The organism is Faecalibacterium duncaniae (assembly GCF_010509575.1).
Classification (GTDB): domain Bacteria; phylum Bacillota; class Clostridia; order Oscillospirales; family Ruminococcaceae; genus Faecalibacterium; species Faecalibacterium duncaniae.
The window spans coordinates 2,416,613-2,474,283 of record NZ_CP048437.1 but is presented as its reverse complement, the minus strand read 5'-3'; the positions used below and the strand labels follow the sequence as shown (position 1 = coordinate 2,474,283).

The 57,671-nt window shown below is 57.5% G+C and carries 51 protein-coding genes, 1 tRNA gene and 1 pseudogene (2 of these 53 running past the window's edge); 32 read left to right on the top strand and 21 right to left on the bottom strand.

Going from position 1 to position 57,671, the window contains the following annotated elements; all coding sequences use genetic code 11:
- Positions 1–524: the 5' portion of an amino acid ABC transporter permease gene (locus GXM22_RS11880; RefSeq protein WP_005931789.1), read on the bottom strand. The gene continues 160 nt to the left of window position 1, outside the view; only the first 524 of its 684 coding nucleotides appear in the window; it begins with the start codon at positions 522–524; the stop codon falls past the left edge of the window.
- Positions 525–840: 316 nt separating this feature from the next.
- Between GXM22_RS11880 and GXM22_RS11875 the strand changes: the two genes are divergently transcribed.
- A complete protein-coding gene (locus GXM22_RS11875; protein WP_035393744.1) occupies positions 841–1,869 on the top strand; it encodes an NAD(P)H-dependent glycerol-3-phosphate dehydrogenase in 1,029 nt (342 codons plus the stop codon).
- Positions 1,870–2,036: 167 nt separating this feature from the next.
- On the opposite strand, the gene GXM22_RS11870 is transcribed toward GXM22_RS11875, so the two are convergent.
- The 7 genes from GXM22_RS11870 to coaBC all read right to left on the bottom strand — a co-directional run bounded on the left by GXM22_RS11870 (position 2,037) and on the right by coaBC (position 10,494).
- On the bottom strand, positions 2,037–3,068 hold the full coding sequence (locus tag GXM22_RS11870; RefSeq protein ID WP_005931783.1) for an SGNH/GDSL hydrolase family protein: 1,032 nt from the start codon (positions 3,066–3,068) through the stop codon (positions 2,037–2,039).
- A gap of 39 nt (positions 3,069–3,107) precedes the next feature.
- Positions 3,108–4,841 (bottom strand): class I adenylate-forming enzyme family protein, encoded by a 1,734-nt coding sequence (locus GXM22_RS11865; protein ID WP_005931780.1) that lies wholly within the window; start codon positions 4,839–4,841, stop codon positions 3,108–3,110.
- 183 nt (positions 4,842–5,024) lie between these two features.
- Entirely contained in the window at positions 5,025–6,050 is a 1,026-nt protein-coding gene (locus GXM22_RS11860) for an ATP-binding cassette domain-containing protein (RefSeq protein ID WP_005931774.1), read from the bottom strand.
- Positions 6,043–7,104 (bottom strand): ABC transporter ATP-binding protein, encoded by a 1,062-nt coding sequence (locus GXM22_RS11855; protein WP_005931771.1) that lies wholly within the window; start codon positions 7,102–7,104, stop codon positions 6,043–6,045. The genes GXM22_RS11860 and GXM22_RS11855 overlap by 8 nt, the downstream gene beginning before the upstream one ends.
- A 13-nt stretch (positions 7,105–7,117) precedes the next feature.
- The gene (locus GXM22_RS11850; RefSeq protein WP_366519164.1) at positions 7,118–8,137 is read right to left on the bottom strand and encodes an ABC transporter permease; all 1,020 of its coding nucleotides are present in this window, start codon (positions 8,135–8,137) and stop codon (positions 7,118–7,120) included.
- 11 nt (positions 8,138–8,148) lie between these two features.
- Complete coding sequence (locus GXM22_RS11845; protein ID WP_005931767.1) at positions 8,149–9,090, bottom strand: ABC transporter permease; 942 nt, start codon at positions 9,088–9,090, stop codon at positions 8,149–8,151.
- Positions 9,091–9,297: 207 nt separating this feature from the next.
- The gene (gene coaBC, locus GXM22_RS11840; protein ID WP_005931764.1) at positions 9,298–10,494 is read right to left on the bottom strand and encodes a bifunctional phosphopantothenoylcysteine decarboxylase/phosphopantothenate--cysteine ligase CoaBC; all 1,197 of its coding nucleotides are present in this window, start codon (positions 10,492–10,494) and stop codon (positions 9,298–9,300) included.
- Between the two features lie 251 nt (positions 10,495–10,745).
- Between coaBC and GXM22_RS11835 the strand changes: the two genes are divergently transcribed.
- The 3 genes from GXM22_RS11835 to GXM22_RS11825 all read left to right on the top strand — a co-directional run bounded on the left by GXM22_RS11835 (position 10,746) and on the right by GXM22_RS11825 (position 13,343).
- Positions 10,746–11,633, top strand: a complete 888-nt coding sequence (locus tag GXM22_RS11835) for a type III pantothenate kinase (RefSeq protein ID WP_005931758.1) — start codon at positions 10,746–10,748, stop codon at positions 11,631–11,633.
- 24 nt (positions 11,634–11,657) lie between these two features.
- Positions 11,658–12,641, top strand: coding sequence for a Gfo/Idh/MocA family protein (locus GXM22_RS11830; RefSeq protein ID WP_035393742.1), 984 nt, complete (start codon positions 11,658–11,660; stop codon positions 12,639–12,641).
- A gap of 102 nt (positions 12,642–12,743) precedes the next feature.
- Positions 12,744–13,343: an ECF transporter S component gene (locus GXM22_RS11825; RefSeq protein WP_005931752.1), complete on the top strand. Its 600-nt coding sequence runs from the start codon at positions 12,744–12,746 to the stop codon at positions 13,341–13,343.
- A gap of 131 nt (positions 13,344–13,474) precedes the next feature.
- Here the strand turns inward: GXM22_RS11825 and GXM22_RS11820 are convergent, their stop codons facing one another.
- On the bottom strand, positions 13,475–13,807 hold the full coding sequence (locus GXM22_RS11820) for a DUF6465 family protein (RefSeq protein WP_035393739.1): 333 nt from the start codon (positions 13,805–13,807) through the stop codon (positions 13,475–13,477).
- 185 nt (positions 13,808–13,992) lie between these two features.
- A complete protein-coding gene (locus tag GXM22_RS11815; protein WP_099357287.1) occupies positions 13,993–14,472 on the bottom strand; it encodes a hypothetical protein in 480 nt (159 codons plus the stop codon).
- Between the two features lie 142 nt (positions 14,473–14,614).
- Between GXM22_RS11815 and GXM22_RS11810 the strand changes: the two genes are divergently transcribed.
- Positions 14,615–14,698 (top strand) — tRNA-Leu (locus tag GXM22_RS11810).
- Positions 14,699–14,768: 70 nt separating this feature from the next.
- Here the strand turns inward: GXM22_RS11810 and GXM22_RS11805 are convergent.
- Positions 14,769–15,053: pseudogene (locus GXM22_RS11805) on the bottom strand (tyrosine-type recombinase/integrase); the annotation flags it as partial.
- 181 nt (positions 15,054–15,234) lie between these two features.
- Here GXM22_RS11805 and GXM22_RS11800 point away from each other — a divergent pair.
- Entirely contained in the window at positions 15,235–16,209 is a 975-nt protein-coding gene (locus GXM22_RS11800; RefSeq protein ID WP_035393904.1) for a Fic family protein, read from the top strand.
- Here GXM22_RS11800 and GXM22_RS11795 read toward each other — a convergent pair.
- Positions 16,182–16,457 carry a site-specific integrase gene (locus tag GXM22_RS11795; protein WP_050762777.1) on the bottom strand — a complete coding sequence of 92 codons (276 nt, stop codon included), beginning with the start codon at positions 16,455–16,457 and terminating at the stop codon, positions 16,182–16,184. The two genes, GXM22_RS11800 and GXM22_RS11795, sit on opposite strands and share 28 nt — an antisense overlap.
- Here GXM22_RS11795 and GXM22_RS15465 point away from each other — a divergent pair.
- Positions 16,407–16,562: an IS3 family transposase gene (locus GXM22_RS15465; protein ID WP_143405769.1), complete on the top strand. Its 156-nt coding sequence runs from the start codon at positions 16,407–16,409 to the stop codon at positions 16,560–16,562. The genes GXM22_RS11795 and GXM22_RS15465 overlap by 51 nt on opposite strands.
- 166 nt (positions 16,563–16,728) lie before the next feature.
- Here GXM22_RS15465 and GXM22_RS11785 read toward each other — a convergent pair whose 3' ends face one another.
- Positions 16,729–17,448 (bottom strand): ATP-binding protein, encoded by a 720-nt coding sequence (locus GXM22_RS11785; RefSeq protein WP_005931734.1) that lies wholly within the window; start codon positions 17,446–17,448, stop codon positions 16,729–16,731.
- Positions 17,449–17,547: 99 nt separating this feature from the next.
- Between GXM22_RS11785 and GXM22_RS11780 the strand changes: the two genes are divergently transcribed.
- The 8 genes from GXM22_RS11780 to GXM22_RS15460 all read left to right on the top strand — a co-directional run bounded on the left by GXM22_RS11780 (position 17,548) and on the right by GXM22_RS15460 (position 25,340).
- Positions 17,548–18,213 carry a Crp/Fnr family transcriptional regulator gene (locus tag GXM22_RS11780; protein ID WP_005931731.1) on the top strand — a complete coding sequence of 222 codons (666 nt, stop codon included), beginning with the start codon at positions 17,548–17,550 and terminating at the stop codon, positions 18,211–18,213.
- Between the two features lie 131 nt (positions 18,214–18,344).
- Complete coding sequence (locus GXM22_RS11775) at positions 18,345–19,832, top strand: sensor histidine kinase (protein WP_005931727.1); 1,488 nt, start codon at positions 18,345–18,347, stop codon at positions 19,830–19,832.
- Positions 19,829–20,620, top strand: a complete 792-nt coding sequence (locus GXM22_RS11770) for a response regulator transcription factor (protein ID WP_005931723.1) — start codon at positions 19,829–19,831, stop codon at positions 20,618–20,620. Before GXM22_RS11775 ends, GXM22_RS11770 begins: the two co-directional genes overlap by 4 nt.
- 216 nt (positions 20,621–20,836) lie before the next feature.
- Positions 20,837–21,871, top strand: a complete 1,035-nt coding sequence (locus GXM22_RS11765) for a TRAP transporter substrate-binding protein (protein ID WP_005931718.1) — start codon at positions 20,837–20,839, stop codon at positions 21,869–21,871.
- An 11-nt stretch (positions 21,872–21,882) separates the two neighbouring features.
- Positions 21,883–22,437 (top strand): TRAP transporter small permease, encoded by a 555-nt coding sequence (locus GXM22_RS11760; RefSeq protein ID WP_005931716.1) that lies wholly within the window; start codon positions 21,883–21,885, stop codon positions 22,435–22,437.
- Between the two features lie 3 nt (positions 22,438–22,440).
- Positions 22,441–23,742, top strand: coding sequence for a TRAP transporter large permease (locus tag GXM22_RS11755; RefSeq protein ID WP_005931714.1), 1,302 nt, complete (start codon positions 22,441–22,443; stop codon positions 23,740–23,742).
- Between the two features lie 124 nt (positions 23,743–23,866).
- Complete coding sequence (locus GXM22_RS11750) at positions 23,867–24,853, top strand: TRAP transporter substrate-binding protein (protein WP_005931712.1); 987 nt, start codon at positions 23,867–23,869, stop codon at positions 24,851–24,853.
- 307 nt (positions 24,854–25,160) lie between these two features.
- A complete protein-coding gene (locus GXM22_RS15460; RefSeq protein WP_082210769.1) occupies positions 25,161–25,340 on the top strand; it encodes a M14 family metallopeptidase in 180 nt (59 codons plus the stop codon).
- Between the two features lie 44 nt (positions 25,341–25,384).
- Here GXM22_RS15460 and GXM22_RS11740 read toward each other — a convergent pair whose 3' ends face one another.
- From GXM22_RS11740 to GXM22_RS11710, 7 genes are all read right to left on the bottom strand, one after another.
- On the bottom strand, positions 25,385–26,767 hold the full coding sequence (locus GXM22_RS11740) for a leucine-rich repeat domain-containing protein (RefSeq protein WP_147585082.1): 1,383 nt from the start codon (positions 26,765–26,767) through the stop codon (positions 25,385–25,387).
- A 1-nt stretch (position 26,768) separates the two neighbouring features.
- A complete protein-coding gene (locus GXM22_RS11735) occupies positions 26,769–28,244 on the bottom strand; it encodes an ATP-binding protein (RefSeq protein ID WP_005931702.1) in 1,476 nt (491 codons plus the stop codon).
- Positions 28,235–29,713, bottom strand: coding sequence for a vWA domain-containing protein (locus tag GXM22_RS11730; RefSeq protein WP_005931699.1), 1,479 nt, complete (start codon positions 29,711–29,713; stop codon positions 28,235–28,237). Before GXM22_RS11730 ends, GXM22_RS11735 begins: the two co-directional genes overlap by 10 nt.
- A gap of 206 nt (positions 29,714–29,919) precedes the next feature.
- The gene (locus tag GXM22_RS11725) at positions 29,920–31,353 is read right to left on the bottom strand and encodes a CitMHS family transporter (protein WP_005931695.1); all 1,434 of its coding nucleotides are present in this window, start codon (positions 31,351–31,353) and stop codon (positions 29,920–29,922) included.
- Positions 31,354–31,393: 40 nt separating this feature from the next.
- Positions 31,394–32,608, bottom strand: a complete 1,215-nt coding sequence (locus GXM22_RS11720) for a CaiB/BaiF CoA transferase family protein (protein WP_035393736.1) — start codon at positions 32,606–32,608, stop codon at positions 31,394–31,396.
- Between the two features lies 1 nt (position 32,609).
- A complete protein-coding gene (locus GXM22_RS11715; RefSeq protein WP_005931688.1) occupies positions 32,610–32,939 on the bottom strand; it encodes an AtuA-related protein in 330 nt (109 codons plus the stop codon).
- A gap of 1 nt (position 32,940) precedes the next feature.
- Positions 32,941–34,311, bottom strand: a complete 1,371-nt coding sequence (locus GXM22_RS11710) for an acyclic terpene utilization AtuA family protein (protein WP_005931685.1) — start codon at positions 34,309–34,311, stop codon at positions 32,941–32,943.
- Between the two features lie 287 nt (positions 34,312–34,598).
- Here GXM22_RS11710 and GXM22_RS11705 point away from each other — a divergent pair, with 287 nt between their 5' ends.
- Positions 34,599–35,639 (top strand): LacI family DNA-binding transcriptional regulator, encoded by a 1,041-nt coding sequence (locus GXM22_RS11705; protein ID WP_005931678.1) that lies wholly within the window; start codon positions 34,599–34,601, stop codon positions 35,637–35,639.
- Between the two features lie 53 nt (positions 35,640–35,692).
- On the opposite strand, the gene GXM22_RS11700 is transcribed toward GXM22_RS11705, so the two are convergent.
- Entirely contained in the window at positions 35,693–36,088 is a 396-nt protein-coding gene (locus GXM22_RS11700; protein WP_005931675.1) for a PaaI family thioesterase, read from the bottom strand.
- A gap of 111 nt (positions 36,089–36,199) precedes the next feature.
- On the opposite strand from GXM22_RS11700, the gene GXM22_RS11695 reads away from it, so the two are divergent.
- The 16 genes from GXM22_RS11695 to GXM22_RS11620 all read left to right on the top strand — a co-directional run.
- Positions 36,200–37,921, top strand: a complete 1,722-nt coding sequence (locus tag GXM22_RS11695) for a sensor histidine kinase (protein ID WP_242651553.1) — start codon at positions 36,200–36,202, stop codon at positions 37,919–37,921.
- Complete coding sequence (locus tag GXM22_RS11690) at positions 37,918–39,489, top strand: response regulator transcription factor (protein ID WP_005931669.1); 1,572 nt, start codon at positions 37,918–37,920, stop codon at positions 39,487–39,489. The genes GXM22_RS11695 and GXM22_RS11690 overlap by 4 nt, the downstream gene beginning before the upstream one ends.
- Positions 39,490–39,500: 11 nt before the next feature.
- Positions 39,501–40,865 carry a DUF3502 domain-containing protein gene (locus GXM22_RS11685; RefSeq protein WP_035393734.1) on the top strand — a complete coding sequence of 455 codons (1,365 nt, stop codon included), beginning with the start codon at positions 39,501–39,503 and terminating at the stop codon, positions 40,863–40,865.
- Positions 40,866–41,123: 258 nt separating this feature from the next.
- A complete protein-coding gene (locus GXM22_RS11680) occupies positions 41,124–42,734 on the top strand; it encodes an ABC transporter substrate-binding protein (protein WP_005931664.1) in 1,611 nt (536 codons plus the stop codon).
- A gap of 126 nt (positions 42,735–42,860) precedes the next feature.
- The gene (locus tag GXM22_RS11675) at positions 42,861–43,814 is read left to right on the top strand and encodes an ABC transporter permease (RefSeq protein WP_035393731.1); all 954 of its coding nucleotides are present in this window, start codon (positions 42,861–42,863) and stop codon (positions 43,812–43,814) included.
- 15 nt (positions 43,815–43,829) lie between these two features.
- On the top strand, positions 43,830–44,768 hold the full coding sequence (locus tag GXM22_RS11670; RefSeq protein ID WP_005931660.1) for an ABC transporter permease: 939 nt from the start codon (positions 43,830–43,832) through the stop codon (positions 44,766–44,768).
- Position 44,769: 1 nt separating this feature from the next.
- Positions 44,770–45,753, top strand: a complete 984-nt coding sequence (locus GXM22_RS11665) for an ABC transporter ATP-binding protein (protein WP_005931657.1) — start codon at positions 44,770–44,772, stop codon at positions 45,751–45,753.
- A 17-nt stretch (positions 45,754–45,770) separates the two neighbouring features.
- The gene (locus GXM22_RS11660; protein ID WP_015565765.1) at positions 45,771–46,727 is read left to right on the top strand and encodes an ABC transporter ATP-binding protein; all 957 of its coding nucleotides are present in this window, start codon (positions 45,771–45,773) and stop codon (positions 46,725–46,727) included.
- A gap of 24 nt (positions 46,728–46,751) precedes the next feature.
- Complete coding sequence (locus GXM22_RS11655; protein ID WP_099357288.1) at positions 46,752–48,452, top strand: CocE/NonD family hydrolase; 1,701 nt, start codon at positions 46,752–46,754, stop codon at positions 48,450–48,452.
- An 18-nt stretch (positions 48,453–48,470) separates the two neighbouring features.
- A complete protein-coding gene (locus tag GXM22_RS11650; protein WP_005931648.1) occupies positions 48,471–49,178 on the top strand; it encodes a GDSL-type esterase/lipase family protein in 708 nt (235 codons plus the stop codon).
- Positions 49,175–50,095 (top strand): AEC family transporter, encoded by a 921-nt coding sequence (locus GXM22_RS11645; RefSeq protein WP_005931645.1) that lies wholly within the window; start codon positions 49,175–49,177, stop codon positions 50,093–50,095. Before GXM22_RS11650 ends, GXM22_RS11645 begins: the two co-directional genes overlap by 4 nt.
- A 34-nt stretch (positions 50,096–50,129) precedes the next feature.
- The gene (locus GXM22_RS11640; RefSeq protein ID WP_035393729.1) at positions 50,130–51,077 is read left to right on the top strand and encodes an ROK family protein; all 948 of its coding nucleotides are present in this window, start codon (positions 50,130–50,132) and stop codon (positions 51,075–51,077) included.
- Positions 51,078–51,109: 32 nt separating this feature from the next.
- A complete protein-coding gene (locus GXM22_RS11635; RefSeq protein WP_005931641.1) occupies positions 51,110–52,549 on the top strand; it encodes a glycoside hydrolase family 1 protein in 1,440 nt (479 codons plus the stop codon).
- Between the two features lie 70 nt (positions 52,550–52,619).
- Positions 52,620–54,131 (top strand): carboxylesterase/lipase family protein, encoded by a 1,512-nt coding sequence (locus GXM22_RS11630; protein ID WP_005931639.1) that lies wholly within the window; start codon positions 52,620–52,622, stop codon positions 54,129–54,131.
- Positions 54,132–54,356: 225 nt separating this feature from the next.
- Complete coding sequence (locus GXM22_RS11625; RefSeq protein WP_099357289.1) at positions 54,357–56,852, top strand: winged helix-turn-helix domain-containing protein; 2,496 nt, start codon at positions 54,357–54,359, stop codon at positions 56,850–56,852.
- 106 nt (positions 56,853–56,958) lie between these two features.
- Positions 56,959–57,671: the 5' portion of a hypothetical protein gene (locus GXM22_RS11620; protein WP_035393727.1), read on the top strand. 106 nt of this gene lie beyond the right edge of the window; only the first 713 of its 819 coding nucleotides appear in the window; it begins with the start codon at positions 56,959–56,961; its stop codon lies off the right edge, out of view.

Here is a 57,671-nt window from a genome sequence, read left to right as displayed (position 1 = left end):
ACCGTGATGTTGGAGGCCAGAGAGGTGTCCTTGATCATGCTGATGAGGGAGTTGGACAGGGAGGGCACGGCGGTGCGCAGGGCCTGCGGCAGAACGATGCGGCGCATGATCTGCCACCAGGTCATGCCCACGCAGGAACCGGCCTCCAGCTGGCCCTGGGGCACGCTTTCCAGCGCGCCGCGCATGGTCTCGGCGCAGTAGGCACCCTCGTTGAAAGCAAAGGCGATGACGGCTGCCGGAAAAGCATCCAGCATGATGCCCAGGCTGGGCAGGCCGTAGAAGATGATGAACAGCTGCACCAGCAGCGGCGTGCCCCGGATGACCCAGATGTAGAACCGGGCGATCTGGCGCAGCACCGGAACATTGGCGTACTGCACCAGCGCAACAGCCACTGCAATGACCATGGCAAGGCTGAAGGAGATCAGGGTCAGGGGAATGGTCATGGTCAGGCCTGCCGTCAGGATGCGGGGCAGGGCCTCCCACAGCACGCTGACCGTGCGGTTGGTAAGAAGTGCTTCAAACATATTTTTCTTCCTTATTGATAAAAAACGGTGGAATATCTTTAGGATACACCTTAAACTATGGTTCAGGTCAAGAGCATATCCTACAATTCCTACCAAAATACTATAGCATGAAATGGAGACAAGTGCAATCCATTGGCGAAAATCTTTCACTCTGGCCAAAAACAAAAGAAAACACAGGTTAACTTTGTGCAGACTGGCAAGGAGTTGACGCGGTACGATGTTTCGTGTAAAATGGAATCAGACAGGCCCCGTGCAGGAAGCGCGGGGAACAGGCCGGGCACACAAGCAGCCCGGCGCATACGGAGGACAAAACACAATGAAGCATAAAATTGGTATTCTGGGTGCAGGCACCTGGGGCATGGCTCTGGCGCGGATGCTGACGGTGAGCGGCAATGACGTGACCGTGTGGTCGGCGCTGGAACAGGAGATCGACAACCTTTCCACCACCCGGGTCCACCCCAATCTGCCCGGCATGACCATTCCGGCAGAGATGAAGTTCACCAAGAGCGTGGAAGAGGTGTGCACGGACAAGGAGATCCTGCTGTTCGCGGTGCCGTCGGTGTTCGTGCGCTCCACCGCAGCCAAGGCCCGGCCCTTTGTGCCGGACGGTCAGATCATTGTGGACGTTGCCAAGGGCATTGAAAAGGATACCCTGTTCACCATGACGGAGATCCTGGCCGATGAGCTGGGCAAAGAGGGCGGCCCCAAGGGGGTGCGTCTGGTGGCCCTGAGCGGCCCCACCCACGCCGAGGAGGTGGCAATCGACCTGCCCACCACCATCGTTTCGGCCAGCAAGGATATGGCAGCGGCCAGATTCGTGCAGACGGTGTTCACCAACAACGTCATGCGTGTGTATACCAATGAGGACATCAAGGGCGTGGAACTCAGCGGTGCCATGAAGAACGTCATTGCGCTGGGCGTGGGCATCTCCACCGGCCTGGGCTATGGCGACAACGCCCGTGCCGCCCTCATCACCCGCGGCATTGCCGAGCTTGCCCGGCTGGGCGTGGCCATGGGCTGCAATGTCCACACCTTTGCCGGTCTGGCCGGCATCGGTGACCTGATCGTGACCGCCACCAGTATGCACAGCCGCAACAACCGGGCCGGCATCCTCATCGGCAAGGGTGAGACCCCGGAGCAGGCCGTGAAGGAGGTGGGCATGGTGGTTGAGGGCATGAACGCCCTGCCTGCCGCGCTGGAACTTGCCGCCAAGTATCAGGTGGAAATGCCCATCGTCCAGACCGTGAACGCTGTTGTGAACAAGGGAATGAGCGCCGCCGAGGCGGTGCGCTCCCTGATGGACCGTGACCCCAAGAACGAGCTGCCCCAGAGTTACGAAAAGTAATATTTTTTTCATCGAGAGGGACGACCCTCTCCGTCATTGCTTCGCAATGCCACCTCTCCCGAGGGGAGAGGTTTGGTGCTGTACTTTACGGCATCAAAAAAGCTCCCCCTTTCGGGGGAGCTGGCAAAGCCGCAGGCTTTGACTGAGAGGATTGTTCCTCTTTCATTTTACTGCTGGGCCTCGATTGCCTTGACGATCTTGTCGGCGATGTACTTGTGGCCGGAGACGGTGGGGTGGCCATCCAGCTCAGTCTGAGCAAAGGGGATGGAAACGTAGGTGGCACCGTAAACATCGGCCAGCTGCTTTTCGTAGTTGTTCAGCTTGCTGAAGTAGTCGCTCCAGCTGGGCAGCAGGGGCACGGGGTTGGTAGCACCGATGATCAGGATCTGGGCATCAGGGTTCAGCTCCTTGACAGTCGCCACGATCTGGCGCAGGTTGCTGCTGCTTTCGGGATAAGCGTTCTCGCAGATCTTGTTCATGCCGGAGAAGAACAGGTTCCAGACGGCATCCTTCTCGCTGCGGGTCAGGCTGAGCTTTTTCAGGCTCTCGTTCAGTGCGTCCTCGGTTTCCTTGCTGCTGCCGCGCAGGTTGCCGCTGAGCACGATGGAAGCCAGGTCTTCACTTTTCCAGTTAGTGGCCTCACCAAAAGAGACCACGGTGGGCACAAAAGCATCATTGGAGCCCAGCTGGATGGAGATAACATCGGCACTTTTGATGTAATCTACAAACTCGGGGTAATTGTACTGGCAGCCGGAGAGGGTGTTCATCTCGGCCATGGTGCCGGTCTTGACCAGCTCCACCATATCCTTGCTCATCACGCCGGGCAGGCCAAGGTTGATGGCATGATCCCGGTCGAGATTCAGGATTTTGCCCACCTGACCCACATAGCAGGCCTCGGGGTAACCCTTGAAGTTGAAGGAAACGTCCACGCCCATCAAGTTATGTGCATATTGAACGGTAGTCAGGCCGATACCGGCGCAGATGCTGTCGCCCAGGGCGACATAGGTGATGGAGTTGGGCTCCTTCTCTTCTTCGGTGCTGCTGGAAGTGAAGAAACAGTTCTCCTCCTCTGCAGCGGTCTGTTCAGTGGTCAGAGCGGGGTCTGCGCTCTCTTCCGGGGCGGCTGCAAAGGCCGGAACGCTCAGGACAGAGAACAGCATGGCGGCCGAGAGGGCCAGACCAATCAGTTTCTTTTTCATGGTATCGTCACGAATCCTTTCCAATGTGTATTATTCTGCTTAATAATCGCGGGAAGTGATCTCTTCTTCCAGCTTGCGATAATCAAATTTAGCGGCCAGTGTCAGGGGCATTTCGGGGATGATCTTGTACCCCACAGGCTGGACATATTCGGGCAGCTCCTCAATGCAGAGCTGGCGCAGTTCCTTGATGATCTGCTTGCGCTTGGCGGCGGGAACCGCAGGGTCAAGCACCAGATAGACAAAAGGCAGACGGCCCTGCACATGCTCCTTGTCGGCGCAGCCCACCACAGAGCACTGATGCACGGCGGGATGCTGGCTGACCACATTTTCGATCATGGAGGGGAACACCTTGAAGCCATCGTGACGGATGATGAGCCGCTTGATCCGGCTGTCCAGATAGACAAAGCCGTCCTCGTCCAGATAGCCGATGTCACCGGTATGCACCCAGACCCGGCCATCTGCATGGGTGCGCAGGATGGCGGCGGTCTCGGCAGGCTTGTTGTAGTAGCCCTTCATAACGCCGGGGCCGGAGATGCACAGCTCACCCCGCTGACCGATGGGCAGCTCCGTGTCGGTGCCCGGATCAAAGGCGGACACCAGCGTGCTGACCAGTGGCAGGCCCACGCTGCCGGGCTTGTTGTTCCGACCAGCAGCAGCGGTGGCAGCAGAGGATGCCTCGGTCATGCCGTAGCCCTTGGCGATGGGGAATTCCACGTTGTGGGCGGCCAGGAAGTCGTTGACCGTCTGTTCGGCACCCCGGGCAATGGCATCGCCGCCCGCGGCATAGTTGCGGATGAAGGAAAGATCCTTGTTCTGCAGCTTGGGGTCAACAGCCAGCTGCTGGTAGTGGGAGGGAACGCCGAACATGTGTTCGGGCTTGTACTTCCAGATCAGGCTGCCCAGCTTATTGGAGTCGAGGTTGGGGATGATGACCACCTTGATGCCCAGCGTCAGCGGCAGATGTACGCCGCAGGCAAAGCCGTAGGCAATGAAGGGGGGCATGATGTTCAGCAGGGACTGACCCTTGGAAAACAACGTGTCGCAGGCGGAGAACTGCATGGCAATGCCGTTGAAGTTGTTATCGGTCAGCATCACGCCCTTGGGAGAGCCAGTGGTGCCGCCGGTGTGCACCACCACGCAGGCGTGCTCCGGGTCATAGGGCTCCGCGGCAATGCTCTCGTCCTTCCCGGCAGCAAGGAACTGCTTCCAGTGGACGACGTTGGAATGGTACTTGTTCTTGTCGAGATTCTTGACCTTGTAGCCCAGCGCCAGAGGCAGCGGCAGGGAGTCGGCCGGGGAGAGCACCACCACATGCTCCACATGGGTGCGCTTGGCAGCCTGATGGCAGCGCTCATACACCACATTCAGGCAGATCAGCAGGTGGGAATCTACCTCTTCAATGTACTCGCGGATGCCCTCCACACTGTAACGGGGATCCACCAGGTTCAGAGTCGCGCCGATCATGTCGGCGGCATAGAACGCAAAGATGATCTCCGGGGTCATCACGCTGACCACAGTGGCGATATCGCCCTTTTTCAGGCCCGCGGCCCGCAGGGCGGCAGCTGTCTTTTTGACGTTGACGATAAAATCAGCGTAGGTGAACTTGCGGCCATAGTATTCCAGTGCAGTCTCGCCCAGCCGGTTCTTGTTCTGCCGGCAGACGAGCTCAAACGCCGTGCAGGCGGGCATGGTCTGGTCAATGTACTTCTGATCGTAGAATTTCAGCCAGGGACGTGCCTGGGAAGCATAGATCGGGGTGTTGGATGTTGTCATAAATTGTCCTTTGTCCTTTGAGCAGTCACTGCACCCGCAGCCGGGGCAGCCAGATTCAATGGGGTCTTAAATTTCGTCCGTTTGTTAAAAACAACACAATACGTACAAGAGCTATTGTAGTAGAGCAGGGTGGAAATGTCAAGAAACAAAGGGCGAACTTTGTCAAAAAACGCAAGAGAAAGTTTACATTTCAGACAGCCAGTCTTTGGCCTCCTGCTCGCTACAGAGCACCCAGTGGCTGGGGCGCAGCTCCCGCCACTGGGGGGCCTCCTGCGTGTAATCGTGCATGGCGGGGTCGTAGACCAGCAGCTTTTTCTTCCGCTCCAGCCTGGGGTTGGGCATGGGGATGGCGGAAAGCAGGCTGCGGGTGTAGGGGTGGATGGCATGGGTCACCAGCTCCTCCGCATCGGCCAGCTCCACGATATCGCCCTTGTGGATGACGGCGATGCGGTCCGAAATGTACCGCATGACCGAGAGGTCGTGGGCGATGAACAGGTAGGTGATGCCGCGCTCCTTCTGCAGATGGCGCAGCAGGTTGAGCACCTGGGCGCGGATGGACATATCCAGAGCCGAGATGGGCTCGTCGGCAATGATGAACTCAGGCTCCACGATCAGGGCACGGGCAATGCCGATGCGCTGGCGCTGGCCGCCGGAGAACTCATGCGGGAAACGGGAAGCGAATTCAGGCAGCAGGCCCACATCCAGCAGTGCCTGCCGGACCTTCTCCTCCCGCTGGGCGGCGGTCAGGTCGGGCCGGACATTCTGCAGGCCCTCGCCCACGATGTAGCTGACCTTGGCACGCTCGTTCAGGGAGGACTGCGGGTCCTGGAAGATCATCTGGATCTCCTTGATGACCTGCTGGTCCAGCTGGCGGGAGATCTTGCCGTTGATCTTCTGGCCCTTGTACAGGATCTCGCCGCCCGAGGTGGGCAGGATGCGCATGATGGCGCGGCCGATGGTGGTCTTGCCGGAGCCGGATTCGCCCACCAGACCAAAGGTCTCACCCTTGTAAATTTCAAAGTTGGCACGGTTCACGGCTTTGAAGGCCTTGCGGCCGGAGCCGTAGGTCACCTCGAGGTCCTTGACCTCAAGCAGGACCTGCCGGGGCGAAGCCTCTCCATCTTGCTGGCGCAAGACCGTTTTTTCGCTCGAACACTCCACTGGGGTGTTCGCTGCTTCGCAAACGCGAACGTCACGATTTTCAGGCATCCTGCATCCCCTCCTCTTTCAACAGTTTGACGGCGGCAGGCGGCTCCACCTTGGGGGCCCGGGGGTCCAGCAGCCAGGTCTTGGCCTTGTGGGTGGGGCTGACCGCAAAGTAGGGCGGGCGCTTGACAAAGTCGATCTTCAGCGCCTGGGGGTTGCGGGGCGCAAAGGCATCGCCGTGGATCTCGGTGAACAGGTTCGGGGGTGTACCCTGAATGTTGAACAGATCCTCGCCCTTGATGCCCATCTGGGGCATACTGGACAGCAGCGCCCAGGTGTAGGGGTGGCGGGGGTCGTAGTAGATCTCATCGGAGGTGCCGATCTCCACGATGTCACCTGCGTACATGACGGCCACCCGGTCGGCGATGTTGGCCACCACACCCAGATCGTGGGTGATGAGGACGATGGTCAGGTTGTACTTGACCTGCATCTCCTTGAGCAGCTGCAGGATCTGGGCCTGAATGGTCACATCCAGTGCGGTGGTGGGCTCGTCGCAGATCAGGATCTGCGGGTTGCAGGCCACCGCAATGGCAATGACGACGCGCTGGCGCATACCGCCCGAAAACTCGTGGGGATACTGCGCAAAGCGCACCTCGGGGTCAGCAATGCCCACGTCCCGCAGGTATTCAAGGGTTTTTTCCCGGGCGGCCTTGCCCTTGAGATGCTGGTGCAGCTCCACGGCTTCCATGATCTGGTCGCCGATGGTCTTCAGGGGGTTCAGGCTGGTCATGGGGTCCTGCATGATCATGGCGATCTCATGGCCCCGGACCTTCAGCCAGTCCTTCTCCTTTTTCAGGTCGGAAAGGCGGATGGGCTTGCCGTCATCGGCGCCGTAATAATCAATGGTGCCCGAGGTGATGGAGCCGTTGGCATCCAGCAGGCCCATGAAGCTCTTGGTGAACACGCTCTTGCCGGAGCCGGATTCGCCCACGATGGCAAGGACTTCGCCGTGGTAGATGTCCAGGTCGATGCCGCGGATGGCATGCAGCACCTTGCCGCGCAGGTTGAATTTGATGTTGAGGTCCTTTACAGAAAGGATGAGCTGATTTTTTTCCATCTTCTGTCCCTCCTTACTGCAGGTGGTTCTTCGGGTCAGCAGCGTCCGAGAAGGCGTTGCCGATGAGGTAGAACGCAATGGTGACAAAGCTCAGGATGATGGTGGGGTAGAGCAGCTGGTACCGCAGGCCCGCCTGCATCATCACCTTGCGGCCGTCGTTGATCAGGTTGCCCAGAGAGGGCGTTTCCACAGAAAGGCCCAGGCCGATATAGGTGATGAACACCTCGCTGCCGATGGCGGCGGGGATGGTCAGGGCCATGCGCAGCATGATGACCGATACCAGATAGGGCAGCAGGTTGCGCAGCACGATGCGGCGGATGGGGGTGCCGATGCAGCGGGAAGCCACGTTGTAATCACGGTCGCGGATGATCAGGATCTGGTTGCGGATAAAGCGCGCCATGGCGATCCAGCCCGTGATGGACATGCCCAGGATCAGGGTCTGGATGCTGGGGGATGCGACATAGGAGATCAGGATCAGGATGATGGTGGAAGGGATGTTATCGCAGATGTTGTACAGCTCGGTGAAGAAGAAATCGAGCTGGCGGACATAGCCCCAGAGCACGCCCACCGTGATGCCCACCACGGCCTCGATGAGGGCCACGAAGAAAGCGATGGTCAGACTGGTGCGTGCACCGGCCCAGATGCGGGCCCACAGGTCCTGGCCGATGGCGTTGGAGCCCCAGATAAAGCCCTCTTCCCCGGGGGCGATATTGCGGAACTGGATGCCGGTGGTAGAGTCTACCTGGCAGAGATTGGGATCTGCCTGACCGGGCAGATAGGGCTGCAAAAAGGCAAAGCCCACCACGAACACCAGTGCAATGAGCAGGGCCACGGCGATCTTATTCTTGAAGAAAGCACGGAAGGTGCTGCCCCAATAGCTGTAATTGGAGTAGGAGGTGGCCTCGGCACGCTCCTCGCTGAACCCGGCGGGGGTGAACAGCTCGTCCTCGGGCAGGTCGGCCCAAGCGGCGGGGCCGTCCTTCTGCAGCTTGTTCAGGTCGTTTTCCAGAACAGCTGCCTTGTGATCTTTCATGTGGAACAACATTATCGGCCACCTTCTTTCTTGCCAAAGCTGATGCGGGGATCGATGAGCACCATGAGCAGATCGCCCAGGATCAGGCCGATGATGCCCACGCAGGCGTACAGCAGCACGATGCCCTGCACCATGGTGTTGTCGTGGCGCTGTACGCAGGTGACCAGCAGGCCGCCCATGCCGGGGATGGAATACAGGCTCTCGATGTAGATGGAGCCGACCACAGTGTTCAGGAAGGCAGAGGGAATATACTGCACCAGCGGCACCATGGCGTTGCGGAAGATGTGGCGAAGGGCGATGTTGCTCTCGCTCACGCCCTTGGCCAGTGCCAGCCGGACGTAATCCTTGTTGCTCTCGTCCACCATGTAGCGGCGCAGCCACATGGCGTAGAATGCCACGTTGCCCAGGCTCATGGAGCAGACCGGCAGCACCCAGTACCGCCAGTCGGAGGCATCAAACAGCAGGCCCACGCCCAGGGCGGTGGTGCCGTACATCTGAATATAAAGGTAATACACGGCGGCAGGCACGGCCTGAATGAGCACGATGATGGCGGTGCCGATCTTATCCGGCCAGCGGTTCTTGAACCGGCCCATCAGCAGGCCCATGGGAATGCCGATGACCAGGCTCAGCAGCATGGCAAACACGCCCATCTGGATGGAGATGGGCAGCTTTTTGGCCAGGATGCCGGTGACCGAGGCGTTTACCTTATAAATATGGCTCACGCCCAGGTCGCCGTGGAGGGCATTCCACCAGAAGCGGCCGATCTGCACCGGCAGCGGGTCCAGCAGGCCCATGGACTGCAGGCCCGCCTGGATCTGGGCCTCGGTCATTTTTTCGTAGTTTGCAAAGTAGCCTTCCACCGGCATCAGCCGCAGCAGGCAGAACACGAGCGTTACAATGACGAACAGCGTCAGGATGGAACGCCCGATGCGTTTTGCCAGATATTTCAGCATATCTGTGCGCACCCCTCTTTCGTTTGTGGTTCCTCCGCGGACAGTGGTCCTGAACAGCGGATAGGAATAGAATACATCAAAATTGCACTTTTGGAAAGTGATTTGCCCGGATTTTGAAAAATGTTTTTGTAAAAGCAGGGTAAAGTGAACGTTTTTTCTTACAAAAACAACCCTCTCCGCCGGGTTGACGGAGAGGGATAAAAGTTTTTATAAACCTCTGCGCTTCAAAATCTCATCCAGAATGGCATCGGCCACATCGGCCTTGCTCATCAGGGGCAGCTCCCGGGTGCCGTCGGGGGTGATGAAGGTGACCACGTTGGTGTCCACCCCAAAACCGGCCCCGGCGACCTTCAGGTTGTTGGCCACCACCATGTCCAGATTCTTCCGGGTCAGCTTGGCCGTGGAGTTTTCCACCATATCCCGGGTCTCCATGGAAAAACCGCAGAGGAACTGGTGGGTCTTTTTCGGGCCGATGGTACCCAGAATGTCGGCGGTGCGCTCCACAGGGATGGAGAGGTCGCCGTCCTTTTTCTTGATCTTGTCACTTGCCACCGTCACGGGGCGGTAGTCTGCCACGGCGGCAGCCATCACCAGCACGTCCATCTCCTCAAAGCGGCTGGTCACGGCATCGTACATATCCTGCGCCGTGGTAATGGGAACATCGGTGGTGAAGCGGACCGGCGGCAGGTCGGTGTGGCCGTGGATGAGGGTGACCTCTGCTCCCCGCATGGCGGCGGCCCGGGCGATGGCATAGCCCATCTTGCCGGTGGAGTGGTTGGTCAGGTAGCGCACGGGGTCCAGCGGCTCCTGCGTGGGCCCGGCGGTCACAGCGATGCGGACACCGGCCAGATCCTTGGGCCGGGCGATGGTGTGCAGGATGTACTCGATGAGCACATCCTCCTTGGGCAGGCGGCCGCTGCCCACATCCTTGCAGGCCAGCACCCCGCTCTCAGAGGGGATGACCGTGAAGCCGTAGTGCTCCAGCGTTCTGAGGTTGTCCTGCGTGATGGGGTTTTCCAGCATCCCGGTGTTCATGGCTGGGCTGACCAACTTGGGGCACTTGGCCGCAAGCACCACGGTGGTGAGCATATCATCGGCAATGCCGTGGGCCATTTTGGCAATGACGTTGGCCGTGGCCGGTGCCACCAGAACGACATCTGCCTTTTTGGCCAGCGAGATGTGGGTGACCTCGAACTTGAAATCGCGGTCGAAGGTGTCCACCATGCACTTGTGGCCGGTCAGCGTTTCAAAGACGAGAGGGGTGATGAAATGGGTGGCGTTCTCAGTCATAATGACCTCCACGTCCGCCCCCAGCTTTTTGAGTGCGCTGGCCACATTTGCCATTTTATAGGCGGCAATACCGCCGGTAACGCCCAAAAGGACGCATTTGCCCTGCAGATCCATCCAAAAAACCTCCTGTTTTGCGGGTTTGCCTCTTTAGTATAATCCAAAATCACCGCCAGCACAACAAAATCTTTCGGTTGGGTCTTGTATCCAGCGCAAAAATGCGGTAAAATAGCTTGACTTAGAATAAAACCTCTCCGTCAAGGTCTGCGTCTTTGCCGCCTCTCCTGCCGGGAGAGGCAGGCCAACCGGCTCCTCTGGCAGGGGAGCCGGAGCAAAGCGCCTGAGAGGTTTTGCAGGAAAGGTAAAATATGATCTTAGCCATTGATATAGGCAACACCACCGTCGCCCTGGGCGGCATCAAGGACGGACGTGTATGCTTTGTGGCCCACATGGATACGGTGCGCACCCGTACCGCCGCGGAATACCGCATTGAAATGGAAAAGGTGTTTGCTCACCGCCGCCACCCGGAAAAGCCCATCCGGTTCGAGGGCGCGGTGCTGACCAGCGTAGTGCCCCAGATCACCGGGGCACTGGCTGAGTGCGCCCGCTATTACACCGGCAAAAAGCCGGTCATCGTTTCGCCGGAGATCCGCACAGGCCTGACCATGGGGGTGCCTGACCCCCATGCCGTGGGCAAGGACCGGCTGGTGGATGCCGCTTACGCCGCGGCGAACTTCCCGCTGCCGGTCATCACTGTGGATCTGGGCACTGCCACTACATTTAATGTTGTGGATGAGAACCGGGTATTCCGGGGTGGTGTGATCTGCCCGGGGCTTTCCACCGGCCTGCGGGCTCTGGGGGAGCGCTGTGCCCAGCTGCCGCAGGTGCGGCTGAGCTCCCCCAAAGCAGCCATTGGTGTGAACACTGAGAGCTGTATGCTTTCGGGCTCTGTGCTGGGCACGGCAGTCCTGCTGGACGGCATCACCCAGCGCATTGAGGAAGAGCTGGGCCGTCCGGCCACCCTGGTGGTCACGGGCGGGCTGGCAAAGTATGTCACGCCGCTCTGCCGCCATCCGCTGACCTACGACCCGGAGCTGCTGCTGAAGGGGCTGGCACTGCTGTACCAGATGAACGCACCTCAGCCGCACTATGCCGCCGGGGGCAGGCGGCGGAACCCGAACAACAATTTCCGCCGGGGCCGCCGTCCCCGCTCCCAGCGCCGGGAACGCCGCGAGGAGAAGAACAAAAACGGCTGACGACGAAACAGGATGGAGAGAACAATGAAACTAGGGATCCTGGGCACGGGGATGATCGTGCGGGAGTTTCTGCCCTGGCTGGCAGGGCCGGACTGCCCCTTTACGGTGCAGGCGCTCTGCAGCACCCAGCGCAGTGCGCCGGTGGCCGACGAGATGTGCGAACAGTACGGCATTCCCCAGCACACCACGAACTATTTTGAATTATTGCAGTGGGTGGACGTGATCTATCTGGCCGTGCCCAACCTGCAGCATTACCGCTATGCCAAGGTGGCGCTGGAAGCGGGGAAGCATGTCATTGTGGAAAAGCCCATGGCCTGCACCGCTGCCCAGACCGAGGAGCTGGCGGCGTTGGCCCGCCGCAAAAAGGTGTTCCTGTTTGAGGCCATGACCACCCAGTACCTCGAAAACTACAACAAGATCCGGGAGCTGCTGCCCCGCATTGGCAGGGTGAAGCTGGTGCAGTGCAATTTCAGCCAGTATTCCAGCCGCTACGATGCCTTCTGTGCCGGGGAAACGCCGGTCTCCTTTGACCCGGAGTGTGCGGGCGGTGCCCTGATGGATCTGAACGTCTACAACATCAGCTATATCGTGGGCCTGTTCGGTGAGCCGAACCAGGTGCACTACCTGGCCAACATGGAGCGCGGCATCGACACCAGTGGTATCCTGACCATGGAGTACAACAGCTTCAAGGCAGTCAGCATGGCCGCCAAGGACTGCGGTGCGCCTGCCCGGTATGTCATCCAGGGCACAAAGGGCTATATCCTGCAGAAATCCACGGCCAACTGGTGCGGTGGCGTGACCTTCCACCCCAATCAGGGCAAGGAAGAGCACTTCAACCTGAACGGCGGCAGACCCCGGCAGGCGGCGGAGTTCCACGCCTTTGCCAGGGCCATCGAGGGCGGTGACCAGGAGCTGTGCAGCCGGATGCTGGATACCTCCGTGGCCGTCAGCCGTGTGCTGACCGTGGCCCGGCGGAGCGCCGACATCAAATTTCCCTGTGATAAATAAGGTGGGCTTGCCCGCTTATTTATAGATTCCCTGACAGAAAAAACCAGATTTGCGCCGTATCCGACGTATAGGGCGGAACGGCAGCAGGAGGAAAACTGAATTATGAAAAACAACGATCTTCGCACTCTCACCCGACTGGCACTGCTGGTCGCCATCGAGCTTGTAATGAAGGCCATCGGCCTGGGCAGTGTGCCCATGGGCCCGCTTTACATGAGCTTCCTGACCCTGCCCATTGCGGTGGGTGCCATCACCATGGGCCCTGTGGCCGGTGCTGTGCTGGGCGGCGTGTTCGGCGCGGTGAGCTTCTATGATGCCATTACCGGTGCTTCCGCTATGACCGGCGCTCTGTTCCAGGTCAGCCCTGTCAACACCTTTATCCTCTGCGTGGGCATGCGTGTGCTGATGGGCGTGTGTGTGGGCCTGATCTTCAACGGCCTGAGCAAGCTGGATAAGAGCCGCACCTGGAGCTATATCGTCAGCGCCATGTGCGCTCCGGCCCTGAACACTCTGTTCTTCATGGGCTATATCGTGCTGGCGTTCTACAACTGCGACTATGTCCAGAACCTGGTGTCCGTTAAGGGCGCTGCCAACCCCCTGATGTTCGTTGTGCTGCTGGTTGGTGTCCAGGGCGTGGCTGAGTTCCTCGTCTCCGGCATCCTGGGCGGCATCGTGGCCCGCGCCGTGCATAAGTTCCTGAAGTAAGACCCCGCGTTCCGCGTCAGGGAAGAGCGTATGGGTTTGTAACATTGTAAAACAAAAGACCAGAACTGAACTGCCACTTGGCAGAACAGCTCTGGTCTTTTTCTGTGCGGTGAAAAACAGAAACACAGCCTTTACAGAGGCAGCTTGCCGCCGACCTTGTTGACGACATAGTAGGCGGCCTCTTCCTCAGGCTTGACGTAGATCTTGCAGGACTGCACGCCCACCTTGTGGGTCAGGCGGTAATCGGCCTTGGCGCGGTCCACAAGATCGGTGATGTTATACTGCTTGCCGGCAAATTCAACGTAGATCTCAGGGGAAAGCGGGGGACGGCCCTTGTGGGCGGTCTTTTCCGTTTTGGGGGCTTTCTCCGTTTTGACAGCGGACTTTGCGGTCTTGCGTGCGGGCTTTGCCTCGGCTGCGGGAGCTTCTGCAGCGGCAGGAACGACAGGCTTTTTCACTGACATGGATTCTACCTTCTTTCTCATATAGTTTTGCGTGTGGGAATAATACCGGAATGCACCGGTAGAAAAACTTTGCATCAAACAGCAGCATATAACTATATAATAGTTTTTTGCGGCGCATTTGTAAAGAGGTTTTGTGAAAAAAGGTTCGTTTTCAGGCAGGAAATGCTTTTTTGTTTCTGGAAAAGTTACTGGGTGCACAGTCCCTCGGCCCGTGTGACGATGGACAGCAGCAGTTCAGCATCCCAGTCCTCTGCCAGCACAAATAGATCATCGCAGATCTCCTTCTGGATTTGTGCCGTCGTTTTTTGTCCGGCAAGGACGCAGACCGCAGAAAGCAGTCGAACTTTCAGGGCACAAATTTCTGCGGGTGCGCCCCACAAACGGGCAAGGTCATAATTGCTGGTGTTTCCGCAGGGCATGGCACAGGCAGCGCAGTTGGGAGCCACCCGGTGCTTCTCGGCTTCAACGATGTCAGTCAGCCGGAGCAGCGCGCTCTCGGCGGCCTTGGGGTCAGCCGCCAGCCGCAGACCGGCAGCCAGTATGCGGTCAGTGTCCTCCGTTTTGGATTCATTGACCGTGGAGCGCGCCAGCCCCACCAGCGCGCCCAGCAGAGTGTCCCGCTGACGCTGTGCAGCGGTAACGGGAGCAGAAAACGTGTGATTCATAGGAACCTCCAGGCTCTTTTTTTGCTGTAAGGATACCACGGAATCCCCGGAAAGGGAAGGCGAAAAATTCTTTTTTCTGCAAAAGGGAATAGCGTCTTGATTTTGGACGGAAAATCCGCTATAATAGTACTGTTCTACATACGCCGGTGTGTCGGAATGGCAGACGAGGGGGACTCAAAATCCCTTGTGCTAATAACACGTGTGGGTTCGACCCCCACCACCGGCATTGAAAAGTAGCTTAGAATCGTAAGATTTTAGGCTGCTTTTCTTTTTTATCCCCCGCATCCGGCTCATTCTCACACTTTTGTCTCCTCCGGGAAGATCCAGACGATGGCATTGGCAGAAGATACCTTACTGGAGAAATCCAGATGTATATAAATGTTGCTTGTTGTGCTGATGCCGCTGTGACCGAGCCACTCTTGGATTTCCTTCAGGCTCACGCCATTGGCATAGAGCAGGCTGGCGCAGCTATGGCGCAGGTCGTGGAAACGGATACGCTTCATCTGGTGTGCTACCAGAAAATCCGGGAAATGCTGGCTCAGGAAATCGGGCCGAATCCGCTTTCCCATCGGGTCTACATAAAAAACACAGCTTGGAGCACGGACATTCAATAAAACTGCAAACCGCAGAGGGCTTTCCTTTGCTGCTCAAGCCGCCGTATGGAACAATGACCTCATTTCATCTATCATTTTTTCAAATTTTTGATTGATGAATGATAGATGAAATGATATGATAAAAGAAATGATATGGGAGGTATACACCGTGCGAAACAAGAAACCGCCATTTGAAATCACAGAAGCAGCTCTTTCAGAGGCTATGGAAATCAGCGAACTGGTAGGCAAAATCAGTTCCACCCAGAATCTTTCCACAAGTCCGATTCTGCGCCGCCAGAATCGCATCCGAACGATTTATTCTTCTCTGGCTATCGAGCAGAACACACTTTCTTTGGAGCAGGTGACGGCTGTTCTGTCTGGAAAACGTGTGCTTGCCCCTCCAAAAGACATTGCAGAAGTAAAAAACGCCTACGAAATCTACGACCATCTCGCAGAGTTGAATCCATATTCGATGAATGATCTTCTGCTTGCACATCGGACGATGATGCAGGGTCTTGTCCGGGAGGCTGGCGAGTTTCGCTCTCGTCCTGTCGGCGTAGTAGACAGCAAGGGTAATGTCCTCCATTTCGGCACCCTGCCGCAGTATGTTCCCTCTTTGATGGAGGAACTGATTCAGTGGACAGAAAACAGTCCTTTACCGCTTTTAATTAAGAGCTGCGTCTTCCATTATGAATTTGAGGTGATCCATCCATTTGCGGATGGCAACGGTCGTATTGGGCGGCTCTGGCACACACTTCTGCTGTCAAAGTGGAACCCCTTGTTTGCATGGCTTCCCATCGAATCCATCATTCACGACCATCAGGCCGAGTATTACGCAGCAATCAATCAGTCTAACGCACAGGGGGAAGGAACTGTTTTTATCGAGTTTATGCTGGGAATTATCAAAGAGGCTTTGACCGAAGCAATCAACGAACAGCCTGTTGCACAGAGTAAGGAAGAAGTGCGTTGGATGAAGATTGCAGCTTTTCTCCGCACGAACCATATTATCCAGAACGTCGATGTTCAGAATCTTCTCAATGTTTCTCCTGCCACTGCAAGTCGAGTCTTGAATACTTTGACAAAAGAAGGAAAGCTCGCCAAAGTGCGAAATGGCCGCTATTGGGCATATAGATTGGCAGATTGATTATAGATATAGTCAAGATAATCGGTGCAATAGCTTTTGCCGCAGAACTTCCGGTTAAGCTCCTGCTCCTTTTTCATCTTTTTGAGCATCTGCTCACAGGCAGGGATAAGAGGAAGTGTCCGGCAGCTCGACTTTGTTTTTGTCTTATCTCGTGCGATTTCCGTTACCGTTCCGTTGACCTTTGCGGTCACAACCGTATGCTGAATGCTGATTTTCTTGTTCTCAAAGTCAATGGAATCCCATTTCAAGCCTTCTCCAAGGCGATTGCCGAGTATATTGACTATTACAATAACAGCAGAATCCAAGCAAAAACAAAATGGATGCCTCCCCTCTATCGCAAGTCAAGAAATTAGCGCAACGTTCAAACAGCATATTTGCGATATGCAATTCAACGTTGTTGCTGTTGCATTGAAAAGTTGAATTGCTATAAATTCAGAGAAGCATCCATGATGGATTCTTAATGATTCAATTTTGATTCAGTGTCCAGAAAACTGGGTACATATCGTTTGCCCTGTACTTTTAATCCAGAATTTTTCCGTCAATGGAGATGGTGACCACCTGCCAGGGAATGAACTTTCCGCTGGTCTGCAGTGCCTTTTTCGCTGCCATCTCCAAGCCGCCGCAGCAGGGCACCTCCATACGAAGGATGGTCACGCTCTGGATGTCGTTGCTGCGCAGGATCTCGGTGAGCTTTTCGCTGTAATCCACAGCGTCCAGCTTCGGGCAGCCGATGAGGGTCACCTTGCCGCGCATAAATTCCTGATGGAAATTGGCGTAGGCATAGGCCGTGCAGTCCGCGGCGATCAAAAGCTTTGCGCCCTCAAAGTAGGGCGCATGGACGGGTGCCAGCTTGATCTGCACCGGCCAGTTGCGCAGGCGGGAAACCGGCTGCACAGAGGCAGCAGCTGCGCTTTCGGCAGCCTCCGGCTGTTCCAGCATCCGCATCCGGGAGCCGGGGCAGCCGCCCTCGTGCAGGTGCTTCATCTTCTCCTGCAGCTCCTTTTTCTTTTTGTTCTCCTGCACCGCTGCCTCGTCGTAGGCAGGGGCTTCCCGCTCCTCAAAGGTGATAGCACCGGTGGGGCAGCCCGGCAGGCAGTCGCCAAAGCCATCGCAGAAATTCTCCCGCACCAGCTTTGCCTTTCCGTTGATGATGTCAATGGCTCCCTCGTGGCAGGCGGTTGCGCACAGCCCGCAGCCGTTGCATTTTTCTTCGTCAATATGGATGATCTTCCGAATCATATCTATACTCTCCTGTTGTGGATGTTTTTTGCATTTGCATCCTTATTATAGTATACTAAAGGCAACTTGTATGTTTGAATTCCAACAAGGAGGGTTTTTATGCAAAAATATCTGCCTGTTCTACGGAACTGCCCCTTTTTTACCGGGCTTACCGACGATGAGATTTTGTCCATCCTGCACTGTGTCAGTGCAGCGAAGATCACCCGGCCCCGGGGCTCCTACATTTTCCGTGCCGGAGATTCCACGGAGGTCATGGGGCTTATGCTGTCCGGCTCCACCCTTGTGATACAGGAGGATCTTTGGGGACACCGCAATATCCTGTCCAAGTGCAATACCGGAGACTTTTTCGGCGAACCTTACGCCGCCACTCCCGGTGCCATCCTGAATATCAGCGTGGTGGCAGAGGAGGATTGCGAGATCCTGCTGCTGAACGTCAAGCGGCTGCTCACCGCCTGCCCCACCGCCTGCGACCATCACCAGAAACTCATCCGCAATCTGGTCAGCGTTCTGGCAAACAAAATACTGCTTTTTAACGATAAGATCACCCATGTCAGCAAGCGCACCACCCGGGAAAAACTGCTGTCCTACCTGTCTGCCGAGTCCATCCGGCAGTCCTCCCTTTCCTTTGACATTCCCTTTGACCGTCAGCAGTTGGCGGATTTTCTCTGCGTGGAACGCGCCGCCATGTCGGCAGAACTTTCCAAGCTGCAAAAGGAAGGGCTGCTGGTCACCAAACGGAATCATTTTCAGTTGTTGACCCGCTGACAGCCTGGCACATTGCCTGCAAGCACCGGCTCCCTTGCGAAAACCGGTGCTTTTTTTGCAGTTGCACTTTCCCCGGGAGATTATTATACTTATAAAAAGGCCGGGTGCTGCAAGGACAGGAGGGAAAGCGTATGGCACGGAACAAAACCGCACAGGGCGGTATATCCCTGCGCCGCAAGGTCACGGCATGGCTTGCCGCGATTTTGCTGGTCACCATGCTTTCCACCGGCATTGCTACCATGGCAGGTCAATGGACGGTGCGCTCCTTTGATACGCTGCTGGCCGACAATGCCGTCTGCTACACGGTGCAGAACGCCCTCAAGGACGAAGCACAGGCCTTTGCACGCTATGTGCGTCAGCCTACTTCTGAAACGGAACAGGCCTATACCGCCGCCTGCACCGCTTCCGAGCAGAGCCTTGCGGCCCTGCCCCTCGATTATGCCCGCATCGGTGAAGAGCGCTATGCCCGTACATGGAACCTTTTGCAAGGGTACGCGGGGTACCGGCAGGAGCGGGATGCCTTTTTGCAGCTTTCCCCCTCGGCAGATACCTACATTGGACAGATGTACCATGTGATGGCGCTGCAAGACTACCTTGCCGAGTATGCGCTGCGGCTGACGCAGGCCACGCTGGAACAGGAAAACGCCCTTTACAGCAGCACGGCGGCTCACATCCGGCATCTGCCGTGGCTGTATCTGGGGCTGTTCCTGACGGCAGCCGCGCTGATGCTGCTGCTCATCCGGGTGCTGAGCCGCGCGGTGGTGCGTCCGCTGCTGCGGTTGGCACAGGCCTCCCGCAGCATTGCCGAGGGGGATCTTTCAAGTCCAGATCTTCCGGTGAAAAGCAACGACGAGGTGGGGCGGCTGACGGGGACCTTTAACCAGATGAAGCACGCCATGGCGCAGCAACTGACCACCCAGCAGGCCTTGCACCGGGAAGAGGTGCGGAACCTTGCACTGGAAAAAGATCTGGAGCACACCCGGCTGGAGGTGCTTAAAAGTCAGGTGAATCCGCATTTTCTGTTCAACACCCTGAACATGATCTCCTGCATGGCGCGGCTGGAGGATGCTGCCACCACCGACCAGATGATCGTGCATCTGGGCAGTTTGTTCCGGCACAACCTGCGCACCAAGCGCCAGCAGATCACGCTGGAGGAGGAACTGGACGGGCTGGAGGATTACATTTATTTGCAGCAGATGCGGTTCGATGGACGCATTACCGTAGAAAAAAGCATCCGGGTGCAGCCTGCGGCGGTTTTGGTGCCGTCCTTTATGCTGCAGCCGGTGGTGGAAAACGCTTACTCGCATGGGCTCAAGTCCTGCGAGGAAGGCGGACGCATCCTGCTGCGGGCATGGATGCAGGGCAAGGTGCTGGTGCTCACGGTCGCGGACAACGGCAAGGGAATGACCCCAGAGGAACTGGACGCTGTGCAAACTAAAATTGCGCAGAGCGAGCAGACCGGACGCAGCATTGGCCTTGGCAATATTTCCCGCCGCATCGGGATGCTGTATCCGGGCGGAAAAATGCAGATATACAGCCGCGCAGACTGCGGTACTGTGGTGCGGTTTGAGCTCCCGCAGACGCAGCAGCCGGAAGAAAAGGAGGAGACGCTCTCGTGAAGTGCAAATTGCTGGTGGCAGAGGATGAATTGATCGAGCGCAAGGTGCTGTGCCGGACTTTGCAGAAGTATCTGGGAGACCTGATCTGTCTGTATGAAGCCAAAAACGGCAGAGAGGCTCTGGAAATTTTTGCCCGCGAAGCGCCGCAGGTGGCTGTGCTGGACATTGAAATGCCGGGTCTCACCGGGCTGGAGGTGGCGCGCAAGATCCGAGAAACAGACAGAAATTGCGCCATCCTGTTCCTGACCGGCTTTGATAAGTTCGACTATGCACGGCAGGCGATCTCTGTACGGGCGATGGACTATCTGCTCAAGCCTTACAACGAGCAGGAACTGGTATTCGCGGTGGAGGATGCCATCCGGCAGGTGTCGGTGCCGCTGCCTGCCCACCCGGTACAGCCCCCTGCGCCTGAACAGCCTGTCCGCCGGGAAGAGGACGAGGATATGCGTACCGCCATCATCCGTGCCGAGATCAGCCGCTTCATCGACGCCCATTATAGGGAGGATATCTCCATGCAGGATGCCGCCGCTGCGCTGCGCTACTCGGACGCCTACTTCTGCAAGCTGTTCAAGCAGTGCTTTAAGGTAAACTTTTCGGCCTACCTGAACGAATACCGGGTGAACAAGGCGCGCCAGCTGATTTTGGACCCGCGCCTGAGCCTGAAGGATATCGGTGCTGCTGTGGGTTACAGCGACGCCAACTATTTTACAAGGGTGTTCAAGCGCCTGACCGGCCAGACCCCTTCGGAATACCGCGTAGCCGCAGCGGAAAAAGCGGCACAAGGATAAATCGAATCCAAAAGAAGCTCTCGTTCTTTCCTGCCTGTCAGCAGGAGAGGAACGAGTGCTTTTTTATTTTTGCCAGTTTCTTTCGTCCGAAAAACACAAAAATTGTACTTGGATACAACAAAGACAAAATCGTGCTGCGTTTCACAAAATAATCCGGTTTCACAAAAATGAACGAGTTGTTAAAATAAAATCATAGAAAAAACGCGAAAAGAGAGGATGCCATTCATGAAGAGAAGAACGTTTCTGTCGCTGATGGGCGCAGCGGCACTGACCAGCAGCATGATGCTTACCGGCTGCGGTGCCGGCTCCGGTGACGACCGCAAGATCGTGCGCATCGGCCATGTGCAGTCCCAGACCCACCCGGATCATCTGGGACTGGAAGCCTTTGCCAACTACATCAACGAGAAGCTGGGCGACAAGTACCGTGTGGAGGTGTACCCCAGCGAGTTGCTGGGCTCCCAGACCGAAATGGTGCAGCTGACCCAGACCGGTGCCATCGACTTTGTGGTGGCATCCACTGCCATCATGGAGACCTTCAGTGCCAAATACCAAATCTTCAACCTGCCTTACCTGTTCTCCAGCGTAGAAGCCTACCACGAGGCGATGGACGACCCCGAGGTGACGGACCCCATTTTCAAGACCACTTCCAAGGCCGGTCTGGAAACGGTGGCATGGCTGGATGCCGGCACCCGCAACTTCTACACCATCAAGACCCCCATCAACCAGCCCTCCGACCTGAAGGGTCTGAAGATCCGCGTGCAGCAGTCGCCCACCAACGTGGAAATGATGCGTCTGCTGGGCGGCACGGCGACCCCCATGGGCTTCGGCGATGTGTATACCGCACTGCAGGCCGGTATTCTGGATGGTGCCGAGAACAACGAGCTGGCTCTGACTGATAACGGTCACGGCGATATCTGCAAGTATTACTCCTACGATATGCACCAGATGGTGCCGGATCTGCTGGTGGCAAACTACGCCTTCCTGAACGAACTCAGCGACGAGGAACGCGCGATCTTTGAAGAGGGTTTCCAGATCGTGAAGCGCACCGAGCAGGATGCTTGGGAGGATGCTGTGGCTGAGGCGAAAGATAAGGCCGAGAATGAGCAGCACGTCAACTTTATTTACCCGGACACTGCACCGTTTCAGGAGGCTATGGCTCCCCTGCACGATTCCGTGCTGGCAGCAAACCCGGAATTGCAGCCCATTTATGACCTGATCCAGCAGCACAACGCTGCCCATACTGCGGACTGAGGAGGAGCATCATGGAAAAACTGAGAAATACCCTGAACAAGGTGCTCAACCTGCTGGCAGGTCTGAGCATGACGGTCATGGTGGTGCTGACCACCTATCAGGTCATCGTACGTTATATCTTCAACTCTCCCTCCACATGGTCGGAGGAACTGGTGGGTTATCTGTTCGGCTGGAGCACCATGCTGGGTGCCACCATCGTCTCCGGCGAGCGCGGCCACATGAACATTCCCGTGCTGGTGGACCGGTTCAACCCCACCATGCGCAAGGCGTTCCACATCTTTGCCGAGGTCATCGCCTTCCTCTTCTCTGCTACCATTCTGGTGTTCGGCGGCTTTCAGGTGTCCCAGCTGGCTATGGGACAGCAGACCTCCTCGCTGGGCGTTGCCGTGGGCGTGTTCTACTGGGTCATGCCCATCTGCGGCGTGATCATTCTGGTGTATTCCGTGCTGAACATTATCGGCATTGCAAACGGCTCCATCTGTCTGGATACCCCGGAGGATGCAGACTTTGCAAAGGTGGAAGCCGAAATGGCTGCCGATGCCGACAAGGAAAATAAGGAGGACTAAGCTGTGGCAATTCAAGCGTTACTCGTAATTCTGGCAGTGCTGCTGGTGCTGCTGTTCCTCGGCGTGCCCATCTCGTACGCCATTGCAGTCTCTTCCCTGACTGCCATCCTTTCTTCCATTGACCTGAATGTGGCCGTGCTGACCGCTGCCCAGCGCACCTTTGTGGGCATGAGCAAGTTCAGCCTGACCGCTATCCCGTTCTTTATTCTGGCCGGCAACATCATGAATCAGGGCGGCATCGCCAAGCGTCTGGTGGATTTCGTCATGGCCATTCTGGGCAAGATGCCCGGCGCACTGCTGGTGACCAACATCGGCACCAACGCCCTGTTCGGTGCCATCTCCGGCTCTGCATCTGCCGCGGCTGCTGCTGTTGGCTCCATGATCCGCGACGGTGCCGACGAGCAGGGCTACGACCCCGCCGTGACCGCTGCCACCAACGCCGCTTCCTCCTGCTCCGGTTTGCTGATCCCGCCGTCCAACGCCTTGATCACCTACTCGCTGGCATCCGGCGGCACCTCTGTGGCTGCGCTGTTCATGGCCGGTTACATTCCCGGCATCATCTGGGCGCTGTGCTGCTGCGTGGTGGGCGTACTGCTGGCGGTCAAGCTGGGCTATAAAGGCACCCCCGGCAAATTTGACTGGAAAAACCTCGGCGTCTGCACCCTGCGCGCCCTGCCTTCGCTCTCCCTGATCATCGTGGTCATCGGCGGCATCATCGGCGGTGTGTTCTCTGCCACCGAAGGCTCTGCCATCGCGGTCGTCTATGCGCTGGTGCTGGCTTTCTGCTACCGCTCCATCAACCTGAAGAGCCTGTGGAAGATCATCGTGGACTCTGCCAAGATGTCCGGCATGGTGGTGTTCCTTGTGGGCGTTTCCAACATTCTGGGCTGGGTCATGGCCTTTTTGCAGATCCCGGATGCTGTGGCGGCAGCCCTGCTGAGCCTGACCAGCAACAAGTACATCATCCTGCTCATCATGAACGTGATCCTGCTGGTGTCCGGCACCTTTATGGATGTGACCCCGGCCATCCTCATCTTCACCCCGCTGTTCCTGCCCATCTGCCAGAGCTTTGGCATGAGCACCATCCAGTTCGGTCTGATCCTCGTGTATAACCTGTGCATCGGCAACATCACCCCGCCTGTGGGCAACGCACTGTTCGTGGGCATCAAGGTGGGCCGCACCTCGCTTTCCAAGGTCATGCCGTACATGCTTATGTACTATGTGGCCATCATCGGCGGCCTGCTGCTGGTCACCTTTATCCCGGCGGTGTCTACCGCACTGCCGCAGGCAATGGGCCTGATGTAACTGAGACGTTCCCTTCTTCTCCTAAAAAAGGCGGTACCTGCTTTGCGGCGGGTACTGCCTTTTCCTGTCTCTTGCACAAAGGCAGTCTTGTGCGCTATACTATCTGCAAAGGGAGGGAGACACCATGCGCAGACGGACTTTTTTAGCCGGGCTGGGCTTTGCAGCCTTGCAGCTGGCAGGCTGTGCTGCAAAGCTGCAGACTACACCGGACTATGTGCTGACCTATGCCGACAACCAGCCCGCCGGATACCCCACCACGCAGGGCGCGCAGTATTTTGCGGACCTTGTGCAGCAGCAGACCGGGGGCAAGGTGGTCATTCAGGTCAAGGCGAACGGCGAGTACGGCTCGGAACAGCAGGTGTGGGAACAGCTTGCCATTGGCGGCGTAGATTTTGCCCGTGTGTCGCTCTCGGTGGTCACGGACGATCTGCCCCGGCTCAACGTACTGCTGCTGCCGTATCTCTACCGGGATGCCGACCACATGTGGCGTGTGCTGGACGGCAGCATCGGGGCTGAGTTTTTGCAGGACTTTACCGCACAGGGACGGGTAGGCCTGAGCTGGTACGACGCGGGTGCCCGCTCGTTTTATGCCCGTCAGCCGGTGCGCAGCCTGAACGATTTACAGGGCAAGACCATCCGCGTGCAGAATTCGCAGATCGTGATCGACATGATCCGCCTGCTGGGTGCAGTGCCGGAGACCACGGCGTACAGCGACGTCTACTCGGCGCTTGAGACCGGGCAGATCGATGCCGCCGAAAACAACTGGCCGGCCTACTATTCCATGGAGCACTACAAGGTGGCACGGTACTACATGGCCGATGAGCACAGCCGCGTACCGGAGGTGCAGTTGGCTTCCGGCCGCACATGGGATGCACTGCCGGAGGAATACCGGCAGATCCTGCAGGCATGCGCCCGGGCATCGGCGCAGTATGAGCGCCAGCTCTGGGCACAGGAGGAAACCGCCGCCCGAAAAGCGGCATTGGCTGGCGGGTGCCGGGAACTGCCGCTGCCCGAAGAAGAAATGCAGAACTTCCGGCAACTGGTGCAGCCGCTATACCGGAAATACTGTGCCGACTATCTGCCGCTGGTGGAGGAGATACAGGCAGAGTGACAACAGAGAAAGGGACGAGTCAAATAAAAAGGCTCACAGCTTTGAGGTTATGCTGCGGAGCACTTTTCCTCCACGCCCACTCCGTGGAACAGCAAACAAGCCAGACCCGCGGGTCTGGCTTGTTTGCAATATCAAAATAAATGTTTCCGCTGAATATACCCAAGGTGCAGCGGAGGACCTTCTGAATCAAAAACTCTCCCTCAGCTCACATATCCATCGGTCACGCTGATGATGTTGGCATTGCCTTCCAGACTTTCATACACGTTCACGACGGCATAGTACATCTCAGCACCCGGATAAACCGTGGTTGCTTCGCACAGGATGCGGTAGTTCGTGCCTGCCCTATGTGGTCATGCGCAAGCCGGAGCCCATTGACACGACCACCCTGAACTACAATTGGCAGACCTGGGAAACAAACGCCTTCAGTGTTTACACCAAGGAGATCTGCCAGCTGACCACCCGCTACGGGAGGAAGAACTGGGAGTGACTGTACTAACTGAGCATCTTTCTACGCAATGTCTGTTGTTCTGATCAATCCAACTCCAGATCCTCAAAGCCGGTGACTGTTTCAAACCGGCGGGTGCGCACCTCCATCATCTCGCTGATGAGTTCGGCGGGAAGGGCGAGTGCTCCGGCCATCCGAAGCAGGGTGCTGACATCAGATGCGGTGAGCAGGTCTGTGCGGCAGAGAAAGCGGAACAGCTCTGCGTAAGCCTGTTGAGGCGGGCAGGGCATGAACTGTGGAGCCCGGTCGAAATACTGCACCAGAACTGCACAATACCACTGGCGGTCGGCGGGGGAAAGCCCTGCAGAGGCTTCCAGCCGAGCCAGCGCCATACGAGCCGAGAAATCCAGCCGGAACGCGTCCCGGGCCAGTTGGTCAAAGTAGGGAATCGGCTGGGTGAAGAACAGCACCGGTACCCGCAGGATGGCTCCGAATTTGGCATCGCCTGCCAGAATTTTATCCCGGGCCACGGGTAGACCCAGCCGCGCCACCACATGGCCGGAAACATCGGCCTTTTCCAGCCAGAGCAGTGCGGCAGTGTGGTCAAATGCAGACACAGCCACAGTGACAGTACGACTCCAATTTTCACACCCAGCATCCCGAGCGGTCAGGGTCGCCAGACCGGAACTGTTGAAGCTGTGAGCGCCCAGCATTTTAAGCTGTGGGGGCAGCGTCAGCTGTTTCAGAGCATGACACCCGGCAAACGTGCCCACATCCGGCATGATCTGATCCGTGGGGCGGGGCAGATAGCCCAGAGCCTGCAGCTGCTCTGGCAGATGGACGCTGGTAAGGCGGCTGCAGTCACCGAATACACCGGCAGGCAGGGCGGAAATGGCATCCGGCAGGGTGATGGAAGTCAGATTTGTGCAGTGGTAGAACGCGTAGGGACCAATGTGAGTGATGCTGTCCGGCAGTGTGACGGAAGTCGGCCCGCCTTCGTCCAGCGTTTCGGTGGTGACTGCGCGGCCCATTCGCATACAAAATATGCTGAAACTGATAGGCGATTGCCCGAACTGCGCAAAGCAGCTCTCATCCAGATGGCTGGCAGCAAAGGCGGTAGCGGCAATGGCGGTGACAGTGCGGCCTTCTACAGTGTCGGGTACCACAGCAGGCCGTGCCAGCCGGGGCCAGCGCACCAGCGCCAGAGAGCCATCCGGCAGAGGGGCAAAATCGGCTGTCAGGGGCAGGGCATCGGTGTCGGCCTCTTCGTTCAGATGGCCGAGCCGTGCAAACTCTGCGCTCATGTCGGGAGCATCACCGCCCCAATCATCCTCGTCATCCTCCTCCTGCAAGAGAGCTGCCAGTGCGGCTCCGGGCAGGGAGGAGGCCTTTTTTGTTTCCGGGGCGGGGGGGGTCCAGCGGCTGCCCAGCGTTCCGGCGTTGGTTACTTCAAATTGCAGCAGTTCCATTTTACACCAGTCCTGTCAGATCGATCTGGTGCAGCAGCTGCTCCGATTGCCGGTGCAGCAGCAGATCCCGGCTGGCTGCAAAGTAATCGGTGCTGAGAAACTGCCCCAGAAATGCGGTGGCCACGGGGGCTACGGTCAGATCGTTTACCGCCATGCTCAGCTCCGTTCCCTTACCGAAGGCTTCCTGTAAAAAACGGAGCAGATTGCCAAGCTTCTTCTGCGTTTCAGCGACCTCAGCCTGCAGGTCGGCGACCGAGCGCTGATAGCAGGCCTTGAGGGCAGAAAAAGGGGTGGAGCCGGAAAGTTCTCCGTGCCATTGGGCAGTCAGCGACAGCAGATCGAGATAGACCTTCTGCCGGGCAGAGGGGGCTTTGTTGGCTTCGGCGCGCCAGTTGTCCTCCAGCCCGGCGAGGGCGGTCAGGGCATCGCCGGGAACATCCAGCGTCCCGCGCTGGGCTTTGAGGGCGGCCACGATAAGGCGCAGCGCATCGTGGCGCAGGGTACAGCGTTCCATCTGCAGGAACACGGCTTCCAGCAGCAGGCTGACAAGGCTCATCCGCTCGTCCATCTTGGCGCTGCGTGCCTGCGTGAGGACATCCTCATCCCACACACCCTGCAGGATGGCATCAATATTGTAGGCCTGACGATATTTCTGATAGAGTTCGTAGTAGATGGCAAAATCCCGGGCGACCTGCTTGTTTTGCAGATACTGGGTAGTCAGCTCCTCGCCGACTGCAAGGCCCAGCTCCTCGTGATACTGCAGAATCTCGGAAAGGTCCTCCCAGGCACGGGGCGTTACCACGGTCAGACCGTCCACAGTGGTCTCGACCTTGTAAAAATCTTCGGGACGGATATCCAGATAGCTGATGACGCTGCGGCTGACACCGTGTTCCAGCGCATAGGCCTTCCATGCTTCATAACTTGGCTCAACTTCGATCACCTTCAGGCGGTCACGGGTGGCAGCGTCGAACTCCCGGACGCTTTTGTTGAAGCGGGGCGGGTTGCCGGCGGTGACCACCACCCAGCCCTCGGGGATCTGATGCCCACCAAAGACTTTGTATTGCAGAAACAGCAGCATGGCAGGGGAAAGAGTCTCGGAGACGCAGTTGATCTCGTCCAGAAACAGGATGCCCTGCGTTTTGCCGGTGGTGCGCATACAGTCGTAGACGCTGGCGATGATCTCGCTCATGGTGTATTCGCTGACCTGATAGTGCTTGCCGCCGTATTCCTTTTCTACGATCACAGGCAGACCCAGTGCGCTCTGGCGGGTGTGGTGGGTCATGGAATAGCTCACAAGGCCAAGCCCCATCTCATCAGCGACCTGCTGCATAATGGCAGTCTTGCCCAGACCTGGCGCACCCAGCAGGAAGATGGGCCGCTGGTGCACCAGCGGAAGTCGGTAGCGGCCCAGAGCATCCTTCTGTAGGTAGATCTGTACGGTATTTTTGATCTGTTGCTTTGCACTTGCTATATCCATGGTTCGGTGTCCTCCTCGGTTCGGGTCTTCTGCGGTTCAAGCAGGCGGATGTTGTCAGTGGTAAGTACAGCCCGGATGGCCCAGCTGGGAACGTGGGGGCTGATGTGGTCGTCACGGTTAAAGATGAAGGCAGTCTTGTAGGCAGGGGATTTTTCTGGGTAGGTGCCCACGCCGTCGGTAAAATAGAGCAGGCCGTTGAGGTTCGTCAGCTTTTTCTCTTCCAGCAGCCTGTCTACATAGGCGAACACCGGCCGGAAGTCGGTACCGCCGAAGCCCCGGAGCTTCAGCCGGGGGATCAGCTCATGCAGCTGGTCCAGACTGGTCAGCCGCTCCACGCTCTGCACCTCGGCATCGCATTGGATGAGATAGATATCTACCCGCTCGGTGAAGGAACCGCTCTGCCGCAGAACATCGCAGGTGCGCTGCAAAAAGCTCTGAACGATATCGCCCTGCACACTGCCGGAGGTGTCGATGGCAATCACAAATTCCCGGATGCGCTTGTCGTCCCGGTATTCCAGCGGCTCGACCAGGGGAATGTTGCCGTAGGTGCGCAGACCGTAAGTGTAATAGATGAGGTCAAATTCGTCCTCGGAAAGCTGCAGCACCTCGTTTTGTGCCCCGAACCGGCGAAGAAAGTCGGTATAGTCGCATTCCTCAAAGGTCACAGGCTCTAACCCATCCATCAATGCTCCGGCACGCTTGCCGTGACGGCGGCTGAAGGTCTCCAGATCAGTCTTGGCCTGGCGGGCCAGCTGCTTCCATTGTCTGCGCAGGGCTTCCTTCTGCCGCTGCTGCATCTGCTGCAGCGTTTCGTCCCGGGTGTCGGCTTTGCGCAGTTCGATCTCGTTGGTGATATCCTCATCCTCCCCGGCGGGCAGCAGTTGTCCGTTGGGGGCCGGACGAGAGCAGGGCCGTGGCGCAGCATACCAGAGCGCATGGCTGTCCCGGGAAAAAAGCTGGGTCAATTCCGCCAGAACATCGGCGGGGTACTGCCGTTCCAGCAGAAAATTATAGATGGCTTCTGCCGTCAGGTGAGGGCAGGCATCCTGCAGGCGGCTGCGCCAGCTGTCCTGCATAGCATCATCCGGCAGGGCGCAGGAGGGGATCTCCAGTTCCCGGATGACTTCCTCTGCGGCAATGTCGCAGGCAAGGTTCCATAGGCGGTGATCCATTTCCTGCCGTTGAAAGGGATGCCCCAGAAGAAAGTGCAGGGTGACATGCAGCAGGGCGCGTGTGGGCACAGACTGCTGTGCCCGGAATGTGCGGAGCAGCGTCTCGGGGCAATAGTATAAGCAGCGGCCATCCCCGGCAAACAGGGTGTCCAGCGCAGGGACGGGAATCGGCTTCAGCTGTTCCAGAGCGGAGGATAAAAAACGCAGGTCGGCAGTCAACCGACTCTGTGCCAGCAGCAGCACCTGTGCGGCCAGTTCGTCCGCCGCAGGAACAGGAGTCTGGATGGGCTCGGGCATAAGAGAAAACTCCTTTCTGCCCCAAGGGCAGGGTGGTATCCTTCAAAAACGGCAAAACCAGCCGACACCACCCGGAGCACCGGGTGGAAGTCTGCTGGTTTGCACGCATTCCGTGGCGTGCTGCGGGTACTCCGCCCGGCAGACGTTTCGGAATCAGAATGAAGGAATGGGTGAAAAAGGAGGAAGGTGTTTCTTTTGGTGAGACCTCAGAACAGCAGCCCACAGGCTACGCAGCCCACAGCGACCATAATAGCAGATGCAGCCCATGCGTAGGGGAGGGTGTGCTTCTGGTGGTCGCCCAGGTCCTGGCCGGAAAGGCCCAGCAGCAGGAAGGTGGCACCCGTCAGGGGACTGAGCGGGAAGCCCAGCGTCATCTGGCCCATGATGGAAGCCTTTGCCACAGCCAGTGCGTTGCCGCCCATGGCGGAAACAGCGTTGGCGATGACAGGCATAACACCGTAGTAGTAGGAGTCTGGGTCAAACAGCAGGCTCAGCGGAACGCTGAACAGGCCGACGATGGGGGCAATGAAGGTGCCCATGCTGGTGGGGATGATGGAGACCAGAGCGTCGGTCATGGCAGCCAGCATACCGGAATTTTTGACCACACCGGTGAATGCGCCTGCGGCAAAGACGATGGAGACCATCAGGAATGCGGCCTGTGCGTGACTGTTGATGATCTTGTGCTGCAGATCCACACTGGGGTAGTTGACGATGAGCAGGACGCAGTAGCCGATCATAAAGGTGACAGCCGGGCTGAGGCGGTTGGTAACGAGGATGTACAGGATGACCAGGATCAGTGCCACATTGAAGTACCAGCGCCAGCCGGAGCGGGCCAGTTCGTTGGAGGTGTTGGTGGTCTTTGCTTCGGTCAGACCAGTGACCTCCTGCGCGGGGATGCCTGCAGCAATGCGCTTGGCTTCCTTTTTGCCCAGGAAAGCCGCGACGAGCAGACAGGTCACCAAGCCTGCGATCCAGGCGGGCATGATGCCCACCCACAGCTCACTGCCGGTGACTTCATAGCCCAGGCCGGACATGGCTGCGGCTGCACGGACCGTGGGGCCGCCCCAGGGCATAACATTCATGATACCGGCGGCCAGTGCCACGATGGTAGCCTCTACCCAGAGGTTCATTTTCAGCTTCTGGAACAGGGGCATACAGGCGGGGATGGCAATCAGGAAGGTGGTGGCACCGGAGCCATCCAGATGGCAGATGCAGCCGATGAGGAAGGTGCCGATACAGACCTTGACGGGGTCTTCGCCGGTAAACTTCAGGATGCGGTTGATGATAGGATCAAAGACACCGGCATCCGAGCAGGTACTGAAAAACAGGATGGCAAAGATGAACATGACACCGGTGGCAACAATGCTGCTCAGGCCCTTGCCCATATAATCTGCGCTGAGGATGGAAAGTGCCTTGGTAAAGCGGGTGCCGAACGTGATGACCGGCTCAACATAAGCAGTTCCGGCCTTTTCAGCAGCAGCCTGTGCGGCTTGGATGATGACATTGGGGGCGTTGATGAATGCTGCGATGAAGCCGGTGATGGCGGGAACAAAGATCAAAGCTACAAGGGTAGAGACCTTCTTGCTCATGATCAGTGCCAGCACCAGCAGAATGGTGACGAACCCTAATACTGCCAGCATGTGATTTCTCCTCAATAATGTGTGTAAAGGTGGTCAGAGATCAGAACACCTGTTTCTCGTGCAGAGCGTTGAACTGCTCTTCGGTCATGCCCAGAACACCCTCAAAGATATCCCGGTTGTTCTGCCCCAGCTGGGGAGCGGGAGTGCGCACAGAGGGCTTGGTGTCCATCAGTTTGATGGCACAGCCGTTCACGGTGACCTTGCCCAGGGTGGGATGATCCATTTCCACGAACATCTCGCGCTCCTTGACATGGGGATCGTCCAGGATCTCCTTGATGTTCATAATGGGGCCTGCGGGGATGCCGTGGGCCAGTACCAGCTCGGCGGCCTCGTTGGGGGTCAGATCTTTGATCCGCTCCTCAATGACCTCGGCAATGGCATCCTGATTGGCCAGACGGCCCGGCATATCCACGAACCGGGGATCGGTGATCATGTCCGGGCGTTCCAACACCTCATTGCAGAGCTTTTCGTACAGCTTCTGGTTGCCTGCCGCGATGATGACCTTGCCGCCCTTGCAGGTGAAGCTGTCGTAGGGGGAAACAGCGGCATAACGGTTGCCCATGGGGGCCGGGATGTTGCCGGTCTCGATGTACTTCAGGGCAGTGTTCTCAGTGGCAGCAATCATGCTATCCATCAGACTCACGTCCACCCGCTGCCCTTTGCCGGTAATGGTGCGGGCGTTGACTGCGGCAAGGATGCCGATGGTTACATGAAGTCCGCCCAGAATATCACCCAGCGCCGAACCGGCACGGGTGGGCTCTCCGCCCTTGGAACCGGTGATGGACATCATACCGCCCATGGCCTGAGCCAGAATATCATAGCCAGGACGCAGGTGGTAGGGACCGTAGCAGCCGAAGCCGGAGACCGCCGCATAGATGATGCGGGGATTGATCTCCTTCAGGACATCATAGCCCAGTCCCAGCTTGTCCATCACGCCGGGGCGGTAGTTTTCCACCACGATATCCGCTTTTTTGACAAGCTCCTTGAAGATCTCCTTGCCCTCAGGGGCCTTCAGGTTCAGGGTGATCCCCTTTTTGTTGCGGTTGATGTTGGCAAAATAGACGCTTTCCCGCTCACCATTCAGATTTTTGGCACGGAAGGGGGGATAGGTGCGGGTGTCGTCACCGCCTTTGGGGACCTCGATCTTGATGACGTTTGCGCCCATGTCAGCCAGCATCATGGTGCAGAAGGGGCCGGCAAGCACACGGGTCAGGTCGAGAACCGTCAGGTTCTCCAATGCCATATGTTCACTCATGTTACAGCTCTCCATCCTCAACGTGGATCTTCATGCGCATCACGGCACTGCCCATGGATTTGCCCAGGCTGTCCAGACGCAGGCTCATGGTGGCACCGCCGCCCAGAGCGTGCTTCATAACAAAGTTGAAGCCGTTCAGGCTGGGCACATCGTAGCGGGTGATCTCGCCCTTGACCATGTCGCCAAAGTAGGCTTTGAGTTTTTCGGGGGTCACCTCGCGCTCAATGATCTTATAGTATTCCGGTTTGCGTGCATACACACAGACATTGCTGGTATCACCCTTGTCGCCGGAGCGGCCGTGAGCAATATCGTTCAGATAGATCTCTGCCATCTTACTTCACCTCCAGAATGTGACTTTCAACCTGTACGGCATCGCGGGGCACGGTGGTGGGCCACAGTGCCATCACTTCCTGCACGCGGGCACGGCCGCCGAAGAAGGAGGCACCCGGAGGGCCGTTCAGCTGCAGAGGGCTGATCTCGGGAATGATCTTGGCGCACTCGCTCTTGTCCTCACTGAACACAGCAATGCGCAGCACGCACTCGTTCAGGTTCTTCAGTGCCTCTTCGCTCATATCGGCCACGCCCAGATGCAGGCTGTTCAGGCCGATGTAGCTGATGTGGATGTCGTCGGCCTTCATGCCGCGGCGCTGCATCTTCTTCATGATGACCTCGGCGCAGTACTGAGCCTTTTCGTAGGCATCAGGCCATGCAAAGCTCAGCATGGAAACAGTCTTCCAGCCCTTGTGGTAACCCACGCAGAGCTTGAGCGTGTCGGGGCGGGGCTTGCCCTTGACACCGCCGATGCGGACACGGTTGTCACCCACCTGAGTGATGGTAGCATGGCTGATATCCACGTTGACATCCGGGGTCAGGTAGTTGGCGGGATCGTGGACCTCGTACAGGAACTGCTCCTTGCAGCTCTGTTCGCAGATGATGCCGCCGCAGTCGGGAGCCTTGGTGATCTCAAAGGTATCATCGGTCAGCTCTGCGATGGGGAAGCCCAGCTCGTCCATGCGGGGGACATTGCGCCAGTCGTACATATAGTTGCCGCCGGCACCCTGACCGCCGCACTCCAGCAGATGGCCTGCCATGATGCCGCGGGCCAGATTGTCCCAATCGTCAGCAGCCCAGCCAAATTCGTACTTCAGCGGAGCCAGGAACAGGGCGCTGTCAGCCGCACGGCCGGTGATGACCACATCGGCACCCTCTGCCAGGCATCCCTCAATGCCCTCATGGCCGATGTAGACATTGCAGTTGTAGATCTTGTCCAGAATATCGTTGAAATTGCCGTCGTAGTCGAAGTTGGGGAAGGTCCAGCCATCCTTCAGCAGCTGCGGGATCTTATCCTTGATGTTATCGCCGGTCACATAACCGATCTTATAACCGCTCATGCTGTTGCCTTCTGCCCACTGGCGGATGCCGTCCACGCAGCCATTGATGTTCATGCCGCCTGCGTTGGTGCAGATCTTGATGTGCTTGTCCCAGGCTTCCTTGCCGGCCTCCTTCAGGATGCGGGTGGTGAAGTCGGGCGCAAAGCCCTTGGTGGGGTCCTTGAGCTGCTGCTTTGCCATGATGGAAAGGGTCAGCTCTGCCAGATAATCACAGCCCATATACTGGATATCGGCATTGCGGATCATGTGGATGGCCGCGTCCGGGCTGTCGCCCCAGAAGCCCTGGCCACCGCCGATTGCAACTTTCTTCATTCGATAGCCTCCTTATAAATGGAAAGGTGATATCAGCGTCAAACATCAGTATAACGTTTGACTCAATCGTCGTACTGAGTGTAGTACAACGATTTACTAATGTCAAGAAAAAAACGAAGTTTGGAGGAAAAGAAATGCAACTTTGTTGAAACGGCTAAAAAGAAAAAAGAAAAATATACAGAGTGCACAAAAACGGCTGGTTTGAGATTGGAGAGGCTTTTTTGGCTTGTCAAGATACGGGGAAACGGGTACAATAAACCTGATATCAGAAAAAGGTGGGGAAGAGCATGGTTACGATCAAGCAGATCGCGCAGGAGGTCGGGATCTCGTCCAGTACGGTCAGCATTGTTTTGGGCGGCAAGGCGGCAGAGCGGAAGATCAGCACGGCCACGCAGGAAAAAATTTTTGCGGCGGCGGCACGGCTTGGCTACCAGCCCAATATGGCCGCCCGGAGTCTGCGGGGCGGCAGCGGTGCCAATGAGCTGGTGGTGGCCATGTTCTGGGCACAGGATTTCCGAGCCAGCATGATGCTCCGCTTCTGGGATGGTCTGCGGGCCGAGATCGAAAAAACAGCACGTCCGGTGCGGCTGGTCATCTATCCGTATGTCAACGACCACCTGAAGGAAAGCGAGGCACTGACCAGTGGCGCAAACTGCCATGCGGCCATCATCTGCAATGCGTCCTATGCGGACCTGCAGTTTTTGGAGGACACGCAGCTGCCAATCCCGGTGGTACTGTACAACCGTGTTTGCAATGGGTATTGCAGCGTCAATGTGGATGATCTGAAGATGGGTGCTCTGGCGGCGCGGGCTTTTGCCGATCAGGGATGCAAGACGGCGGCAGTTCTGACGAGCAGCCCGGTCTTTGAGGGGATGGAAAACCGGATGCATGGGTTCCGGCTGGAAGGGGAGCAACACGGGTTGACGATCCTGGCCAACCGGTATTGTGATAACAGCATACGAGGCGGTTACGAGGCGGTTTCGCATCGGCTGCGGCATGAGTGGAAGCAGCAGCTGCCGGACGCAGTGTTCTGCGGTTCCTCGGCCATTGCGCATGGTGCGTTGCGGGCTTTTTGTGAGGCCGGATATATCGGCGAAAAGCTGCCCCGGCTGATCGCTGTAGGCAACGGCCCGGAGGAATCCGATGCTTTTTCGATCCCGAGCCTGAGCGTGGTCTATCTGCCCATGGAGGATATGGCGCGGGAGTGTATCCAGCTGGTGCTGGGGCAGCTGGACGGTCGGATTGCCACGCCGGAAAGCCGACTGCTGCCGATCGAGTATGTTCCCAGGGAGAGCTGCGGGCCGCTGACAGAATACGCCGCACAATAAAAAAGCCCCGCACCGGCACGCAAAACGTGCGCAGTGCGGGGAAGAAAGAGCAGTCAGCCCTCGGCGCTGATACAGTACATGGAAAAGGTGCTGGAAAATAACAGGGTGTCGGTCTCGTCTGTGATCTCCACAGCCACCACACAGATGTGTCGGCGGCGGCTGACCGTCCGGCCGCGGGCTGTCAGGTGACCGGCTTTGACGTTGTGGATGAAATTGACCGAAGCATTCTGGGTGACATACTGCCGCCCGTCAGAGCGGGCAGTCAGCCCGGCACAGCAGTCGGCCATGGTGAAAAATGCGCCGCCGTGCACATAACCGTAGATGTTGGTGGTGTCCCGCCGGATGTCCAGCGACATGACGGCGCTGTCCGACGTTACCGATACGATCTCGATGTGATTGTACTGCATGAATGGATTTTCAAGCATTTGTGCAATGTTCTGTTCCTGCATAAGGAGCCTCTTCTTTTTGATTGTGGTACAACGTTGTACGGAATGACTTGGACGGTTTTTATTATAATCGCATTTTCCGCAGGATGCAAGCAGCAGGAGGTTTGAAAATAAATGGAACGACCATCATTACGCAGGCAGCTTGTAATGATCTTTCTGGGAATCGCCATTCCCATTGGTATTCTGCTGGGGCTGCTGCTCTTTTTTTCAGGGCTTTATAACCGCAATCGGCTGGCAGCTGCGGCATCCGGTGGCCTTGATATGTTTACCACAAATTTTGAGAATCAGCTAGATTCGGTGGAAAACTACCTGCTCAATCTGTCACTGAACGATGCGACCTTTCGCAGCCTGAGCGAACAGACCGACCGCACCCGCGCCTACCTGGATGCTTATGAGATCGCACAGGGGTTTCCGGCGGTATTGGCTGCCAACGATGTCCTGATGGGTGTGGTGCTGCGCAGCGGCTCAGGCAACCTGTATGTGGGGCGCTACGGTGCAGCTGCCCAGCAGCTCAAGCAGAAACTGAATCTGGAAGCGTATCTCGGCCAGCCGGGCCAGACCAATAAAATGGTGACAAAGGGATGGTATCTGCGCACCATCGGCCAGCGGCTTTACCTGCTGCGCAGTGTTTTCTACCAGAAAGCCAGCCTGACCGCTGCGGTGGATCTGCGGCTGGTGTTTGAAGAACTGGTGAAAGACTATGGGCTGGACGGCCGGGTCATTGTGATGAACGACAGCGGCAATGTGTTGGTAGGGGATGCCAACCTTCTGCCCACAAAGATGGAATGGAACAGCGCAGGGTATTGCCTGACAAAGGTGGGCAGGGACAGCCGACTGGTGGTGCGCAAACAGGTCAAAGCGCTGACGGTATTGTATCTGGTTCCCTACCAGCATTTCGGGGTGGACTTTGCGCCGTATCAGATCTTGCTGGTGATGGGCGCTGTTTTTGTTCTGCTGGCGATCCCGTTCCTCCTGTTCTATATGAAGCAGGAGATCTTTGCCCCTATGACGGCGTTGGTGAGCACCATGGACAGAATCGGCCGCGGTGAACTTTCGGTGCGCTCCAGTGTGGATTATCGCAACGCTGAGTTTACGCAGGTGAACGAGACCTTCAACCGGATGATCGACCAGATCACCCAGCTGAAGATCGACGGTTACGAAAAGGAGCTGGAAGCCCGCCGCAACGAGATGACCGCCCTTAAGCTGCAGATCCGGCCCCACTTTGTGCTCAACTGCCTGAAAAGTGTCTATGCCATGGTGCAGACCGGCAGCCGCGAGGATGCCCAGCAGCTGATCCTGCTGCTGAGCCGGTATCTGCGCTATATCCTCTCTTTTACAGCGACCACAACGCCTTTGCACACTGAGATCGAGCAGTGCTGCAATTATGCGGAACTTTCCAGCGTGGGGCAGAACGATCCCGTGGAGGTAGTATGCGAGATCGACCCGGAGCTCAGCGAATTGCCCTTGCCGCCGGTCTCGCTGCTGACGCTGGTGGAGAACAGCGTCAAGCACGGCAAGATGATCGGCAAAACGCTGAAGATCACGATCACTGCAAAGCTCCTCGAAACGGAAGAGGGCTGCATGGCGGATCTTTCGGTGGCGGACAATGGCACAGGCTTTACGGCAGGGGATCTGAAGCAGCTGAACAGTGCAGCCCCGCAGGAGGAGAATGGACAGCACGTCGGGCTGTTCAATGTGGTACGGCGGCTGCAGCTGCTCTATGGGGAGCAGGCAGCCATCGCCTTTACCAATAACCGCCGGGGCGGCGGTGCCAGGGTGGAGCTGTTCCTGCCGATAGATCCGGTCTTACAGAAGAAGGAAGGAGAAACAGCATGAAACTGCTGATCGTAGACGATCAAAGCACCGTGGTGCAGGGGCTTTTGCACTGCACCAACTGGGCAGCAATGGGATTTACTGTGGTGGATACGGCTCTGAACGCTGTGGATGCCAAGGCCAGCCTGCTGCGGCAGGAGGCCGAAGTCATGCTCTGCGATATTGAAATGCCCATGGAAAGCGGGCTGGATCTGTTGGACTGGCTCCGGCAGCGAGGGATGACCACCCGCTGCATCTTCCTGACAGCCCATGCTGAGTTCAAATATGCACAGGAGGCACTGCGGCTGGGCGGTTTTGACTATATCATGCAGCCCGCCCCTTACGAGCAGGTGGTGGATGCAGTGAGCCGTGCGCTGGATAATGTAAAGGAGGAATGGGCGGCGCTGGAACTGCAGAGCAGGGGCGCTGTTTTTGACGACCAGAAAAAGGAGATCGTGGAGACTATGCTGCGGGGCTTTCTGTTGGGCAACGCACCGGGAAGCAGCCTGACCGCGTTTGAAGAACTGAGCCTTGTGCCCCGGCGGGAGCGGGAATGCTGGGTTGCCCTGATGCAGCCGCTGCGCTGGAAGCAAGGCGAGGAGCCGTGGGAGCTGAGCCTGCTGAGCACGGCAGTGGGGAATATGAGCAGCGAGGTGTTCACGCCGCTGCAGGTGCTCAGTGTAACGGTGGCGATCCCTGCGGAGCAGTGTCTCGTTCTGGTGCTGCAAAGCCGGGTGGGGGAGCCGCTGGAGGCAGACTATATCACCCGGCAGCTGAATTATCTGCAAAGTGCGTGTGCGCAGTATATCCACTGTGAAGCGGCCTTTTATCCGGAGGGGCCGCAGCCCTTTGAACAGGTACCGGAGATCTACCAGAAGCTGCTGCAGCAACGGAGCGAGAACGTGGCCCTGAAAAGCGGTGTTCTGCTGGGCCGCCCAGCGGAAAAAGCGCCGGAAGTGTTCCGTATTCCGCAGATCGGTGCATGGCAGAAGCTGCTGCAGGCGGGATGTGCGCAGGCAATGGAGCAGGAAGCCTGCCAGCTGTTGGACAAGCTGACGGCCAACAATCAGCTGAACAGCCAGACCTTGCGGTATTTTTATCAGGATTTTATGCAGATGCTCTTCTCCTTGCCGGAAAAGAAACGGCAGGACGATATGTTCCGGGAGCCTGAAGCGTTGGAACTTTACCGCAACGGCATGAAGACCGTGCCGGATATGAAGGCGTTGGTCCATTATGTGGCCTCGGTCTGGGATAGCGAAACGGAAGAAAGCAGCCAGAGCACCGTGGAGATCATTATGGCTTATATTGCCGAGCATCTGGAAAACGAGCTGCGCCGGGAAGAACTGGCCGAGGCTGTCCACCTGAATCCGGATTACATGGCCCGGCTTTTTAAGAAAGAGACCGGCATGAACCTGAAGGATTATATCATTCAGCAGAAAATGCAGGAGGCCCAGAGCCTGCTCTGCACCACCAATCTGCCCATCAGCCTGATCGCGGCCAAGGTCGGGTATACGAATTTCGGGCATTTCTCCACTTCGTATAAGAAGTTCTATCACAAGACCCCACAGGAGGAGCGCAGCGCAGCATTATGAGAGAAACAAGGATGGCTCGCAGGACATTTTTACAGCTGACTGGTGCTGCAGCCGGAGCAGCTCTGCTTGCCGGCTGCGGGGAGCGGGCGGAATCGGCGGCAGAAAGCGGAACAGGGCCCATGGTCACAGTGCTGATGCCGGGCCAATCGGATGAAACTGCCTGTGTCCGCATTTCGGCGGCGCTGAGCGAAGTCACAAAGCAGAAGCTGGGCTTCAGCGTTTCCATCGAGCAGGTGGCACCCACCAATTACTCTGAAGAGCTGTGGAAACGGATGGTCTGCCAGACCATGCCGGATCTGTTTTTCCTCACAGAGAATCAGCCGCTGGATGTTTACCTGAATCAGAACTGCATCCTGCCCCTGAGTGCGCTTCTGGAAGAATATCCCGGGCTGAAAGCTCTGTTCTCAGAGCAGCAGTGGGCGAGTAGAACCTATTACCGCCGTATCTATGCGGTCCCGGCACGGGCAGTCTCGATGTATCAGATCGGCTTTCTGGCCCGGGTCGACTGGATGCGGGAGCTGGGGGCCAAGCCGGAGAAGATCACGGATCTGGATGCTCTGCACGACCTGCTGATGCAGGTCAGGCAGCGTCGGCCCAATGCAGAGGGGGTCCTGCCGGATAATGGACAGGTTTTTCCTTTTCCGGAACTGGATCCTCTGGGAGATACCTTTGGTGTTCTGACCGAAGAAAGCGGCACCACCGTTGTCAACTGGTATGCCGCGGATGCTTACAGCAGACTTTGCAGAACGATGCATCAGTGGTATCAGGAAGGATTGATCCTGCGGAATGCCAGCCTGAGGGATGAACCGGCCACCGATCGGATGCGGCTGGGCAACAGCTTCGGCTTTTTTGCACGACTCAACCGGGATTCACTGGACTGCTACACCCGGGCCTGTGGCACAGAGCTGACTGCCATCCCGCTGGGGCCGACCATTCAGAACGGCTCTATCCCGGCGGAGAGCTGGTGCCTGCCGGTGACCAACAGCCACCGCAGGGAGGCACTGGCGCTTCTTGAACTGTTGTACACAGATGCATCCTGCTACGATCTCTTTGCGAACGGAGATGGGAAAGAGGAGCAGTTCCATCCGTGGCAGAATCTGTATCTCAACGCCAGCGGACTGCTGCCGGAAACAGACGAGCAGCCGCAATGGGTCTCTCCGGCCTATGGGTTCAGCTTCAACAACAGTGCAGTTGCCGCAAAGCTGGATGCCTGCCGGGCACTGAAGAATAGCTATCACAATGGGCTGATGTGCGGCTATCTGGATTCGGAAGAGGCACTCCCGGAGTTTTTGGAAAAACTGGAACAGGCCGGAATACAGGAGATCCTTCAGGCAAAACAAAGCGCATTGGATAACTGGCTGAACGCATCGCACTGAAACAGGCAGGGCTGGGAGACCGGCCCTGTTTTCGTTTTTTCGGACAGAAGAAACCTCTGAAAATGAAAAACAGAGGTCGGAAACTTGAAAAAATGCTGCAGCTCTCGGAACAGGAACACGGAAAATGAAAAATTAGTTTCGGTTTTTTGGTAGCTGGAAAAGCTTCCGGTGCGTTAAACTAAATACAACAAAAGCACGGCAGACACAGAACCGTGCAGATGAACGTAAGAATAAGAAGGACAAGAAGGAGAAACCACTATGAAACGTATCTCTCGTCGGAACTTCCTCAAGGCTATGGGCATTTCTGCAACGGCCCTGACACTGGCCGCGTGCGGCGGCTCTTCCAGTTCCACCGCAGCCGGCACGGCTGGCTCCACTGCTGCCAGTGCAGTAGCAACCGGTGAGCCCAAGGCAGGCGGTACCCTGCGCCTGTGCTATTCCAGCCCCATTGCCACCCCCGGTTACACCCCCCGTGCCACCGGCAACGCGGCCATTTACTACCTGACGCTTTCTTATGAAAGCCTGACCAGCTATGATGCCGAGGGCAATATGATCCCCAATCTGGCAACGGAGTGGGATGTGAACACCGATGAGCTGAGCATTACCTGGACTCTGCGGGAGGGCGTCAATTTCGCCGACGGTGAGCCTTTCAATGCAGAGGCCGTCAAGCGCAACATCGAGGAGTATCAGGCCAACAACCGTACCGAGACCGCAAACATCGCTTCCTGTGAGGTCATTGATGACACCCACATCAAGATGATGATGGCAGAGCCCAACTCCTCCACGCTGGAATCTGTGGGCTTCTTCGTCTACTACATGAGCCCCAAGGCACTGGAGAACCCCAGCAGCCTGGATGCCGCCACCTGCGGCACCGGCCCCTTCCAGCTGAGCGAGTTCGAGAACAACGCCTACGCCATCTACACCAAGAACGAGAATTACTGGAAGGAGGGCCTGCCCTATCTGGATTCCGTGGAGGTGACCCTTGTCACTGAGTCCAGCACCGCAAACACTGCTTTCCAGGCCAACGAGTACGATATGTACTGGGTAGGTCTGGCCAATCCCACCATCCTGCAGCAGCTGGACGGTGCAGGCATCTACGTCAAGGAAGATAACCAGAACGGCATGGGTGTCGAGAGTCTGGGTCTGATCCCCAACAGTGCCATTGACGGCCCCTGGGCCGATGCCCGTGTCCGCCGCGCCCTGTGCTACGCCATCGATGTGGATGCCATTAACGCCGCATTCCTGATGGGCATGGCACAGATGACTGACCAGTGGGCAGTTCCCGGTTCCGCTACCTACAACGACAGCCTGAATCATTTTACCTATGATCCGGAGAAGGCAAAGTCCCTGCTGGCAGAGGCTGGTTATGCCGATGGTTTTACCACCAACATTATCACCATCAGCGGCATGTCCGATATGCTGACGGCCATTGCCAACATGCTGGACGAGGTGGGCATCCACTGCAACATCCAGCAGGTGGACAGCGCAACCAACAACCAGTACATGAAGGATGGCACCTGGGAGGGCCTGATGCTCCACTTTGCAACCATCGCTCCTGATCTGGGCCTGTACATGGGTCGTCATCTGGACAAGAACGGCGCTTACTACGCCAAGGGCATCCAGCATCCCGACAAGGAAATGGAGTTGCTGGAGGAGATCCGCCGCTGCATGGATCCCGATGAGAAGCACAAGCTGGAAAAGGAGCTGCAGGCAGCAATCTACGATGCCGAGGATGGCTCCTGCCTGTTTGGCCGCGTGCTGTACGTGAATAAGTCCTCCATGTACAAGTACGATTACGTCATCGACGATCACGCAACCGAAGCCTTCACTGCTTGTTGGGATCTGTCCGCCTGCTGGCTGAACAAGTAAGCAACCAACTTTAGAGTATCACGACCGGAATATATTTCTCCTTATTTCGGCAGATCCCGGCGCAGTGATCTGCGCCGGGATTTGTTTTAGAAGGGGAGAAAGGTTCCGCAGGAAATGGAGCGAACTATGAAATCGAACAACCTTGCCAAAATGATCGGCAAGCGTGTGGTGCAATCCTGCATCACCATCCTGCTTGTCACTCTGTTCGTCTTTGCCCTCATCCAGATGGTTCCGGGCGACCCCGTAGCCAACTATCTGGGTGCAACCGCTACCGAAGAGCAGATCACCTATTACCGCCACCTTTATGGTTTCGATCGTCCGGTCATCGTCCAGTATCTCAGCTGGATCGGCGGCCTGTTCCGGGGCACCATGGGCCAGTCCATCAGCTATCAGTCTGAGATCGCTGACATCATCCTGCCCCGTCTGGGAACAACCCTGACCATGGTGATCCCCGCCTTTATCATTGGTACGATCACCGGTATCCTGTTCGGCATCATTGCTGCCAAGAACCGCGGCAAGACCATTGACAGTGTGATCTCCTTCTTTGCCAACATCGGCGTTTCGATGCCCATGTTCTGGCTGGGTATGATGGGGATGCTGGTGTTTGCCCTCAAACTGCGAGTCCTGCCCAGTTCCGGCTATGTTCCCATCACCCGTGATTTTGGCGGCTGGCTCAGCCATATGATCATGCCCATCATTGTGCTGAGTCTGGGTGTCAACGCTGGTTTTGTCCGTCTGACCCGCTCTTCCATGCTGGAAGTCATGCGGCAGGATTATGTGACCACCGCCCGTGCCAAGGGCGTTTCCAAGAAGGATGTTACCTTCAGGCACCAGCTGCGCAACTCCATGATCCCCATCGTCACCACCATGGGTATGCGCCTGGGCTCCATGGTGGGCTCCACCGTCCTGATCGAGAGCCTGTTCGTCATCCCCGGCCTTGGCAGCGTGATGATGAACGGCATCAGCAACCGTGACTTCATGCTGGTGGCGAACGGCGTGCTCATCATCTCCATCTTTGTTGCCATCTGCAACCTCGTGGTCGATATCCTGTACGGCATCATCGATCCCCGCACCCGCTAAAAGGAGGAATGAACTGTGGAAAACAAGACAAAAAAGAAGGGTCTGCTGGAGCGTATCACGTCCTCCCGCGTGTTCCGGGTCATGTTCAGCCGCAAGATCATCGTGGTCTGCGCAATTTTGCTTCTCATCATGGTGCTCATCGCCATCTTTGCTCCGGTGATTGCTCCCTATGATCCCAACAAGGATGATCTTTACAATGTTCTGAAGGGCTGCTCTGCCGAGCACTGGCTGGGCACTGACTCCAATGGCCGTGATGTTCTGAGCCGCATCATCTATGGTGCCCGCATCTCCTTTACGGTCGGTATCGTGGCCGTGGTCATTTCCAGCGTCATCGGCATGGCACTGGGCCTGATCGCCGGCATGGCAGGCGGCGTGGTGGATGCCTTCATCATGCGTGTCATGGATGCCATGATGGCCGTGCCCATGCTGATCCTGGCTATGTTTCTGGGCGCGATCCTGGGTCAGGGCCTGGGCAATGTCTGCCTGGCCATCGGCATCTCGATGGTGCCCGGCTACGCCCGTGTCACCCGCGGTCAGGTGCTGAGCGTCCGCAATGCCGATTATGTCACCGCCGGTACCCTGTGCGGTGCATCCCGGATCCGCAACACGCTGGTGCATGTGTTCCCCAACTGCCTGTCCGTCAACATCGTCAGCATGACCGCCAGCCTGGGCGGTGCCATTCTGGCCGAAGCGAACCTGAGCTTCCTGGGCATGGGCATCACGCCCCCGACTCCCAGCTGGGGCGCAATGGTCAGCGGCGGCTATAAGTACCTGTCCACCCAGCCCATCATTGCCATTGCTCCCGGCATTGCGATCATCATCGTGGTGCTCTGCTTCAATATGTGCGGCGACGCTCTGCGCGATGCCCTCGACCCGAAGCTGCGCGGCACATTGGGCAGCGGCAAAAAGACCAAGCGCGCAAAGCGCACCAAGAATGTGAAAGAGGTGGCCTGAAATGAGCGACAAGCTGCTGGAAGTCAAAAACCTGAGCGTTGAATATGATACCGAAATTTCCACCGTCTACGCCGTCAATGGTCTGGACCTAGATCTGAACTACGGCGAGACGCTGGGTCTGGTGGGTGAGACCGGTGCCGGTAAGACCACCACAGCCCTGAGCGTCATCCAGCTTCTGCCGGAAGGCATCGGTTTTGTGACCGACGGCTCCATCAAGCTGGACGGTGTGGATATGCTGAATGCTCCCGAGGAAAAGATCCGTGCCATGCGCGGCAGTGTAGTATCCATGATCTTCCAGGATCCCATGTCTGCCCTGAACCCGGTGATGACCGTGGGAGCCCAGATCATGGAGGTACTGAAGATCCATCATCCGGAGCAGAGCACTGCTCAACTGGAAGCCCGTGTGGACGAGATGATGGAGTTGGTGGGCATCCCTGCAAAGCGCAAGGTGGAGTACCCCCATCAGTTTTCCGGCGGCATGAAGCAGCGCATCGTCATTGCCATTGCGCTGGCCTGTGAGCCGAAGCTGATCCTTGCCGATGAACCCACCACCGCACTGGATGTGACCATTCAGGCCCAGATGCTGGGCCTGATCAACGAACTGCAGAAGCGGCTGAACACCGCCATGATCCTCATTACCCACGATCTGGGTGTTGTGGCCCAGACTTGCGAAAAGGTCATGGTCATGTACGCCGGTGAGGCCATCGAGTACGGCACAGCAGAGGATATCTTTGAGACCACGCAGCGCCACCCCTACACCCAGGGGCTGTTCAACGCCATTCCCAAGCTGGATGAGAACACCAAGCGTCTGGAGGCCATTGAGGGGATGATGGCTGACCCCACCCAGAAGATCGAGGGCTGCCGCTTTGCTGACCGCTGCAAATATGCCACTGCAGCCTGCAAAAAGGCCCAGAAGATGCGGGAGGTCACACCGGGCCACTTCATCCGCTGCTGCCGGTTTGATCCGCCGCAGTCCAACACCTGAGCCGGGAGGAAATGACAATGGAAGAAAAGGTTTTGATCGAGGCAAAGAACCTCAAAAAATACTTCAAAGTCGGCGCAAACAGCCAGCTCCATGCGGTGGACGGCGTGAACTTCAAGATCAAGCGCGGCACCACACTGGGCGTGGTGGGCGAGTCCGGCTGCGGCAAGTCCACGCTGGGCCGCCTGCTGCTGCGGCTCTATGATGTTACCGATGGTCAGATCATCTACGACGGCACCGACATCACCAAACTGAATGCCAAGGAACTCAAGCCCATCCGTGCCCGGATGCAGATGATCTTCCAGGATCCGTCCGGTTCGCTGGATCCCCGCAAGAGCGTGAAGGAACTGATCGGAGAACCGCTGAAGATCTATAAAGCCTGCAAAAACCGTGACGAATACGATGCCCGCATCGCCGAAATCATGGAGACCGTTGGTCTGGATGAGCGTTATGCAGAGAGTTTCAGCCACGAGCTGGACGGCGGCCGCCGCCAGCGCATCGGCATCGGCCGCGCATTGGCCATGGACCCGGAGTTCATCATCTGCGACGAGCCGGTCTCTGCACTGGACGTTTCCATTCAGGCACAGATCCTGAATCTGCTGATGGATCTGCAGGATGAGAAAAAGCTGACCTATGTCTTTATCACCCACGATCTGAGCGTGGTCAAGCACATCAGCCACGAGATCATGGTCATGTATCTGGGCCAGTGTGTGGAATATGCCAAGACCGAGGATCTGTTCAAGAATCCGCTCCACCCCTATACCAAGGGTCTGCTGGATGCTGTGCCCATCCCCAGCCTGAAGGCCAAAAAGCTTTCCACCGAGGTCATGCGCGGCGAACTGACAAGCCCTGTGGACCCGGCTCCCGGCTGCCGTTTTGCGGCCCGCTGCCCCTATGCAACAGATGCCTGCCGCGGCAGGGATATCCCCTTGAAGGAAGTGGAACCTGGCCACTTTGTCAGCTGCACACGCTTTTGAGAACACGGAAAGGCGGGAAAATCAATGACAGAGGAAGAAAAAAAGGCCGCTGCCGAGCAGAAGCAGCGTGAGATGGAAGAGATGATGCGGCAGGCGCAGGAGAGCTACCGACAGGAATATGCCAGTATGCCCTACGACGGCCCGGTCTATGGCTGCCGCCGGGAGGAGCTGATGCTGCCCATGCAGGACGGAGTGAAGCTCTATACCGAGATCTTCAAACCGGAGGGGCTTGCACAGTTCCCTGTGCTGATCCAGCGCAGCTGCTATCCCAATCAGCAGCCGCTGTATGAGATCAACGGAGCAGAACTGACCCGCCGGGGCTACGGCTATGTGATCCAGACCTGCCGCGGTACGGGCAAGAGCGAGGGACATTGGGAACCCAACGTCAATGAGCGCCCGGATGGCCGCGATACCCTGCAGTGGCTCAACGATCAGCCCTGGGCAGAGAGCATCGGCTATTTCGGAGCCAGCTATCTGGCCCTGACCGGCTGGGCCATTGCAGATATCGTTCCACCCAAGGTCAAGGGAATGATGCTGACGGTCTATGGCACCGACCGTTTCAAATCGGCCTATGAAAAGGGGCTGTTCCGCCACGACGTGCTGACTGGCTGGGCAATGCAGAATGCAGGCCATCCGGTCACAGCGGACTATCTGGAAAGCTGCCGCTTCCGTCCCCACGACAAGGTGGATGAAGCGCTGTGGGGTGGAAAGTTGGACTGGTATCAGGACTGGATCCACGCCACCCGCCGCACAGATGCCTACTGGCAGCAGGGCTGGTGGAAGCTGTTAGCCGATGTGCCCGGAAATACCAAGGTTCCGGTGTATATCATCGATGCATGGTACGATCACCATTTTGGCAGTGCCATCAACACTTATGCCTCTCTGGCCCCTGAGACCAAAGAGCACAGTTGGCTGGATATCGGCTGCTGGAATCATATGTCCCAGCCCTGCATTGCGTGGGGCGAACAGCACAATCTGGAAAACGGCGACGCCCACCGGCTGCTGGAATGGTTCGACCTGCTGCTGAAGCAGAAAAAACAGCCGGAAAAGCGGGTGCGCACCTATGTAATGCGGGAGGACCGCTGGAAAACGCTGGAGGCATGGCCCGCCCCCGTGAGCCGGACTGAAAAGCTTTATCTGGGTGAAACAACTCTGAATGCCGAGCCGGCAGAAGGGGAGCGCACCTTTGTGTATGACCCGGAGAACCCCGTGCCCAGCCATGGCGCAGAAAGCGTTCTGACCACCATTGCAGAGGCAGGCAGCCTGCTGCAGCCGGAGCCGGACTATCGGCCCGATGTGGTCAGCTTCGTCAGCGCTCCGCTGGAAAAAGCATTGCCCATTTGTGGACAAATCAAGGTGCACCTGAATGTCTCGACCGATGTGGATGATACTGCCTTCACTGCCAAGCTGATGGAAGTGTTCCCGGATGGCAGGGCCTATAACATCCGGGGCGGCATCACCACCATTGCAGCAGATTTGCCGGAGGGGCAGACCTATACTCCCGGCCAGACAGCAAAGGTCTGTGTGGAGATGTGGGATATGAACTGGACGGTACAGCCGGGCAGCTGCCTGCGGCTGGATGTCTCTTCTTCCGACTTCCCGCAGTACGCCGTTCACAGCAATTACGCAGGAGTCTGGTCTGAACAGGAAAAGACCCGCATCGCCCACCAGAAGATCTTGCTGGGGGAGGGCAGCTTTGTAGAACTGCCCCTGCACGAGAACTGAGAGAAAGGAACCAAGACCATGACGGAACAGGAACGAAATGTCCTTCTGAACGAACTGCGGCAACAGGAGAGCCAGAGGGAAAAGCAGATCAAGCGGGAGCGGTTCCGTCGTCTGAATCCTTATGCAAAGAAAGGAGCGGTGGTGTTTGCCGGTTCCAGCCTGATGGAACAGTTTCCGCTGTATGAGTTTTTGCAGGACGATGATCTGCACTGCACCTTGTACAACCGGGGCATCGGCGGCTTTACCACCACCGAGCTGCTGGAGGCTATGGACGAGTGCATCCTTGAGCTGCAGCCTGCGCACCTGTTCCTGAACATCGGCACCAATGACCTGAACGGCCCGGACTACGACCGCGCCGCCATGCTGGGCCGGTATGAGGAGATCGTGCAGCAGATCCGGAAAAAACTGCCTGAAACAAAGCTCTACCTGCTGGCCTATTATCCGGTAAACCCCACCGTGGCCGAAGACCCGGGCCTGATCGAATGCTTCCACTGGCGCACCAATGAGCGCATCCGGGAGGCAAGCGAGGGCGTGCAGGTATTGGCCCGGAAATACGGGGCGGAATTCCTCGACCTGAACAAGGACCTGTGCGATGCTGCCGGAAATCTGAAAGCGGAGTACACCATTGAGGGAATGCACCTGTATGCCAACGGCTACCGCCCTGTGATGGATGCTCTGCTGCCGCTGCTGCGCAAAATCGGAGAAGAACAGGGAGGAAAGCAATGACCGGAGTCTTTGGTGTTGTTCTGGGGCAGATCCTTTTGATGTTCCTCTATCTCATCATTGGCTATGTGCTTTACCGTACCGGACTGATCACCCAGGAGGGCAGCAAGGCACTGGCTCACCTGCTGTTATATTGTGTGCTGCCCTGTGTTGTGCTAAAATCATTCTGTATTGAGTATTCGGCAAAGGGAGCTGTGGAATTGGCTGTCAGCATTGCGGCAGGTGCCGGGGTGCTGCTGATCTCCATGGCGGTGTCGTGGCTCTTTTTCCGCAAAGACCCCATGGCGCAGATCGGTGTGGCTTTTTCCAATGCCGGGTTCATGGGATTTCCGCTGGTCACAGCAGTGCTGGGTGGAGAAGCTGTGTTCTATGCAGCAGGCTTTGTGGCCCTGCTGAATGCTTTGCAGTGGACCTACGGCCAGGCAAAGCTTTCCGGGGACAAAAAGTACATCCAACTGGGGGCAGTGCTCAAAAATCCGCTGGTGCTCTCCCTGCTGGGCGGTGTGATGATCTACTTCTGCCGCATCCCGGTGCCGCAGTTCCTCCGCACCCCCATGGGGGCCATTGCAGGCATGAACGCTCCGCTTGCCATGATCGTGCTGGGTGTCTATCTGGCCAGGACCGACCTCAAAGCCATCTTTACCCGCCCCCGGCTCTACGCCCTTTCGGCAGTACGGCTGGTGGTGATCCCACTGCTGACGATCGTCTGTCTGATGCTTCTTCCAGCCGGATGGTGGCAGATCGGCACGGTGCTCATCATTGTGAATGCGGCCCCCATCGGCAGCAACATCGCGGTGTATGCCCAGCGTCTGGGACTGGATTCTTCCTACGCTGTGCAGATGGTCTGTCTGAGCACTCTGCTGTCACTGATCACGCTGCCGGTGATGCTCAGCCTGGCTGCCGCATTGGGCTTTGCATGAGTCTGAAAACAACCAACAGAAAGCAGGAGATAAGATGAAACAGTATCTTTTGATCGACATCGGCGGAACCTTCATCAAGTACAGCCTGGCCGATGAACAGGCCCGGAAAATCTCTGGTGGAAAGGTTCCGACACCGCTGACGAATATGGATGACCTTCTGGCGGCCATCGAGGGCTTTGCCGCTCCCCTTCAGGGACAGTTCGTGGGCTGCGCCATCTCTATGCCGGGCCGCATCGATACCAGAAACGGCATCGCCCATACCGGTGGAATGCTCAGTGCCTTTATGTGGGAGCAGCCCTTTGCTGCGCAGGTAGAGGCACGGCTGGGCGTGCCGGTGACCATCGCCAACGATGGCAAGTGTGCCGCAGCAGCGGAGGGTTGGACCGGTGCACTGGCCGGTGTGGAGAATGGCCTTGTGCTGGTGCTGGGCACCGGCATCGGCGGCGGTATCATCCTGAACGGGAAGGTGCTGATGGGCGCTCACGCTGCCGCAGGCGAGGTTAGCGGCCTTGTCTCGGATATTTCAAAGATGACCGACGATGATTTCAAACTGACCTCGGTAGAGCGGTATTCCGAAGCACCCCTCTGGGCGGGAATGGCCTCGGCAAGTGGCCTGATCTTCGAGTATGCCCGGCAGAAGCATCTGCCGACGGGCAGCCCCATGCCCACCGGGGAAGAAATCTTTGCGGCTTACAATGCCGGGGAGCCGGAAGCGCAGAAGGCTCTCAAGATCTTTGCCCGGCGGGTGGCCGTTGGCATCCTGAGCCTGCAGAATGTGCTGGATGTGGAAAAGGTGGCCATCGGCGGCGGTATCAGCGCAGCGGAGGCTCTGCTGCCTGCGATTCAGGCCGAGTTGGATTGGCTGTTTGAGCGCTGCACAGTCATGCCGACGGTCAAGCCGGAGCTGGTGCGCTGCCGCTATGGCAACGATGCCAACCTGATCGGTGCCCTGAAGCTGTTCTTTGAACAGAACCCCGCCTGAACCAGAACAAAATAGGATAGGAGTAGAAACTTATGAGCGTTTTCCGTGATGATTTCCTGTGGGGCGGTGCCTGTGCAGCCAACCAGTTCGAGGGCGCATGGGACGTGGATGGCAAAGGCCCCAGTATCCCTGACCTGTGCACCAATGGCTCTCACACCAGCCCGAAATGGGTGACAACTGCTGTCCGCTCCGACCGGCTGTATCCCAGCCATGAGGCCATCGACTTCTACCACCACTACGAGGAGGACATTGCTCTCTTCGCCGAGATGGGCTTCAAGACCTTCCGCACCTCCATCAACTGGACCCGCATTTTCCCCACCGGTATGGAGACCGAGCCGAACGAGAAGGGCCTTGAATTCTATGACAAGGTCTTTGACTGCTGCAAGAAGCACGGCATCGAGCCGCTGGTCACCATCAGCCACTATGAACTGCCCTATGCGCTGGTGGAAAAGTACAACGGCTGGGCCAGCCGGGAACTCATCGAGTTCTATATGAACTACTGCAAGGCTATTTTTGAGCGGTACAAGGATAAGGTCAAGTACTGGCTGACCTTCAACGAGATCAACTGCGGCACCATGCCGATGGGCGCGATCCTGGAAACAGGCACCATCCGGGGCTTTGAAGGCCCTACCGACAAGGTGCCGGACAACAAGCAGGAGCGCTTTCAGGCGCTGCATCACCAGTTTGTGGCCAGTGCAGAGGCTGTTCGGTATGCCCACGACCACTACCCTCAGTTCAAGATGGGCTGCATGATCTGCTTTATCACCAGCTACGCACTGACCTGCGACCCGGCCGACGAGATCGCCAACCAGAAGGCCATGCAGATCAGCAACTGGTTCTGCTCTGATATGCATGTCCGCGGCGAGTATCCTTCTTACATGAAGCGCTATTTTGCCGAGAATAACATCACCATCCGGCAGGAGCCGGAGGATGCTGCCATCCTGAAGGCCGGTACTGTCGATTTCTACACCTTCAGCTACTATATGTCCAACTGCATCACCACCCACAAGGATGCCGATGATGTGGGCGGCAACATCATTGCTGGTAAGAAGAATCCTTACCTGAAAGCCTCCGACTGGGGCTGGCAGATTGATCCCATTGGTCTGCGCTACACTCTCAACGAGATCTACGACCGCTACCGCATTCCCCTGATGGTGGTGGAAAATGGCCTGGGCGCTTACGACAAGAAGGATGCCGACGGAAAGATCCACGACAGCTACCGCATCGACTACCTGCGTGCCCACATCGAGCAGATGGCCGAGGCTGTAAAGGACGGTGTAGACCTGATGGGCTACACCCCCTGGGGCTGCATCGATCTGGTGAGTGCCTCCACCGGTGAGATGGCAAAGCGATATGGATTCATCTACGTCAACAAGTTTGACGACGGCACGGGTGATCTGAGCCGCGAAAAGAAGGACAGCTTCTACTGGTATCAGAAGGTCATTGCCACCAACGGCGAAGATTTAGGATAACAAAAACAGACCTCCGGGTGCCATGTTTGCAGTACCGGGGGTCTGTCTTTTTGAAAGAAGGAGGTCATTTATGGAAAAGGCATTTTGCTGTGCGCCGGATTTTCCGGTGGTTCAGACAAATTACGGTCCGGTGCGGGGATATCGCTTCCGGGAGATCAGCAGCTTCAAGGGCATCCCGTATGGGCGGGCGGTGCGCTTCCATGCACCCCAGCCGCCCCAGCCTTGGGCAGAGCCGCTGGACGCTTCCAGTTACGGCTGCGTCTGCCCTCTGCTGAGCATCGACAAGCCCAGCGGCGAACTGCGTGTGCCCCACCGCTACTGGGTGCAGGATGAGGACTGCCTGAACCTGAACATCTGGACCCCGGCCTGCGATGCCCAAAAGCGGCCGGTGATGGTCTGGCTCCATGGCGGCGGATTTTTTGCCGGCTCGTCCATTGAGCAGGTGGCCTACGAGGGCGGAAACATGGCGCGGGAAGGGGACTGCGTGGTGGTGTCACTGAACCACCGGTTGAACATCCTGGGCTACTTGGATCTCTCCGATTTTGGGGAGGAGTACGCAAACTCCGGCAATGCGGGTGGGGATGATATCATCCTGGCACTGCAGTGGGTGCGGGACAATATTGCAGCGTTTGGCGGCGATCCCGGCTGCGTGACGGTATTCGGCCAGTCCGGCGGCGGAGCCAAAGTGACAACGCTGCTGCAGACCCCGGCAGCAGATGGCCTGTACCACAGGGCGATGATAATGAGTGGTGTGCTGGAAGGTTTGCTGAACGACAGTGTCGGCAGCGGCAGGGACTGTGTGCAGGCGCTGATGCAGGAGCTTGGCGTGCAGACAGCACAGCAGCTGGAAACTGTGCCCTACCACCAACTGGCGCAGGCTTACCGGAACGTCAGCCCGGCTCTGAAAGCAAAAGGCGCGAACGTGGGCCAAAGTCCCCACCCGAACCGCTTCTATCTTGGAGATCCGCTCCATAACGGCAGTGGGTTTCGGCCCGAGACTGCAGACGTTCCGGTGCTGATCGGTACGGTTTATTCGGAGTTCTACGGTTTCTTTGATGGACTGAAAGGAGTCGGCCCGGAGGAAGCAGTGGGCCTGTCTGCCGCAGAGACCCTGCGGGAGCAGTTCCGCACTGCCTACCCGCACCGCCCGGAGGAAGACCTGCTGCTGGCAGATACCAGCTTCCGCGCCCCCACGATCAAATATGTCCGGGAGCGTGCCAAGGCGGGCGGAAAGGTGTACAGTTATCTGTTTGATCAGGATTTCCCTCTGATGGGAAAAAGCACCCCGTGGCACTGTGCGGATATCCCATTTGTGTTCCACAACACAGAGCTTGTGCCAGTGTGTGCCTTTGAGGGAGCAAAGCAGCTGGAAACGGAAATTTTTGGCGCTGTGATGCAGTTTGCCCGTACCGGTGCGCCGGGCTGGGCTGCCAGTACGGAGGATGTGGAACAGACCATGCTTTTCGGCCCCCAAAGCCGTCTGGTGCAGAACCACGATCACGCACTGATCGAAGCATTGGCACCCTTCACAGATTTACGGATGAAAAAAGCGACCCGGGCAGGCGGACAGATCCAGCATTAAAAAGCGCCGTTCAATACGCGGGAATTCCGGGAAACATAAAGCAGAACAGGCATCCTGCGTTACCGTTTGGCGGTATCGGGCAGGATGCCTGTTCTGCTATGATGAAGAAGAATGGGGGGAGAATGGCTCAGTTAGATAAAAACAGCGTGCAGCTTTTCCGCATTTATGCTATACTTGACACAGCGGATCACAGGATCCTCCGGATGGGGAAAAGGAGCAAAAACGATGCGGAAACTGGACCTGAATGCGATCTATATTTCGGAGCGGGTGCAGGAGACCCTGCGCCCTGTTTCAGTCAGTGCACTGACGGCGGTGGTGGCTCCCATGGGCTATGGCAAGACCACTGCCATCAACTGGTTTCTGAACCAGCGCAAGCAGACGGAAAATGCAGTCATCCTGCGGGTGAATATCTATTCTGACAATCGCTCCATCTTCTGGAAAAGCGTACAGAATGCCTTTGCAGCAGCGGGGCTGACTGCACTGGCGGGCTGCGAGTACCCGGAGGATGCCAGCAGTGCGGCCCAGCTGATGGATGACCTGTGCACGGTGCTGGCGGGGGACAGGCCCTGCTACCTGTTTCTGGATGATTTCCACCTGTTAAAGGACGAAAAAGCGGCGAAGTTTTTGTGCGGACTGGCAAATCGCCTGCCGGAGAACGTTCACCTGATCGTGGCAAGCCGGAACAACTTTCTGCCCAAAGAGGAGATCCTCCGGCTGGGGCACCGCCTGCACCGCATTGGCAAGGAACAGCTGCGGCTCAACCATACCGAGCTTGCCCACTACGCCCACCGCTGCGGCATGGACCTGACCGAAGCACAGGTGGATAGCCTTCTGCGCTCCTGCGAGGGGTGGTTCTCCGCCATCTACCTGAACCTCCACTCCCTGGCTGAACGGGGCATCCTGCTGAGTGAGGACGCGGACATTTATTCCATGTTCGCGGCGGCGATGCTGGAAAACCTGCCGCCCAAAATGCAGGAATTCCTTGCCATGATGGGGCTTGCGGATGAATTCACTGTGGAAATGGCACAGGCCGTGACTGAAATGCCGGACGCAGCGGAGATCCTGCGGACCCTGACCGAGCAGAACGCCTTTGTGACCCGTCTGCCGGACGGAAAGACCTTCCGGTTCCATCACATGCTCAAGGAGTGTGCCGAGCGGCTGTTTGCCCGGTTGGCACCAGAGAAGCAGGATGCCTGCCGGAAGCGGTACGGGGCGTGGTATGAGGCAAAGCTGCAGTATCTCCACGCCCTGACTGCCTACGAGGCGTGCGGGGATTACGATGCGGCATTGCAGGTCATTGAGCGGGATGCGGGGATCCTGCTGACCTCCCTTGGTTCGGCAGAGCTGCTGGAACGGCTGGGGCGCTGCCCGGTGGAAACGCTCAAGCAGCACCCGTTTGCCATTCTGGTGCTGATGCGCTGCATGTTCAACTGGCGGCAGATCCCCAAAATGATGGAGCTGAAGGAGCTTCTGCTGACCACGGTGGCAGAGCATCCGGAGTGGTCTCAGGAGGAAAAAGGCAACCTGCTGGGAGAGTGTGACCTGATCCTGAGCTTTCTCATGTATAACGATATCTCTGCCATGAGCCGCCTGCACCGCAGTGCCAGTGCACAGATGTCCCACCCGGCCAGCAGCATCCAGAACAGCGGCGGATGGACCTTCGGTTCGCCCTCGGTGCTGATGATGTTTCATCGCCAGCCCGGTCAGCTGGACCGGGAGCTGGCGGAGATGGATGAGTGTATGCCCCACTATTATAAGATCACCAACGGGCACGGCATGGGGGCGGAGACCATCATGCGGGCAGAAGCGGATCTGCAACAGGGGCAGTTCGATGATGCGCAGATCCTGCTGGAGCGTGCCTATGCACAGATCGAGGGGAACGGTCAGACCAACATGACCCTCTGCTGTGATTTTCTGGCGTGGCGGCTGTCCCTCTGCGGGCCGTACACGCCCCGGGTCCCGCTGGAAGTACGGCGGGAAGAGCTGCTCCGGCAGCACAATATGGCATGGCGCAATCTGTTCCATGCCATCTGTGCCTATTACTACGCGCTGCGGGGGCAGACGGACGGCATCCCGGAGGTGTACGCCGCCCACCGCATGAACACCGTAAACACCCTTGCTCCCGGCAAACCCATGATCGGGCTGATCGAAAATCAGGTGTATCTGGCACAGGGAGAATGGGCCCGGGTGCTGGGCCGCGGCCCGGGGCTGCTGGCTATGTGCGAGGCCCTTCACTACGATCTGGTGGCCCTGCATCTGCGGATCCAGATGGCGGCAGCCTGTGCCCGGCTGGGCAGGCAGGACGAGGGGCGCAGCCTGCTGGAGCAGGCGTTGGCGCAGGCCGCCCTGGACGGCTTTGTAGTGCCCTTTGCAGAAAACTTCCGGGATCTGGAACCTCTGCTGGAAGCAGCGCAGGAAGGGCCGCATGCCAATGCTGTCCGGTGCATCCTTGCTCTGGGCGCAGCGCAGCAGGAACGCTGCCGGGCGTTGAACCGCAGCGAAGCCCTGCCCGAAGCGGCCGCCCGGCTCACAGAGCGGGAGCTGGCTCTGGCAAGGCTCATTGCAGACCGCTGCACCAACAAAGAGATCGCTGCCCGGCTGTTCCTCTCCGAAGGCACCGTGAAGCAGTATACCAACCAGCTTTATTCCAAGCTGGGCATTGGCGGCGGCGCGCGCACGAAGCGTGCCCAGCTGGCAGAATTGTTTGCAAAAAAATACTAACCTCAGGTTAATAGCATTTTGGAAAGATCTACGCTACATTAAAGGTGTAACGTGGATCTTTTTGTTTTATCTGAACAAAAATCCCGGAAAAGGAAGGAGGAATACGATGAAACAGAGAAAGAACATCGCTGCCCTGAGCCTGCTGCTGGCAGGGTGCATCTGCCTTTCTGCCTGCGGAGGAGGCACGGCAGAGCCTTCCCCCAGCTCGGAAGCGGAGGAAGCGCCCTATTCTGCACAAAGCCCGGATACATCCTCTGTGACCGAGTTGAGCGACGAACAGCAGGAAGCGCTGGACGACTGGCTCTGGTATGAGCGGGGCGACTACACCTCGGAAAACTGGTACCACATCGGCTCCGACGGCACGGTGGAGATGCACGGCGAATACGGCTCCACCGATGACACCTACACCGCCTACCCCATGAAGGGAACGGTCTACAACATGGAGGGCTTTGACATCGGCCCGGACGATGTGCCTTTCCTGAGCCTTCAGATGGAGGAGAACGTCTTCAACAGCGTGGAGATCATCGAGGACGGACGGGCTTTTCTGACCGGAAATGCAAGCTCCTTCCCGAGTTACTACATCCGCTCCGACTACACCGATGACGAGGACCTGCACAATGCCTGCGTGCTGATGTACCGGCAGTGGCGGCTGGACGAGGAGCATCTGTACCTCAACTTCTACCCCAACCACGGCTTCATCCTGTATGGCCAGAAAGACCTGGGGGACAGCGTCTACGGCTTTGATGCCGACAGCGTGTATACCGGTCAGTGGATGGTGGACGGCGATGCAGTAAGCCTTTTCTGGGACGATGGCACCGA

Coding starts and splice junctions, on each gene's coding strand:
- GXM22_RS11875 (WP_035393744.1), top strand. CDS start 841: ATGAAGCATAAAATTGGTATTCTGGGTGCAGGCACCTGGGGCATGGCT.
- GXM22_RS11870 (WP_005931783.1), bottom strand. CDS start 3,068: ATGAAAAAGAAACTGATTGGTCTGGCCCTCTCGGCCGCCATGCTGTTC.
- GXM22_RS11865 (WP_005931780.1), bottom strand. CDS start 4,841: ATGACAACATCCAACACCCCGATCTATGCTTCCCAGGCACGTCCCTGG.
- GXM22_RS11860 (WP_005931774.1), bottom strand. CDS start 6,050: ATGCCTGAAAATCGTGACGTTCGCGTTTGCGAAGCAGCGAACACCCCA.
- GXM22_RS11855 (WP_005931771.1), bottom strand. CDS start 7,104: ATGGAAAAAAATCAGCTCATCCTTTCTGTAAAGGACCTCAACATCAAA.
- GXM22_RS11850 (WP_366519164.1), bottom strand. CDS start 8,137: ATGAAAGATCACAAGGCAGCTGTTCTGGAAAACGACCTGAACAAGCTG.
- GXM22_RS11845 (WP_005931767.1), bottom strand. CDS start 9,090: ATGCTGAAATATCTGGCAAAACGCATCGGGCGTTCCATCCTGACGCTG.
- coaBC (WP_005931764.1), bottom strand. CDS start 10,494: ATGGATCTGCAGGGCAAATGCGTCCTTTTGGGCGTTACCGGCGGTATT.
- GXM22_RS11835 (WP_005931758.1), top strand. CDS start 10,746: ATGATCTTAGCCATTGATATAGGCAACACCACCGTCGCCCTGGGCGGC.
- GXM22_RS11830 (WP_035393742.1), top strand. CDS start 11,658: ATGAAACTAGGGATCCTGGGCACGGGGATGATCGTGCGGGAGTTTCTG.
- GXM22_RS11825 (WP_005931752.1), top strand. CDS start 12,744: ATGAAAAACAACGATCTTCGCACTCTCACCCGACTGGCACTGCTGGTC.
- GXM22_RS11820 (WP_035393739.1), bottom strand. CDS start 13,807: ATGTCAGTGAAAAAGCCTGTCGTTCCTGCCGCTGCAGAAGCTCCCGCA.
- GXM22_RS11815 (WP_099357287.1), bottom strand. CDS start 14,472: ATGAATCACACGTTTTCTGCTCCCGTTACCGCTGCACAGCGTCAGCGG.
- GXM22_RS15465 (WP_143405769.1), top strand. CDS start 16,407: ATGCTGAATGCTGATTTTCTTGTTCTCAAAGTCAATGGAATCCCATTT.
- GXM22_RS11785 (WP_005931734.1), bottom strand. CDS start 17,448: ATGATTCGGAAGATCATCCATATTGACGAAGAAAAATGCAACGGCTGC.
- GXM22_RS11780 (WP_005931731.1), top strand. CDS start 17,548: ATGCAAAAATATCTGCCTGTTCTACGGAACTGCCCCTTTTTTACCGGG.
- GXM22_RS11775 (WP_005931727.1), top strand. CDS start 18,345: ATGGCACGGAACAAAACCGCACAGGGCGGTATATCCCTGCGCCGCAAG.
- GXM22_RS11765 (WP_005931718.1), top strand. CDS start 20,837: ATGCCATTCATGAAGAGAAGAACGTTTCTGTCGCTGATGGGCGCAGCG.
- GXM22_RS11760 (WP_005931716.1), top strand. CDS start 21,883: ATGGAAAAACTGAGAAATACCCTGAACAAGGTGCTCAACCTGCTGGCA.
- GXM22_RS11750 (WP_005931712.1), top strand. CDS start 23,867: ATGCGCAGACGGACTTTTTTAGCCGGGCTGGGCTTTGCAGCCTTGCAG.
- GXM22_RS11740 (WP_147585082.1), bottom strand. CDS start 26,767: ATGGAACTGCTGCAATTTGAAGTAACCAACGCCGGAACGCTGGGCAGC.
- GXM22_RS11735 (WP_005931702.1), bottom strand. CDS start 28,244: ATGGATATAGCAAGTGCAAAGCAACAGATCAAAAATACCGTACAGATC.
- GXM22_RS11730 (WP_005931699.1), bottom strand. CDS start 29,713: ATGCCCGAGCCCATCCAGACTCCTGTTCCTGCGGCGGACGAACTGGCC.
- GXM22_RS11725 (WP_005931695.1), bottom strand. CDS start 31,353: ATGCTGGCAGTATTAGGGTTCGTCACCATTCTGCTGGTGCTGGCACTG.
- GXM22_RS11720 (WP_035393736.1), bottom strand. CDS start 32,608: ATGAGTGAACATATGGCATTGGAGAACCTGACGGTTCTCGACCTGACC.
- GXM22_RS11715 (WP_005931688.1), bottom strand. CDS start 32,939: ATGGCAGAGATCTATCTGAACGATATTGCTCACGGCCGCTCCGGCGAC.
- GXM22_RS11710 (WP_005931685.1), bottom strand. CDS start 34,311: ATGAAGAAAGTTGCAATCGGCGGTGGCCAGGGCTTCTGGGGCGACAGC.
- GXM22_RS11705 (WP_005931678.1), top strand. CDS start 34,599: ATGGTTACGATCAAGCAGATCGCGCAGGAGGTCGGGATCTCGTCCAGT.
- GXM22_RS11700 (WP_005931675.1), bottom strand. CDS start 36,088: ATGCAGGAACAGAACATTGCACAAATGCTTGAAAATCCATTCATGCAG.
- GXM22_RS11695 (WP_242651553.1), top strand. CDS start 36,200: ATGGAACGACCATCATTACGCAGGCAGCTTGTAATGATCTTTCTGGGA.
- GXM22_RS11690 (WP_005931669.1), top strand. CDS start 37,918: ATGAAACTGCTGATCGTAGACGATCAAAGCACCGTGGTGCAGGGGCTT.
- GXM22_RS11685 (WP_035393734.1), top strand. CDS start 39,501: ATGGCTCGCAGGACATTTTTACAGCTGACTGGTGCTGCAGCCGGAGCA.
- GXM22_RS11680 (WP_005931664.1), top strand. CDS start 41,124: ATGAAACGTATCTCTCGTCGGAACTTCCTCAAGGCTATGGGCATTTCT.
- GXM22_RS11675 (WP_035393731.1), top strand. CDS start 42,861: ATGAAATCGAACAACCTTGCCAAAATGATCGGCAAGCGTGTGGTGCAA.
- GXM22_RS11665 (WP_005931657.1), top strand. CDS start 44,770: ATGAGCGACAAGCTGCTGGAAGTCAAAAACCTGAGCGTTGAATATGAT.
- GXM22_RS11660 (WP_015565765.1), top strand. CDS start 45,771: ATGGAAGAAAAGGTTTTGATCGAGGCAAAGAACCTCAAAAAATACTTC.
- GXM22_RS11655 (WP_099357288.1), top strand. CDS start 46,752: ATGACAGAGGAAGAAAAAAAGGCCGCTGCCGAGCAGAAGCAGCGTGAG.
- GXM22_RS11650 (WP_005931648.1), top strand. CDS start 48,471: ATGACGGAACAGGAACGAAATGTCCTTCTGAACGAACTGCGGCAACAG.
- GXM22_RS11645 (WP_005931645.1), top strand. CDS start 49,175: ATGACCGGAGTCTTTGGTGTTGTTCTGGGGCAGATCCTTTTGATGTTC.
- GXM22_RS11640 (WP_035393729.1), top strand. CDS start 50,130: ATGAAACAGTATCTTTTGATCGACATCGGCGGAACCTTCATCAAGTAC.
- GXM22_RS11635 (WP_005931641.1), top strand. CDS start 51,110: ATGAGCGTTTTCCGTGATGATTTCCTGTGGGGCGGTGCCTGTGCAGCC.
- GXM22_RS11630 (WP_005931639.1), top strand. CDS start 52,620: ATGGAAAAGGCATTTTGCTGTGCGCCGGATTTTCCGGTGGTTCAGACA.
- GXM22_RS11625 (WP_099357289.1), top strand. CDS start 54,357: ATGCGGAAACTGGACCTGAATGCGATCTATATTTCGGAGCGGGTGCAG.